The sequence below is a fragment of the Kocuria arenosa genome (assembly GCF_042879215.1).
In the GTDB taxonomy this organism is placed as follows: domain Bacteria; phylum Actinomycetota; class Actinomycetes; order Actinomycetales; family Micrococcaceae; genus Kocuria; species Kocuria arenosa.
Window position 1 is genome coordinate 170676 of record NZ_JBHZTA010000002.1, and the last position, 57671, is coordinate 228346.

The following is a 57671-nucleotide window of genomic DNA, read 5'->3' on the forward strand; positions in this document are numbered from 1 at the left end:
GGGCGGCTGGACCGCTGCGGGCGTGGGAGCCGGACCGGGGGAGGCCTGTGCCGGCGCCGCCGGGGCCCCCGGCCTGGGGGCCCCCGGCTTCGGCACGGGCCCCGGGGTGGGGACGGGGCGGGGCGTGGGCTGGTCGTCGGATTCGAGACGTTCTGTCACCGCTGAAACTCTTTCGCTCTCGCCGGCGGCGCCCCCGGGAACGTGCCCGGCGTCGTCGCCCGGCTTCGGACAATCGTCTGCCCCATACTACCGAGACCACCTCCTCCGGCTGCCGAGCGCCCACCCGGCCCCCCTGCGTGCCGACGTGCGCCCGCCCGGCCGGTGGGCCGGGCGGAGGTCCGGCTCCGGCCGGGGCTTTGGGCCGCGCGCACGCAGATCCCTAGGATGAGTGCGGAACCGTCGGGCCCGTCCGGGCCGGCCGTCCCCCGTTCCGCCGCCGATCCACTCGAGGAGCACGTCCCCATGGCCCGCAAGATCTCCCTGTCCGGTTTCCCCGAATGGCTTCCGGAGGAGCGTCTGGTCGAGCTGCACGTCCTCGACGTCCTGCGGGAGAGCTTCGAGCTGCACGGCTTCTCCTCGATCGAGACCCGCGCCGTCGAGACGGTCGGGCAGCTGCTGCGCAAGGGCGAGATCGACAAGGAGGTCTACGTCGTCTCCCGCCTGCAGGAGGACGAGGACGCCGCCCCCGCCGAGCGCGGCGACGACCAGCTGGCGCTGCACTTCGACCTCACCGTGCCCTTCGCCCGGTACGTGGTGGAGAACGGCGGGCACCTCGCCTTCCCGTTCCGCCGCTACCAGATCCAGAAGGTGTGGCGCGGCGAGCGCCCCCAGGAGGGCCGGGCCCGCGAGTTCACCCAGGCCGACATCGACGTGGTGGGCGACGGCACGCTGCCGTTCCGCTACGACGTGGAGCTCGCGCTCGTGATGATCGACGCCCTGTCCAAGCTGCCCATCCCGCCGTTCGTGCTGCGCGTCAACAACCGCAAGCTCGCCGAGGGGTTCTACCAGGGCATCGGGCTGCAGGACACCGCCGGGGTGCTGCGCAACATCGACAAGCTCGAGAAGATCGGCCCCGAGCGGGTCGCCCAGGCCCTGTGCGACGAGGCCGGCGCCACCCCCGAGCAGGCGCAGGCCGCGCTGCAGCTGGCGGCGATCCGCACCGAGGACACCTCCTTCGTGGACCGGGTCCGCGCCCTCGGGGTGAACACCCAGCTGCTCGAGGAGGGGCTGCGCGAGCTCGCCGAGGTGGTGGGGGAAGCCTCCCGCCGCGCCCCCGGCACGGTGGTCGCCGACCTCTCGATCGCCCGCGGCCTCGACTACTACACCGGCACCGTCTACGAGACCGTGCTCGTGGGCCACGAGCAGCTGGGCTCCGTGTGCTCCGGCGGCCGGTACGAGTCCCTCGCGTCCACCGGCAAGAAGACCTACCCGGGCGTGGGCCTGTCCGTGGGCGTCACCCGGCTGGTCACGCGCATGCTGTCCCAGGGGATGGCCGCGCCCTCCCGCAAGGTCCCCACCGCCGTGCTGGTCTCGCTGGTGGACGAGGAGTCCTGGTCCCCGGCCCAGGACGTGGCCCAGCAGCTGCGCGAGCGCGGCATCGCGTGCGAGGTCTCTGCGAGCGCTGCGAAGTTCGGCAAGCAGATCAAGTACGCCGAGCGCCGCGGCATCCCCTACGTGTGGTTCACGGTCCGCGGCGAGGACGGGACGCTCTCCCACGAGGTCAAGGACATCCGCTCCGGCGAGCAGGTCCCCGCCGACCCGGCCTCCTGGACCCCGCCGGCCGAGGACCTGCGCCCGGTCGTGCGAGCCGCAGGGTCCTGACCCGCTCGCCCGTCCGGTCCGGAATCACCGAGCCCCCACCCTCCGACCGCCCATTCCGCCCATTCCGCCGAGTCCCCAGTCCCGTTCCGTTTCCCCCGACTTCTTCTGGGGAATTGCGGCGGAAGTGGGGACTCGGCGCCGGTGGCGTCGAGAGGCTGGGGGCTCGGCGCGTGATGGTGGCACGAGGTGGGGGACTCGGCGCGGGCGGCGTCCAGTTGTGGGGGCTCGGCGCCGGTGGCGTCGAGAGGTGGGGGACTCGGCGCGGGCGGCGTCCAGTTGTGGGGGCTCGGCCGGGATGGTGATGGGGGGGGTGGGGGCTCGGCGGTAGGAGTGACCGGGAAGGTGGGGGCTCGGCCCGGGGTGAGGGCTCGGCGGTCGAGCTGGGGGAGCAGGGGTCAGCGTCGCCTTGCCAGGACCACGGCGCGCCCGGCCAGGCCCACGGCGAAGACCCCGAGCATGGTGACCACCGACTGCCACGGCAGCGTGAACGCCAGCACCAGGCAGCCGGCCAGCCCGAGCGCGTTGACCGCCCGCGGCGCCCACCCCGGCCGCTGCCGCAGCGTGAGCGCCGAGAGGTTGGCCAGCGCGTAGTAGACGAGCACCCCGAAGCTCGAGAACGCGATGACCGTGCGCACGTCCCCGACCAGCACGAGCGCCACCACGAGCCCGGCCACCGCCAGCTCCGCCGCCCACGGCACCCGGTGCCCCCGCGACACCGCGCCCAGCGGCCCCGGGAGGTCCTGCTCGCGGGCCATGGCCAGGGCGGTGCGCGAGATCCCGGCGACCAGCGCCAGCAGCGCCCCCAGCGTGGCCAGGGCGGTGGCCGCGGTGACGACGACGGCGCCGGCGGTCGCCGGCCCGGCCGCCCAGCCGGCCTCCCGCACCACCGTCAGGAGCGGGGCGGCCGACGCCGCCAGCCGGTCGACGCCGAGGAAGCGCAGCAGCCCGAGGCCGAGCAGCCCGTAGAGCAGCAGCGTGAACGCCAGCGCCCCCAGCACGGCCCGGGGGATGGTGCGGGCCGGGTCCCGGACCTCCTCGCCCATCGTGGCCACGCGGGCGTAGCCGGCGAAGGCGAAGAAGAGGGTGCCCGCCGCCGGCAGCACACCCCAGGCGGTGCCGTCCCACACCGCGGCCGTCGCCCCGGAGGACCCGCCCCATCCGGTCCCGCCCGCCGCGGGCCCGGTGCCCGCGAACAGCAGGACCACCAGGGCCAGCAGGACCACGAGCACCGGGGCGACCAGCAGTTTCGTCAGCCGGGCGGTGCGGGTGACCCCGCCCAGGTTCACCGCCGTGAGACCGAGGACGGCGGCCACGGCGAGCAGCCGTGCCCCGGCGTCGTCGGCCCCCGTGAGCTCCGCGGCGTAGAGGCCGAAGGTCAGCGCCATCGCCGCCGCGGACGCGGTCTTGCCGGTCACGAAGCCCCAGCCGGCCACGAACCCGGGCCACGGTCCCAGCTGCCGGTTCGCGTAGACGTAGGTGCCGCCGGACGCGGGGTGGACGGCGGCCAGCTGGGCGGTGGAGGTCGCGTTGCACCACGCGACCACCGCGGCCAGCAGCAGGGCGAGCGGCAGCCACGGGCCGGCGAACGCCGCGGCCGGGGCGAAGGCCACGAACACCCCCGCCCCGACCATGGAGCCCACGCCGATCACGGTCGCGTCGAGGGCGCCCAGGCGGCGGGCGAGGGCCGGGTGGCCGGGGGAGGTGGTCATGGGCGTCCTGTCGTCGTCCCGGTGCCGGAGGACCGGGCTGTAAACTCGTCTCTCGGAACGAGAGTAGGGGCACCGGGGAAACACCGGGTCAACGCGCGAGACGCGCGGCCCCGTCCGCACCTCCCGAACAACGAAGGGTTTTTCAGTGCTGCGCACCCACAACCTCGGCGCCCTGCGCGCCGAGCACATCGGAGAGACCGTCACGCTGGCCGGCTGGGTCGGCCGGCGCCGCGACCACGGAGGGGTGGCCTTCCTGGACCTGCGCGACGCCTCCGGGATCGCCCAGATCGTGGTGCGCGACGAGGCGGACTTCCACCACCTGCGCAACGAGTTCGTCCTGCAGGTCTCCGGCACCGTGGAGCGCCGCCCCGAGGGCAACGAGAACCCGGCGCTGGCCACCGGCGAGGTCGAGGTGATGGCCGAGACCGTGACCGTGCTCAACACCGCCGCCGCGCTGCCCTTCCAGATCGACGAGCACGTGGAGGTCGGCGAGGACGCCCGGCTGCGGCACCGCTACCTGGACCTGCGCCGACCCGAGCCGGCCCGCATCATGCGCCTGCGCTCCGACGCCAACCGGGTGGCCCGCGAGATGCTGCACGAGGACGGGTTCACCGAGGTGGAGACGCCCACGCTGACCCGCTCCACCCCCGAGGGCGCCCGCGACTTCGTGGTCCCGGCCCGCCTGGCCCCGGGCTCCTGGTACGCCTTGCCGCAGTCCCCGCAGCTGTTCAAGCAGCTGCTGCAGGTCGGCGGGATCGAGAAGTACTACCAGATCGCCCGCTGCTACCGGGACGAGGACTTCCGCGCCGACCGCCAGCCAGAGTTCACCCAGCTCGACATCGAGGCCTCCTTCGTGGAGCAGGACGACGTCATCGCCCTCGGCGAGCGCATCGTGGCCGCCCTGTGGAAGCTCATCGACGTGGAGATCCCCACCCCCATCCGCCGGATGACCTACGCGGAGGCCATGGCCAAGTACGGCTCCGACAAGCCGGACCTGCGCTTCGGCCTCGAGCTCACCGAGCTGACCGAGTACTTCCAGGACACCACCTTCCGCGTGTTCAAGGCCCCGTACGTGGGCGCCGTGGTCATGCCGGGCGGGGCCTCCCAGCCCCGCCGCACCCTGGATGCCTGGCAGGAGTGGGCCAAGCAGCGCGGCGCCAAGGGCCTGGCCTACGTGCTCGTCGGCGAGGACGGCGCCCTGACCGGGCCGGTGGCCAAGAACATCACCGAGGCCGAGCGCGAGGGCCTCGCCGCCGCGACCGGCGCGCAGCCCGGGGACTGCATCTTCTTCGCCGCCGGCGAGAAGAAGTCCTCCCGCGCGCTGCTCGGCGCGGCCCGCGTGGAGATCGGCCACCGCACCGGGCTGATCGACGAGGACGCGTGGGCGTTCGTGTGGATCGTGGACGCGCCCCTGTTCGAGTCCGCGGCCGAGGCCGTCGAGTCCGGCGACGTCGCCGTGGGCGCCGGCCAGTGGACCGCCGTCCACCACGCGTTCACCTCGCCCAAGCCCGAGTTCCTGGACACCTTCGACCAGGACCCCGAGCACGCGCTGGCCTACGCCTACGACATCGTGTGCAACGGCAACGAGATCGGCGGCGGCTCCATCCGCATCCACCAGCAGGACGTGCAGCGGCGGGTCTTCGAGGTCATGGGCATCGGCCGGAAGGAGGCCGACGAGAAGTTCGGGTTCCTGCTCGAGGGCTTCAAGTACGGCGCGCCCCCGCACGGCGGCATCGCCTTCGGCTGGGACCGCGTGGTCGCCCTGCTCGCCGGCACCGACTCCATCCGCGAGGTCATCGCGTTCCCGAAGACCGGCAACGGCTTCGACCCGCTGACCGCCGCGCCGGCGCCGATCACCCCCCAGCAGCGCAAGGAGGCCGGGGTGGACGCCAAGCCCGAGGCCCGGACCGGGGCCGCGTCCGGCACCGAGGCCGACGCCGAGGCGCAGTCCGGGGACCGGGGGAAGAAGCCGGTCGACGCCTGATCCGTCAGCGGTACCCCGCGAGGGCCGGGTCCGGGTCGTGCACGACGACGACGACGGGCCCGGCCCTCGCGCGTGCCCGCGCCCAGCCGGGCAGCTCCGGCCGGGCGAGGTCAGTCGAGCAGGCTCTCCAGGTGCGGGGTGCGCTCGTGGGCGCCCGGCAGCGGCTCGCGGCCGCGGCCCAGGAGGAACCACAGCGGGACCACGAGCAGCGCCAGCAGCAGGCCCACCCACACCCACGAGGCGGTCAGCGCGTACTCCGCGCCCGTCAGCACGAGGGCGACGGCCATGAGCGCGGCGCCCACCGCGCCGAGCGCCCGCGCGCCGGCGGTCCGGCCGAGCTTGGCGACCGCCGCGCAGGCCAGACCGTAGTAGAGGGCCACGAGCACCGAGATGATGCCGATCGAGTCGTCGAACAGGGGGCCGGAGAACGCCATCCAGGCGGCGGCCACCACGGCGGTGGACCACGTGGCGAAGGACAGCGACAGGAAGCGGCGCGGCAGGTGCCCGCCGCGGGCCATGGACATCAGGCCGCGGGAGGTGGGGATCATCGTGGTGCCGATGGACGCCCCCGCCGAGACCGCCACGAGCGCGGCCAGCATCGGGGAGGCCACCGAGGACCCCGGGGCGTAGGCCCAGCCGATGGCGGCGTAGGCGGTCGCGACCACGCCCAGCGCGATCCACGCGGAGACCCGCGGGGCCCGCTGGGTGGTGGACTCCTCGGTGAGCGAGAACGTGGAGTCCCACCCCCAGTACAGGAACAGGGCCAGCAGCAGGGCGGCCGCCACGTCCCCGGCCGAGACCCCGGCGCCGGTCGCGAGCTCCGCGGCGCCGTAGAAGCCGGTCCACTCCCCGTCCCCGGCGCCCGTGCCCGGCGGGAGGGCCGGCGCGGTGCGCACGGCCCACACCAGCACGCCCACCCCGATCAGCTGCAGGACGGCCAGGGCCCACTGCACGGCGGCCGAGATCCTGATCCCCGTCGAGGACACCGCCGCGAAGGCCGCCATGAGCAGGGCGGCCACGGCGGTGGTGGTCCAGGGCCCGGCCTCGATCCCGAGGGCGAACAGGGCGGAGTCGGCCGTGACCCAGGCCAGGGAGGCGAGCACGAGGGTCGCCGAGAGCCACAGCCCCCAGCCGCCCAGGAACCCGGTGAACGCGCCGTAGGCCTCCCGCGCCCACCGGTAGACCGTGCCCTGGTCCTCGTAGAGCGCGTCCAGACGGGCGAAGCAGATCGAGACGACCACCATGGGGAGCACGGCGCCGACCAGCACCACGGGGGTCCAGGCGCCGACCAGGGCGTGGATCAGCCCGACGGTGACCACGGCCGAGTACAGCGGGGCGATCGAGGTGGACCCGATGACCGCGGAGGTCGTGGTGGAGATCGACCGGGGGAGGAGGTGGGCGGTCACAGCTGACCCTTCTTGTCGATGACGTTGGGCACGAACCGGCAGTAGTAGTCGGTCAGCGGGCCGTCGGACTCGCGGATCCCGATGCCGGCCGCGCCCGCCTCGCCCACCACCCACGAGCCGATCACGGGGTGGTTGGGGGCGCCGTCGGAGCCGGGGAAGTTCCGGATGGGCGTGTAGGCCTGCCACACGTCCAGCGGGGAGGGATGGGGGTGCTCCGAGCGGATCCGCACGTCGCGGGCGTGCATCTCGATGCCGTCCCCCTCGCGGCCGAACACGGGCTTGCGCACCCACTCCTGCAGGTCGCCGGGCCCGTCCGGGTGGGCGGCCAGCAGGTTCTCGTGCCCGGGGAAGCACCGCCACAGGGCCACGAGCAGCAGCTTGTTGGACTGGAACATCTTCCACGCCGGCTCGTACCAGTGGTGCATCAGGGTGGGGTCGTCGAGCACGAACGCGCCGGGCCCGTCGTCGACCATGTGCTCCCACGGGTGCAGGGCGAAGATCTCCTCGATCGGGCCCACCACCACGGGGTCGTCCACGTCCCCGGTCGCGTGCACCCAGCCGCGGGACCGGGTGTCGTAGCGGACGTCCTCGACCGGCAGCAGGACGGCCCGGTAGCCGGCCTCGACGGCGGTGTTCGCGATGACGGCGGCGTTGGCGGCGTCCTCCCCGGACTCCTCCTCCCGGGTGTAGGCCACGTGCAGGGTCTTCGTGGCCGAGAACGGCAGCCGCTGCCGCCACCGGTCCACGAGCATGGGCCACAGGCCGTTGAGCTGGTCGAACTCCGGGTGGTCCTCGCCCAGGCCAGGGAACAGCGCCTCCATGCGGCTCCACTGGCAGATCGCCCCCTCGACGAGACCGGTGGGGGTGTCGCCGTTGAGCTCGAGCATCTTCGGCGGGCCCGTCCCGTCCCAGGCCAGGTCGAAACGGCCGTAGATCGAGGGCTCCCGCAGCCGGAGGGAGTGCTGGGCCAGCTCGAAGGCCGCCTCCGACAGGCCCAGGGTGCCCAGCGCGCCGGTGGCCAGGTACCGGGCGGCCTCGGCGCACATCCGGTGCAGCTCGTCCGTGACGGACTCCAGCTCGTCCACCTCGTCGGGGGAGAAGACGTAGGCGGCGGTCTCGTTCCAGTACGAGAAGCGCCGGCCGTCGGGCCGCTCGGTGAGGGCGTAGGTGAGCCCCTCGTCGCGGATGGTGCGCTCCCAGCCCGGGCGCGGCGCCAGGCCGTCGATGCGCCGCATCAGGAGCCCCAGCCGCTCTTCGAGCCGCCGAAGCCGCGCGAGACGCCGCTCTTGCCCACGGCCGTCCCGTCGCGGGGCAGGCCGCGGGCCACGGTGGCCGACGCCGGCGGGCGTCCGGTGGTGTAGCCCGCCGAGCGCGGCACGGGCGTGCCGACCGCCGGGACGGTCGCCGCGCGCGCGGAGCTCATGAGCACCCACATGGGGAAGAAGCCGCCCACCCGTGGCCCGCGGTCGTCGTCGCACTCGTCGTCGTCCACCCGGACGGGCTCGGCGCCGCCCTCCCCGTCCGGGTCCTGGACGCAGATCTGGGCGTAGTCGGAGTCCACCTCCTGCACGTCCTGGGCCTCCTGGCCGCAGCCGGTCAGGGCGATCGTCAGGGCGCCGATCGAGGCGGCGGCCATGGTCCGAGAGGAGGGGCGGGGCGGCATGCTGGGCCTTCCGGGACGGGAGCGGGACAGGGACTGCGCAGGACAGCGGCGGATCGGGACAGCGGCGGAACAGGGACAGCGGTGGAACAGGAGGGAGGTGCAGGGGTCGGGTCACAGGTGCACGGGCCGGGCCGGGGCGGCCCGCACGGGCGCGCACCGGCGCGGCCGCGCGGGTTCCCTCCGAGCGTACGGCGTTCCGGCCCCGTCCGGGCCCCGCGGGGGCCGGCCCGTGTCCCGCGCCGCGGTCGCCGCCGGCTCCCGGGCCCGGCCGGGGAATGTGCGGGCGCAACCGGGAGCAACATCGGTCCCGCCGCCGTACCCCCGCAGTATGCTTCGGTCACCTCCGGGGCCGTGTCCCGCCCGACCGGTCGGACCCGCCCGGCCCGCAGCCTTCAGGGGAGCCCATGAGCCGTGATCCCGCCGCCGCCCGCACCGCCCTCCTCGACGCCGGGGCCTGGTTCGCCGACCTCGTCGAGGAGCTCCGGCCGCACCACTGGACGCGTCCGGGCCTGGGCGCCTGGGACGTCCGGGCGCTGGTGGGGCACACCCACCGCGCGCTCGTCACGCTCGGCACCTATCTCACGGTTCCTGCCGAGGACGAGACCTGCACCGCCGTGGCCCAGTACTACGCGCTCTCCGCAGCGACCACCGACCCCGGTGAGGTCGCGGCCCGGGGCGTCGCCGCCGGCCGCGAGCTCGGCCGGCACCCGGCGGCCGCCGTCCGGGCGTCGCTGGAGCGGGCCCGGGACGCCCTGGCGCAGGTGCCGCTCGACGAGGACCCCCTGATCCGCACCGTGGTGGGCGGCACCCGGCTGCGCGCCTACGTGCCCACCCGCACGTTCGAGCTCGCGGTCCACGGCCTGGACGTGGCGCACGCCTGCGGGCTGGACCGGAGGCCCCCGGAGCACGTCCTGGCCGACGCCGGGCAGACGGTGCTGGAGGTCGCCGCCCAGGGCGGGCACCTGCCCGGGGTCCTGCTGGCGCTCACGGGCCGGCGGCCGCTGCCGCCGGGATTCTCCGTCCTGGGCTGAACCGGCCCGGCCGACGGCGCTGCGAGCACCCGAGGTCCGGTGGCACGAGGTCCGGTCGTGGCGTCCCGGTGCGAAGGATCGGGGTCCCGGTCCCCGGGTCAGAGCACCGTGCCGGCGGCGGCACCGTAGCCCAGCCCGATGAGCACCCCGACGAGCGCCCCGACGGCCGTCTGCGCCGGGGTGTGGTCCCCGGTGCGCACCCGCGAGACGGCGACCGCAACCGGCACCGGCGCCGCGGCCAGCGCCGCCCACGGGCTGAGGAGGACGCCGAGCCCCACGGCCCAGCACGCCGCCATCGCCACGTGGGCGGAGACCTTCCACCAGAGCGTCACGACCAGCAGCACCAGGATGCCCAGCAGCACGAACGCCGTGGTCACCGGCACGACCACCGGGGCGTCCAGCGCGAGCTCCGCGGCCACCACGAGTGCCGTCAGCAGCCCGGTGGCGGCGTAGACCGGTAGCCGCTGGGCCCGGGCGCGCACGAAGTGCCCGTCCACGCGCCCGCGCCGGGCCAGCACCCGCAGCACGAGCATCGGCAGCGACGCCACGACCACCGCCGTCCCCAGGCCCCACAGGGCCCCGGACCACCCGGCCCCCGACCAGCCGGCGAGCACCAGCAGGGACAGCACCAGCGGGGCGGGTGCGAACACCTCGGCCACCAGGGTGCTCGGTCGGGACGTGCTGGACGCGGCTGCCATGGGACGAGGCTATCGGGGGTCCCGGGCCCGCCCGCGCCTGTGGTGGACTGGGGCCCATGCGCATCGTTCTGCAGAGGGTGGCCCGGGCCGCCGTGACCGTCGGCGGAGAGGTCGTGGGGGCGATCGAGGAGCCGGGCCTCGTGGCCCTCGTGGGCGTGACCCACGACGACGACGCCGCGACCGCCGCGAAGCTCGCCGAGAAGTCCTGGACGCTGCGGCTGCTGGCGGGGGAGCGGTCCTGCGCCGATCTCGGCGCCCCCGTGCTCGCCGTCAGCCAGTTCACCCTCTACGGCGACGCCCGCCGGGGCCGGCGCCCCTCGTGGTCGGCGGCTGCGCCCGGTCCCGTCTCGGAGCCGGTGTTCGAGGCCTACGTGCAGGCGCTGCGGGAGCTCGGCGCCCGGGTGGCGACCGGCCGCTTCGGGGCCGCGATGTAGGTGGAGCTCGTCAACGACGGCCCGTTCACCCTGGTCCTGGACAGCGCCGAGCTGGAGCGGCCCCGCCGGGGCTGAGGCGGGACCGGCCGGCGGACCCCGGGTCAGGCCTCAGATCGCCGTGCGGGGGGCTGCCTCCTCGGTGCCCGTCTCCTTCCGTGCCTTGCGCTCCCGGGCGCGGTCGAGCAGTGTGATGACGGGCCCTGCGGTGACCCCGTGCAGCACGATCGAGGCGATGATCACCAGCCCCACGATGCGCCACAGGGCCTGGTCCTCCGCGGCGAACTCCCCCTCGGACAGGGCGTAGCCGAGGTAGTAGATCGAGCCGATGCCGCGCACGCCGAAGAAGGCGAGCACGCCGCGCTCCCACGGGCCCGTCCGGCCGCCGATCAGGCTGATCCACCCGGCGAGGGGGCGCACCAGCAGCAGGAAGGCCGCGGCGACGAGGACCTCCCGCCAGGTGAGCCCCGCGAGCAGTCCCCGGGCCACGGCACCGCCCAGGAGCACGAGCACCACCACGGTGAGCAGCCGCTCGAGCTGCTCGATGTAGCTGTGCAGCACGCCGTGGGCACCGTGCACCCGCTCGCCCGCCCGGATGGTCACCGCGCACACGAACACGGCCACGAAGCCGTAGCCCTCGACCATCTCGGCCAGACCGTAGGTGAGGAAGGTGGCCGCGAGGGCCACGAACCCCTCGGTCTGCGCCGCCCCGCGGACGCTGTCGAGCCGGGACCGGAAGAAGAGCCGCCGCAGGAGCAGGCCCACCAGGACGCCGAACAGGCAGCCGACGGCGATCCGCCAGACCACGTCCACGGAGAGGAAGTGCGGCAGCCACGCACCGGGCGCGGTGCCCACGACGCTCAGGGCGATGGCGAGGTAGACGAAGGGGAAGGCCAGGCCGTCGTTGAGCCCCGCCTCGGAGGTGAGCCCGAAGCGGACCTCGTCCTCGCCCTCGAGGTCCTCCTGGGACTCCGAGGGCTCCCCGACCTGCACCTCGGAGGCCAGGACCGGGTCCGTGGGCGCGAGTGCCGCGGCCACGAGCACGGCGCCGGCCGCGCTCAGTCCCAGCACCCACCACCCCAGCAGGGCCGCCCCCAGCAGGCTCAGGGGCATGGCGATCCCCAGCAGCCGCCAGGTCGTCGCCCACCGCCGGAACCCCAGTGGGCGGTCCAGGGCCAGTCCGGCGCCCATCAGCGAGACGATCACGCAGATCTCGCTCAGGTGCACGGTGACGTCGCCGTGGGCCACCGGGTCCGGGTCGGGCAGGGTGTCGGCCAGCGAGAAGATCACCGCCCCGGCGCCCAGGAACACCATGGGCATCGACACGGGGGCCCGCACGAGCAGGCGGGGCAGGAGGGCGGCCGCGAACACGGCCAGCCCGGCGGCGGCGAAGAGCAGACTCGGGGCCTCGAACACCGGTACCTCATTCCTGGAACGGCCGGGCGGGGTCCCCGGTGGACCCCGCGCCGTGCTGGTCGTCGTCATGGCCGTCGTCGTGGCCGCCGCCGAGCGGAGAGCGCCCGCCGGTGGCACCGACGTGATCAGCATGCTGATCGTACGCCCATCGACCCCCCCACGGACAGGCCACGGCGGGCGCAGCCGCTAGCCTGAGGGGGTGACCGGCTCCCTCTTCGACGACCTCGACGCCCCCGATCCCGGCTCCGGCGCCCCCGGGGACGAGGAGGACCGCGGCGCCCGCCCCGCCGGCCGGGCACGGCGGTCCCGCTCCCGGGCACCCCTCGCGGTGCGGATGCGCCCGCGCCGCCTCGGCGAGATCGTGGGCCAGCAGCACCTGCTCAAGCCCGGCTCCCCGCTGCAGGTGCTGGCGGGGGCGGACCGCGGACCGGCGGGACCGTCGTCGATCATCCTGTGGGGACCCCCGGGCACGGGCAAGACCACCCTGGCCCACGTGATCGCCCGGGGCGTGTCTCGGAAGTTCGTGGAGCTCTCCGCGATCACCGCCGGCGTCAAGGACGTGCGGAGGGTGATGGACGAGGCGCTCACGGACCGGGACCTGCACGGGCGCACCACGGTGCTGTTCCTCGACGAGATCCACCGCTTCACCAAGGCCCAGCAGGACGCGCTGCTGCCGGGGGTGGAGAACCAGTGGGTGGTGCTGGTGGCGGCCACCACGGAGAACCCGTCCTTCTCGGTGATCTCGCCGCTGCTCTCGCGCTCGCTGCTGCTCACGCTGCAGCCCCTGGAACGCGCCGACATCGGGGCGCTGCTGGACCGCGCCGTCGTCGACCCCCGGGGCCTCAACGGCGAGGTGGCGCTCTCCCCGGAGGCGCGCGAGCACCTCCTGGACCTGTGCGGCGGGGACGCCCGCAAGGCCCTGACCTCCCTCGAGGCCGCCGCCGGGGTCGCGTTCTCGGAGCAGCCGGTGCCCCACGGCGAGGACCACCAGGACGACGCGGACGACGCCGAGGACGACGACGGGGCTCTCGGGCGGCCGGTCCCGGTGGTCACCCGGGAGCACGCCGAGGAGGCCCTCGACCGGGCGGCGGTGCGCTACGACAAGAACGGCGACCAGCACTACGACGTGGTCAGCGCGTTCATCAAGTCGATCCGCGGCTCGGACGTGGACGCCGCGATGCACTACCTCGCCCGGATGATCGAGGCGGGGGAGGACCCGCGGTTCATCGCCCGCCGGCTCATCATCTCCGCCTCCGAGGACATCGGCACCGCCGACCCGACCGCCCTGCAGACCGCGGTGGCGGCCGCCGACGCCGTCCAGCTCATCGGCATGCCCGAGGGGCGGATCCCGCTGGCCCAGGCCGTGGCGCACCTGGCGACCGCCCCGAAGTCCAACGCCGCCTACACCGCGATCAACGAGGCGATCGCCGACGTCCGCGCGGGCCGGGCCGGTCCCGTCCCGCTCCACCTGCGCGACGCCCACTACCCCGGGGCGGGCCAGCTCGGCCACGGCCGGGGCTACGTCTACTCCCACGACGAGGCCAACGGCGTGGCCGTCCAGCAGTACCCGCCCGACGAGCTCGTCGGCACCGACTACTACCGGCCCACCGAGCACGGCCGCGAGCGGGAGATCGCCCACCGGCTCGAGATCCTGCGGGGCATCGTCCGGGGCCGGTGACCGCCGTGCTCAGCGGCCGAACAGGTGCCGCACCACCGACGAGGCCGTGCGCTCGTCGATCAGCAGGTCCGTGACCACCCCCGCCCGCAGGGCGCCCACCACGCCCGGCACCTTGTGGTCCCCCGCCACCACGCACAGCCGGCGCGGGATCCGCCGCAGCTCCATGGGCGTCGGCCCGCTCGCCCGCCGGTTGTAGTCGATGTCGGCGTAGGTCCCGTCCTCCCGCAGGAAGACCGTGCACACGTCGCCGACCACGCGGTGCGCGGACAGCTCCCGGAGCGCGTCCTCCGGCAGGTAGCCGCTGCTGTACACCTGGGAGATCATCGGCCCGCGGAAGGCCCCCACGCTGAACACCGCCAGGTCCGCCGCGTTGCGCACCGCCAGCACCCGGCGCACCGAGGACTCCTGCCACATCAGCCGCCGCGTCTCCTCCTGGTCGAAGAACGCCGGGGTGGGGAAGGGCAGCAGGGCGGCCCCGAAGGCCGCCGACATCTGCCCGAGCAGGGCCGAGGACTGCGCCGCCCCCGTGGAGCGGGCACTGACCGCCCCGTTCATCTGCACCACGACGGCGTCCCGCGTGGCCTTCGGCTGCAGGTGGCTCCCGATCGCCGAGGTCGTGATGCCCCAGGCGACCGCCAGGGTCATCCCGTCCCCGAACCAGTCGCCCAGCAGCCCCGCCGCGGCCCGGGCCACGGACTCCAGCCGCTGCGGCTCCGTGGCCGTGCGCGGCGTGCCCGCCACGTGCACCGTTACCCCGAAGGCCTCCCGCAGCCGGCGGGACAGGTCGTGTCCCGCGTCCGGGGGAGCGGCGAGGCTGATGCGCACGATGCCCCGCTCCCGGGCGGCCTGCAGCATCCGCGAGACCGTGGGGCGGGACACGCCGAAGCGGTCCGCCACCGCCTCCATCGTCATGCCCTGCACGTAGTACAGCTCCGCCGCGTGGTGGAGCTCGGCATCACCGTGCATGTTGCCCTCCATGTCCTGCACGTCCGTTCATTTGCTTTGAGCATAGGTGCAATCCGCGACAGAGTGTGATGCAGAGCACGTTACCGGCCCGAAACCCACCCTCCCGAGGAGTTCCCCACCATGGCCCACCCAGCACTCTCCAGCACCGAACGGGACCGGGCGCTCGCCGAGTTATCCGGCGGCCCCGAGCTCGACGTCCTCGTGGTCGGCGGAGGCATCACCGGGGCCGGCATCGCCCTCGACGCCGTCACCCGGGGCCTGCGCACCGGCATCGTCGAGGCCCAGGACTGGGCCGGCGGCACCTCCCAGTGGTCCTCCAAGCTCGTCCACGGCGGACTGCGCTACCTCCAGCAGCTCGACTTCAAGCTGGTCTCCGAGGCCCTGCGGGAGCGCGAGCTGCTGCTGGACTTCCTCGCCCCCCACCTCGTCAAGCCCGTGCCCTTCCTCTACCCGCTGACCCACCGCTTCTGGGAGCGGCCCTACGTCACCGCCGGGATCGGCCTCTACGACGCCCTGGCCCACCTCGGCGCCAAGGTCGCGACCCTGCCCTACCAGCGGCACTACGGCTTCAAGGGCGTCCAGCGGGTCTTCCCCGACGTGAAGCCCGGCTCCATGGTCGGCGCCGTCCAGTACTGGGACGGCCAGGTCGACGACGCCCGCCTCGTCGTGACCATCGTGCGGACCGCCGTGCGCTACGGCGCGCTCGCCGCCAACCGGACCAGGGCGGTCGCCTTCCCGACGGACGAGACCGGTCGCGTCGTGGGGGCCACCGTCCAGGACCTCGAGACGGGGGCGGAGCACACGGTCCGGGCGAAGACGGTCATCGCCGCCACCGGGGTGTGGACCGAGCAGACGCAGGACCTGGCGCACGCCGAGGGCGGGCTGAAGGTGCTGGCCTCCAAGGGCATCCACATCATCGTGCCCCGCGATCGGATCCGCGGCGAGAAGGGGCTCATCCTGCAGACCGAGAAGTCCGTGCTGTTCATCATCCCGTGGGCGCGGTACTGGATCATCGGCACCACCGACACCCCCTACCACCAGGACCTGGTGAACCCGGTGGCCACGGCCGAGGACATCGACTACGTCATCGACCACGCCAACGTGGTCCTGGACCGGCCGCTCACCCGCGAGGACGTCATCGGCACGTACGCCGGGCTGCGTCCGCTGCTGCAGCCGGGGACGAAGAAGGGCGGCGGGGACGCGCAGTCCACGAAGATCTCCCGGGAGCACACCGTGACCGAGGTGGCCCCCGGGCTGATCACGATCGCCGGCGGCAAGCTCACCACCTATCGGGTGATGGCCGAGGACGCCGTGGACCTCGCCCTGGGCGAGGAGCGGGCCAAGGCCGTGCCCTCGGTCACGGACCGCACGCCGCTGCTGGGCGCCGAGGGCTACCTCGCGCTGAGCCGCCAGGCCGGCACCCTGGGCGCCCGGTACGACTGGAACGAGGAGCGGGTGAAGCACCTGCTCGGCCGCTACGGGTCGGCGATCACCGAGATCGCCGAGCTCGTGGAGGACCGCCCCGACCTGGGCCGCCCGCTGGAGGGCGCCCCGGCCTACCTGAGGGCGGAGATCGTGCACGCGTGCACCCACGAGGGTGCGCTGCACCTCGAGGACCTCTACGACACCCGCACCCGGCTCACCTGGGAGCAGGCCCGCCACGGCCTCGACGCGGTCGAGGAGGTCGCGGACCTCGCGGCCGAGGCCCTCGGCTGGGACGAGCAGCGGCGCGGGGCCGAGGTCGAGGCCTACCGGCTCCGCTGCGCGGCGGAGGACGCGGCCGCCGGGACCTCCGACGACACCGCGGCGGCCGCCGCACGGGCCGCCGCCCCCGACGTCCTGGAGCTCGTGCGCCCCTCCGACGCCTGAGCGCCTCCCGGTCCCCGTCCCGCCGAACCTCCACCGACCCCCCCACCGACCCACCCCCCACCGGCCGTCCCCGACGGACGGCCGGTCCGTCCAGTCCGCACCACCTGAGGAGTCGCAGTGCTGTCGATGTCGAACGTTGTGGTCCAGGCCGTCGCGCCTACCGTGCCCATCTCCCTGTCCACCGTCTTCTGGTCCGAGGTCGCGGGCACCGCGATGCTGATCCTGCTCGGCGCCGGCGTGGTCGCCAACGCCGTGCTGCCGAGGACCAAGGGACTCGGCGGCGGGTTCCTGATGATCAACTTCGGGTGGGGCCTGGCGGTGTTCGCCGGTGTCTACGTCGCCTGGCAGTCGGGCGCGCACATCAACCCCGCCGTGACCGTGGGCCTGTGGGCCAGCGGCGCCGAGGAGTACGCCCCCGGTGTGGCGGTCGGCCTCGTCAGCACGCTCGTCTACTTCGCCGGAGAGCTGGTGGGTGCCTTCCTGGGCGCCGTGCTCGCCTTCCTCGCCTACAAGAAGCACTTCGACGAGGACGTCGACGCGGAGACCAAGCTCGCCGTGTTCTCCACCGGCCCCGCCGTGCGCTCCTACGGCTGGAACGTGGTCACCGAGGTGATCGGCACGTTCGTCCTCGTCATCGTGATCCTGCTCTTCGGCAACACGCCCTCGGAGATCGGGCCGCTGGCCGTGGCGCTGCTCGTGGTCGGCATCGGCGCGAGCCTCGGCGGGCCCACGGGCTACGCCATCAACCCCGCCCGTGACCTCGGTCCGCGCATCGCCCACGCCGTCCTGCCCATCCGCGGGAAGGGCTCCAGCGACTGGGCCTACGCCTGGGTCCCGGTCGTGGGCCCGCTCATCGGCGCCGTGCTCGCCGGCGGCTTCTTCCAGCTGTACGCCAACGTTCCCGCCTGACGCCCGCACCACCACCGACCGACCCGTCCACGACACCACCACGAAGTGAGGTACCACCCATGAGCACCGACACCAAGTACGTCATGGCCATCGACCAGGGCACCACCAGCACCCGGGCGATCATCTTCGACCACGGGGGCTCGATCGTCAGCACCGGGCAGCTCGAGCACGAGCAGATCTTCCCGCGCGCGGGCTGGGTGGAGCACGACGCGATGGAGATCTGGCGCAACGTCCGCAAGGTCGTCGCGGACGCCGAGGCCTCCGCCGAGATCAACGCCCGGGACCTGGCCGCCGTGGGCATCACCAACCAGCGCGAGACCACCGTGGTCTGGGACCGCACCACCGGAGAGCCCGTCTACAACGCCATCGTCTGGCAGGACACCCGCACCCAGAAGATCGCCGAGGAGCTCGGCGGGGAGGCCGGCCCGGACCGGTACAAGGACCGGGTGGGCCTGCCCCTGGCCAGCTACTTCTCGGGCCCGAAGGTCAAGTGGATCCTCGACAACGTGGACGGCGCCCGGGAGCGGGCCGAGCGCGGGGACCTGCTCATGGGCAACACCGACTCCTGGCTGGTGTGGAACATGACGGGCGGCGTGGACGGAGGGGTGCACGTCACCGACGTCACCAACGCCTCGCGCACCATGCTGATGAACCTGGCGACCCTCGACTGGAACGAGGAGATCTGCGCCGACATGGGCATCCCCACGTCGATGCTCCCCGAGATCCGCTCCTCCTCCGAGGTCTACGGCCGGGGCCGCACCCGCGGCTTCCTCAAGGACGTGCCGATCGCCGGCATCCTGGGCGACCAGCAGGCCGCGATGTTCGGGCAGGCGTGCTTCGAGAAGGGCATGGGGAAGAACACCTACGGCACGGGCAGCTTCGTGCTGATGAACGTGGGCACCGAGGTGGTGCACTCGGAGAACGGGCTGCTGAGCACCGTGTGCTACAAGATCGGCGACCAGGACGCCGTCTACGCCCTGGAGGGCTCCATCGCCGTGACCGGGTCCCTGGTGCAGTGGCTGCGCGACAACCTGGGCATCATCTCCTCCGCGCCGCAGGTCGAGTCCCTGGCCGCGTCGGTCGAGGACAACGGTGGCGCCTACTTCGTCCCGGCCTTCAGCGGCCTGTTCGCCCCGTACTGGCGCTCGGACGCCCGCGGCGCCCTGGTGGGCCTGACCCGCTACGTCAACAAGGGCCACATCGCCCGGGCCGCCCTGGAGGCCACGGCCTACCAGTCCCGCGAGGTGGTCGAGGCGATGAACGCCGACGCCGGGGTGGACATCACCGAGCTCAAGGTGGACGGCGGGATGACCGCCAACGAGCTGCTCATGCAGTTCCAGGCGGACCAGCTCGGGGTGCCCGTGATCCGCCCGGAGGTCACCGAGACCACGGCCCTCGGCGCCGCCTACGCCGCGGGCATCGCCGTCGGCTTCTGGTCCGGGACGGAGGAGGTCACCGCGAACTGGGCCGAGAACAAGCGCTGGGAGCCGCAGATGGAGGACGCCGAGCGCGGCCGGCTGTTCCGCAACTGGCAGAAGGCCGTCACCAAGACCTTCGACTGGGTGGACGAGGACGTCGACTGACCGCGTCCTCCCCGAGGGCTCGCCGCCGGAGCGCCGTCCGGGATTCCCGGGCGGCGCTCCGGCGCGCCGGGACCGGGGCGGGGGCCGGCCCGCACGGCGAGGGCGCGGGGCGCGCCACGCCCCCGCACACGCTATAGTGGGACGTCGGCCGGCAAGGCCCGTGCTCCCGCACGCCCGGCGCACCGCCTCAACCACGGTGCACGGCGCGCGGCCACGGCGCTTGCAGGACAGGAGGATTGCGGCTGATCCTCACCTCTCCGGCGGGACCGATCCCGTCCTCGGAGGCCGGACCGAACAGAACACGCTTCCCCCGCACCGGACTCCGGACGGGGGAGAGCACCGCATTGTGAAAGGTAAACGTGGCTAACAACACGCGTGCGCGCCGCCAGGTGCGCAAGTCCCGTGCCCTCGGGATCGCCCTGACCCCGAAGGCCGAGAAGTACTTCGAGCGCCGTCCCTACGGCCCCGGTGAGCACGGCCGTGCCCGCCGGAAGGCCGACTCGGACTACGCCGTCCGTCTGCGCGAGAAGCAGCGTCTCCGGGCGCAGTACAACATCCGCGAGAAGCAGATGCACATCGCCTACGTCGAGGCCAAGCGCCAGGAGGGTCAGACCGGTGAGAACCTGGTCGCCCTGCTGGAGTCCCGCCTGGACGCCCTGGTCCTGCGCTCCGGCTTCGCCCGGACCATGGCCCAGGCCCGCCAGATGGTCGTGCACCGCCACATCCTGGTGGACGGCGAGCGGGTGGACCGTCCCTCCTACCAGGTCAAGGAGGGTCAGCTGATCCACGTGCACGCCAAGTCGGAGAAGATGGTGCCCTTCCAGGTCGCCGCCGCCGGCGCGCACCAGGCCGTGCTGCCCGACACCCCGGGCTACCTCGACGTGCAGATCGAGAAGCTGCAGGCCAAGCTGGTGCGCAAGCCCAAGCGCGCCGAGGTCCCCGTGACCTGCGAGGAGCAGCTCGTGGTGGAGTACTACGCCCGCATGGCCTGATCCTGCGGGCTCCTGCCGCCGGGACACCCCGGCGGCAGGGCCTTCCCTGCGGAGAGCCCGCGGCGCCTGCGCCGCGGGCTCTCCCGTTCGGTACAGTTGATCCCCGGGCACCGCGCCGGTGCCCGTCCCCGCCCGCGCGGACGGTCCCGCCGCCCGGCACCCTCGACCCGACCAGCAAGGAGCGCGCCGCCCCATGACCGGTGGAGAAATCGCAGGACTGCTCGCCGCGGGGGTGTTCGCCGTGCTGGTGCTCCTGCTCGCGGTGCCGATCCTCAAGCTCGGCAAGGTCTTCGACGAGCTGCGGCTGACGATCCGCTCGCTCAACAACGAGACCGTCCCCCTCATCGACGAGGTCACCCGCACCGTCTCGACCACCAACTCGCAGCTCGAGAAGGTGGACGGCATCACGACCAACGTCTCCGACGCCTCCGCGAACGTCTCCGCGCTGTCCTCCCTGGTGGCCTCCACCGTGGGCCAGCCGCTGATCAAGGTCGCGGCGTTCTCCCACGGCGTGCGCCGGGCGTTCACGGGCGACACCGCCGCGGAGGGCTCCCACCGGGCCGACCGCTTCGGGACCGCCGACGAGCAGGGCCCCGGCACCCCGGGGGAGGACCGTTCATGAGCTTCTGGGGCCGGCTCGCCCTCGTGGCCGCCGGCGGCGTTCTCGGCGCCGCCGCCACCCGGTTCGCCCGCTCACCCGGCCAGGACCTCTCCGTGCCGGGCGCCCCCGGCGCCGCACGCACCCCCCGGGCCGGGGACTGGCGCTCCCGGCTCTACCGCTTCGCCGCCACCGTGCGCGCGGGCATGGACGAGCGCGAGGCCGAGCTGCGCGAGTCCTTCGGCGTCGCCACGCCCCGGCCGCCGGCCCCCCGCCTGGCTGCCCGTGACGCCGTCCCGCCGGTGCTCGACGGCACCGCCGCCCCCCGCGCGGACGGGACCGCGGCGGACCCCACCGACCCCTCGACCGACCGCGAAGGAAAGCACCGGTAATGCTGTCTCAGGAAATCACCAAGCGCTGGCTGGACTACTTCGAAGGCCAGGGCCACACCGTGGTGCCCTCCGCCTCCCTGATCTCCTCCCAGCCCGGTGCCATGTTCACGATCGCGGGCATGGTCCCGTTCATCCCGTACTTCCTCGGCCAGGAGACCGCCCCCTACCGGCGCGCCGCGTCCATCCAGAAGTGCATCCGCACCCTCGACATCGACGAGGTGGGCAAGACCGCCCGGCACGGCACGTTCTTCCAGATGGCCGGCAACTTCTCCTTCGGCGACTACTTCAAGGAGCGCGCCATCCCCATGGCGTGGGAGCTGCTCACCGGCCCGCTCGACAAGGGCGGCTTCGGGCTCGACCCCGAGCGGCTGTGGGTGACCGTCTACGAGGGCGACGAGGAGTCCTACACGCTCTGGAAGGACACGGTCGGCGTGCCCGCCGAGCGGATCCAGCGCATGGGACGGGACGAGAACTACTGGGACACCGGCCAGCCCGGCCCCGCGGGCCCCGACTCCGAGATCTTCTACGACCGCGGCCCCCGGTACGGCCAAGACGGCGGACCGGCGGTCGACGACGACCGCTACATCGAGATCTGGAACCTCGTCTTCATGCAGTACCAGCGCGGTGAGGGCTCGGGCAAGGACTACGAGATCCTGGGCGACCTGCCGGAGCAGAACATCGACACCGGCCTGGGCGTCGAGCGTCTGGCCATGCTGCTGCAGGGCGTCGAGAACTTCTACGAGACCGACCAGGTCCGCCCCGTCCTCGACGAGGCGGCCGAGCTCTCCGGGAGGCGCTACCACGGCTCCGAGAAGCCGGGGGAGGAGGGCTACGACGACGACGTGCGGATGCGCGTGGTCGCCGACCACGTCCGCTCCTCGCTGATGCTCATCGCGGACGGCGTGAGCCCGTCCAACGAGGGCCGCGGGTACATCCTGCGCCGCCTGCTGCGCCGCGCGATCCGTGCGATGCGCCTGATGGGTGTCACCGAGCCGTGCCTGCCCGTGCTGCTGCCCGCGTCCCGGGACGCCATGCGCGGCGTCTACCCCTACGTGGCCGAGGACTTCGAGCGGATCTCCCGGATCGCCTACGCCGAGGAGCGGGCGTTCCTGAAGACCATCGAGTCCGGGACCACCCGGCTCAACGAGGCCGTGGCCGGCGCCAGGCGGCAGGGTCAGGCGGTCTCCGGCGCGGAGGCCTTCGCCCTGCACGACACCTACGGCTTCCCCATCGACCTCACCCTCGAGATGGCCGCCGAGGCCGGGGTCGCCGTCGACGAGACGGCGTTCCGCGGTCTCATGGAGGAGCAGCGCCACCGCGCGCAGCAGGACGCCCGCGCCAAGAAGGGCGCCCACGCCGATCTCTCGGTGTTCCGCCGGCTCGTCGACGAGGGCGGCTCGGTGTTCACCGGCTACACCCGGCTGGGCCACGAGACCGTGCTGCGCGCCCTGCTGCAGGACGGCGTGACCGTCCCCGCCGCGCCCGCGGGGGCGCACGTCGAGGTCGTCCTCGACGAGACGCCGTTCTACGCGGAGGCCGGCGGCCAGGCCGCCGACCGGGGCACCATCAGCGGCGACGGCTTCGTGCTCGAGGTCACCGACGTCCAGCAGCCCGTGAAGGGGCTGTCCGTGCACCAGGCGGTGGTGCGCGAGGGCGAGGCCCTCTCCGGGGCCACGGTGCTCGCCCAGGTGGACGTCGCCCGGCGGCGGGCCGCCGAGGCCGCCCACACCGGCACCCACATCGTCCACGCGGCCCTGCACGACATCCTCGGCCCCGAGGCCGTCCAGCGCGGCTCCTTCAACAAGGAGGGCTACCTGCGCTTCGACTTCGCGTGGGGCGAGGGGCTCGCGGAGGCCCAGCGCCAGGAGATCGAGGAGGTCTCCAACGCGGCGATCCACGCCAACCACGAGGTCGTGACGCAGGAGATGGCCCTCGACGAGGCCAAGGCCATGGGCGCCATGTCCCTGTTCGGCGAGAAGTACGGGGACCGGGTGCGCGTGGTCGAGCTGAACGGCCCGTGGTCGCGGGAGCTGTGCGGCGGCACGCACGTGGGCGGCACCGCCCAGATCGGCTCGCTCACCCTGCTCACCGAGCAGTCCGTGGGCTCGGGCAACCGCCGCGTGGAGGCGCTCGTGGGCCTGGACTCGTTCCGGCACCTCGCCGCCGAGCGGACCCTCGTGCACCAGCTCACCGGCATGCTCAAGGTGCAGTCCTCCGCGGAGCTCCCCGAGCGCCTGGCGGGCACCCTCGAGAAGCTGAAGTCGGCCGAGAAGGAGCTCGCGGTCCTGCGCCGGGAGAAGCTCCAGGCGCAGGCCGGCTCCCTGCTCGACGGGGTGCGCCAGGTCGGCGCGGTCAAAGTCCTGACCCACGACATGGGCGAGGTCTCCGGGGCCGACGACGTCCGCTCGCTCGCCCTCGACCTGCGCGGCCGGATGACGGCCGAGCCGTTCGTCGTCGCCGTCACGGGCACGGCCAAGGGCCGTCCCCTGGTCCTCGTGGCCACCACCGAGGGCGCCCGCGAGGCCGGGGTGCAGGCCGGCCGGCTCGTGCGCACCGCGGCCAAGGTCCTCGGCGGCGGCGGCGGCGGCAAGGACGACATCGCCCAGGGCGGCGGGCAGGACCCCGCGCAGACCGGGGCCGCCCTGGACGCCGTGCTGGCCGACATCGCCCGGGCGACGGGCGGCGCCGCCGCGTGAGCGACGCCTACGCCCGAGGACGGCGGATGGGGGTCGACGTCGGCCTCGTCCGCGTCGGGGTCGCCCTGTGCGACCCCGACGGCATCCTCGCCACGCCGCTCACCACGCTGCGGCGCGACCCCCGGAAGGGCTTCGACGTGAAGCTGCTGGCCGGGCTGGTCCAGGAGCACAACGTCGTCGCCGTCTACGTCGGCCTGCCCCGCAGCCTCGACGGCGGGGAGAACGCCTCGACCGCGATGGCGAGGGACTACGCGGAGGCCCTCGTGCGGCGGCTGCGCGTGAAGGGCCGCGACGTGCCGGTGCGGCTGGTCGACGAGCGCCTCAGCACGGTGGACGCCCACCGGGCGCTGCTGGAGGCCGGGGTCTCCCGCCGCGACCACATGGACAAGGTCGACCAGGTGGCCGCGACCACCATCCTGCAGAGCGCCCTGGACCGGGCCGAGGCGACCGGCGCGGAGCCCGGCGCGCCGGTGGACCCGCCGGTTCCCGCCGCCCCGGTCCCCGCCGTCCCGCATAATGGGAGTGACCACGACGGGCAGGGTCCCGCCGTGGCGCACCGCGGGGAGTCGTCCGCCGGAGCCGGGAACGCGGCCGAGGACACCGCCGAGGACACCGCCGGAGCGCCCGACCGGGCGCGGACGGCACCGTTGACGACCACCGATCCGGACGGAGAGCATTCGTGAGCGACGACCCGTACGACCAGTCGGCGCCCCGCCGAGCCGAGGCGCCCCGCGAGTCGTCCGGCGGCGGTCTGGGCAGCCTGCTGGACTCCCCGTCGTCGCGGGAGCCCTCCACGGGCCTGCGCGGCGTCTTCGAGCACGAGGAGCTCACCCCCGAGCAGGTCCAGCGGCGCCGGCGCCGCGGCCGGGTGTCCCTGACCACGGCCATCGCCCTGTTCCTGCTCGCCGCGCTGATCACCGTGTCCGTGCTCGCCTCCACCTTCGGGTGGTTCGAGATCCGCGACTACCGCGGCGACGGCAAGGACCCCGTGACCTTCTCCGTGGCCGAGGGCGCCACCACCGGTCAGGTCGCCGTCGCCCTCGAGGCGCAGGGGATCGTGGCGGACGCCGAGACATTCATCGAGACGTACCAGGAGGACCACGCCGAGCAGTTCATCCAGCCGGGCGAGTACGAGCTGCGCACGGAGATGAGCTCGGAGGCCGCCGTGGGCGCCCTCATGGAGGAGGACGAGGCCAGCCACTACGCGGCGGTCAACCGGACCCTGCGCATGTCCGACGTGTTCGGGGTCCTCAGCGAGTCCACCGGCATCCCCGTCTCCGAGTTCGAGGCCTATCGGGAGGACACGGCGACATTCGGCATCCCGGACCGCTTCCCGACCCTCGAGGGCTGGCTGCACCCGGGCGAGTACCGGTTCCCGCTGGACGCCACCGCGGAGCAGATCCTGCGGACCATGGTGGACAGCACCCGGGCGACCCTCGACGAGAACGGCATCACCGACGAGGACGAGATCTTCGAAGTGCTCACCATCGGCTCGATCATCGAGTTCGAGGTCCAGCCCGAGCACTACGACGTGGTGGCCGGCGCGATCGAGAACCGCCTCAAGAACCCCGAGGGCGAGACCTCCGGGTTCATCCAGTCCGACGCGTCCGTGACCTACGGCCTCGACCGCAAGAGCTACGACTTCTCGGAGGAGGAGCGCCGCGACGAGTCCAACCGGTACAACACGTTCGCCAACCCGGGACTGCCGGTGGGCCCGATCGGCTCCCCGGGCGACGCCGCCATCGTGGCGGCCGCCGACCCGCAGGACAACGACTACTACTTCTGGGTGACCGTGGACCTCGAGACGGGCGAGACGAAGTTCGCCGAGACCTACGCCGAGCACCTGGGGTACGTGGAGGAGTACAACCAGTGGTGCAGCGAGAACGAGGGCCGGTGCGGGTGAGCCCTGCCCGTGCCGCCGTGGTGGGCCACCCCATCGGCCACTCGAGGTCCCCGGACCTGCACCGCGCCGCGTACGCGGTGCTGGGCGAGGACGTGCACTACGACGCCCACGACCTGGTCGAGGAGCAGCTCCCGCCGTTCGTCGACGCCCGCCGCGGCGACCCCGCCTGGCGCGGGCTGTCGGTGACGATGCCCCTCAAGTCGGTCGCCGCCGCCTGCGCCGACGAGCTGACGGCCCTCGGGGACGCGGTCGGCGCGGTCAACACCCTGCTCTTCCGCCCGGACGGGACGGTGCTGGGCCACAACACCGACGTCACCGGCATCGTGGGCGCCGTGCTCGCGGCCGGCGCGGTGCCGGACGTGCCCCGGGCCGCCGTGCTCGGCGGGGGCGGCACGGCCACGGCCGCCGTCGCCGCCGCGCAGCGGCTCGGAGCCGCCTCCGTGGACGTCTTCGTGCGCTCCGCCCCCCGCGCCGGGCGCGCCGTCGAGGCGGGGCGCCGGCTCGGGATCCCCGTGCGCCTGCGGGCGTGGGACGAGGCGCCGGGCCTCCTGGCCGGATACGACGTGGTCGTCTCGACCCTCCCGCCGCACGGTGCCGACGAGCTGGCGGCGCAGCTGGAGGCCGGCGCCCCGGCGACCGCGGGCGTCCTCCTGGACGCCGCCTACGACCCGTGGCCGTCGGCGATCGCCGGGGCCTGGTCCCGGGCCGGGGGAGCGGTGGCCCCCGGACTCGATATGCTGATCTTCCAGGCGGTGGACCAGATCCGCCTGTTCACCGGCCGCGACCCGGGCACGACCCTGCCCCGCGAGCAGGACGTGGTCGCAGCGATGTGCACGGCCGTGGGGCGGCCCATCCTCGCCGCCCCGTCCCTGCCCCGCACCTGAGACCTGTCGGCGGCCGCGCCCTCCGGGGCCCTGCCGCCGCGACCCCGAACGGAAAGAGTTGTTATGTTGCGTTGGCTCACGGCCGGCGAGTCACACGGCGAGGCGCTCGTCGGGATCATCGAGGGCGTCCCGGCGGGGGTGAGCCTGACCAGCCAGGACGTCCGCGACGCCCTGGCCCGCCGCCGGCTCGGCTACGGGCGCGGCGCGCGGATGAAGTTCGAGCAGGACCAGGTGCGCCTGCTCGGCGGCGTCCGCCACGGCGTGACCCAGGGCGGGCCGGTGGCGATCGAGATCGCCAACACCGAGTGGCCCAAGTGGCGCGAGGTGATGTCCGCCGACCCCGTGGACCCGGAGGTGCTCGCGGGCCGCGCCCGCAACGCCCCCCTGACGCGCCCCCGCCCCGGCCACGCCGATCTCACCGGCATGCAGAAGTACGGCTTCGACGAGGCCCGGCCCGTGCTCGAGCGGGCCAGCGCCCGGGAGACCGCCACGCGCGTGGCCCTCGGGGCCGTCGCCGCGAAGATCCTCGAGGCCGTGGGCGTGCACCTCGTCTCCCACACGACCGCCGTGGGCGCCGTCAGCGCCCCGGTGGACGCCCCGCGGCCACTGCCCTCCGACGTCCCCGGCCTCGACGCCGACCCCCTGCGCTGCTTCGACCCCGCCACGGCGGAGACCATGGTGGCGGCGGTGGACGCCGCCCACAAGGACGGGGAGACCCTCGGCGGCGTCGTCGAGGTCCTCGCCTACGGGCTGCCGCCGGGGCTCGGCTCCTACGTGCACTGGGACCGCCGGCTGGACTCCCGCCTGGCCGGGGCCCTGATGGGCATCCAGGCCATCAAGGGCGTCGAGGTCGGGGACGGCTTCCTGACCGCCGGCCGGCCCGGCTCGGAGGCCCACGACGAGATCTCCCGCGGCGCCGACGGCGTCGTGCGCCGCGTGAGCAACCGGGCCGGCGGTATCGAGGGCGGCATGTCCATCGGGGACGTCCTGCGGGTGCGCGCGGCCATGAAGCCGATCGCCACCGTGCCGAAGGCCCTGCGCACCGTCGACGTCGCCACCGGCGAGGCCGCCCGCGCCCACCACCAGCGCTCGGACGTCTGCGCCGTGCCCGCCGCCGGTGTGGTCGCCGAGGCGATGGTGGCCCTCGTGCTGGCCGACGCCGTGACGGAGAAGTTCGGCGGGGACTCGATCGCCGAGACCGCCCGCAACAAGGACGCCTACCTCGCCTCGATCCCGGAGTCCCTGCACTCCGCCGGCGAGCTCGGGGCGTTCGAGGACGACGTCGCCGCGGCGCGTGACGACCACATGGGCGACCCCCTCGTGGCGCCCGCCGAGAGCGGGGAGGGCCAGGCGTGAACGCGCAGTTCCCCGCCCCGGCCGACGCCGCCGCGGCCCCGCAGCGTCCCGTGGTGCTGATCGGGCCCATGGCCGCCGGCAAGTCCTTCCTGGCCCTGCACATGTCCAAGTTCTACGGCTACGACTTCGTGGACGCCGACCAGGTCATCGTCTCCCGCTACGGGGTGATCTCGAAGATCTTCGCGGAGCACGGCGAGAAGTACTTCCGCGACCTCGAGGCGGACACCGTCGCCGAGATCCTCCGGGACCCCGACCACGCCAACGCGATCTTCTCCGTGGGCGGCGGCGCCCCCATGACCCCGTCCACCCGGGAGCTGCTGCGCCACGAGCTCGTCGCCTACCTCGAGGTGGACACCGAGACCGTGCTGCCCCGGATCAGCGGCAACCGGACCCGGCCCATGCTCCAGCCGGACCCGGAGCGGCGCTGGCAGGAGCTCTACGACTCCCGGCGCGCCTGCTACGAGGAGCTCGCCGACATCACCCTCGACGGCCGGGGCAACCGGCCCGTCGCCGAGATCGGCGCCGACCTCGAGGCGGAGCTCACCCGCCTGCGCTCCCAGCGGAGCGCCGGCGGCACCACCGACAGCACCCAGGAGGTCCAGGCATGAGCGAGTCCGCTCCCCGCACCGTCACGACCATTCCCGTCACCGGGGACCGCCCGGCCGAGAACTACGACGTCCTCGTGGGCCACGGGCTGCTCGGGGAGGTCCCGCGCGTGCTCGGCGACCGGGTCCAGCGCGTGCTCGTCATCCACCCGCGGGCGCTGCGCAGCACCGGCGACGTCGTCATGGAGGAGCTGCGCGGCCAGGGCTACCAGGCGTTCACCGCCGAGATCCCGGACGCCGAGGAGGGCAAGCACGTCCAGGTGGCGTCCTTCTGCTGGCAGGTCCTCGGGCAGAACGACTTCACCCGCTCCGACGCGGTCGTCTCCGTGGGCGGGGGAGCGGTCTCCGACCTCGCGGGTTTCGTGGCCGCCACCTGGCTGCGCGGCGTGCGCGTGGTGCACGTGCCCACCACCCTGCTCGGCATGGTCGACGCCGCCGTGGGCGGCAAGACCGGGATCAACACGGCCGAGGGCAAGAACCTCGTCGGCGCCTTCCACCCGCCCGCGGCCGTCCTGTGCGACCTCGACACGCTGCGGACGCTGCCCGAGAACGAGCTGCTCACCGGCATGGCGGAGGTCGTCAAGTGCGGCTTCATCGCCGACGAGCGGATCCTCGAGCTCATCGAGGCCCACCCGGGGGCGGTACGCGACTCGCAGTCCGAGGTGGTGCGCGAGCTCGTGGAGCGCAGCATCCGGGTCAAGGCCGAGATCGTCTCCGGCGACCTGCGCGAGGCCGGCCGCCGTGAGGTCCTCAACTACGGGCACACCCTCGGCCACGCGATCGAGCACAACGAGCGCTACCAGTGGCGCCACGGCGCCGCGGTCTCCGTGGGGATGGTCTTCGCCGCGGAGCTCGCCCGCACCGCCGGGAACCTGGCCGACGACGTCGTCGAGCGCCACCGCAGCGTCCTCGCCTCCCTCGGGCTGCCGACCACGTACCGGTGGGACCAGTGGCCGCGGCTGCTGGAGGTCATGAAGCGGGACAAGAAGACCCGCGGGAACCTGCTGCGCTTCATCGTCCTCGACGCCGTCGGCCGGCCCCGCGTGCTCGAGGTCCCCGACCCCGCGATCCTCTTCGCCACCTACCAGGAGATCGCCGAGGGCGCGCCCAGCTAGACTGGTCCGCGGCCCGGGACGACACCCCCCGACCGCGCCGACCTGCCGACTTCGCAGACAACCAGAGAGAGAACCTGTGGCTACCACCAACGACATCAAGAACGGCACCGTCCTGAAGCTGGAGGGCAACCTCTGGAACGTCATCGAGTTCCAGCACGTCAAGCCGGGCAAGGGCGGGGCGTTCGTGCGCACCAAGATGCGCAACATCACCTCCGGGAAGGTCGTCGACAAGACCTTCAACGCCGGCGCCAAGATCGAGACCGCCACGGTGGACCGCAGCGAGTACCAGTACCTGTACCAGGACGGCGCCGACTACGTCTTCATGGACAACAAGACCTACGACCAGATCACCGTCCCCGGCGAGGTCGTGGGCGACGCCGCCAACTTCATGCTCGAGAACCTCAACGCGACCATCGCGCTGCACGACGGCGCCCCGCTCTACATCGAGCTGCCCGCGTCCGTGGTCCTCGAGATCACCTACACCGAGCCGGGCCTGCAGGGCGACCGCTCCACCGGCGGCACCAAGCCCGCCACCGTGGAGACCGGCTACCAGATCCAGGTGCCGCTCTTCCTCGAGCAGGGCACCAAGGTCAAGGTCGACACCCGCACGGGTGACTACCTGGGCCGCGTCAACGAGTGAGCGCCCGGGGCAAGGCGCGCCGGCGCGCCGTGGAGATCCTCTTCGAGGCCGAGCAGCGCTCCGAGGACGCCCGCGAGGTCATGGAGCGGCGCCGGGTGCACAGCGACTCGCTCGTCTCCCCGTACGCCGAGGAGCTCGTGCTCGGGGTCACGATGCGCCGCGGTGAGCTCGACGAGTACCTCGAGACGTACTCCCAGGGCTGGACCCTCGAGCGGATGCCGGCGGTGGACCGCAACGTGCTGCGCGTGGGTGCCTGGGAGCTGCTGTTCAACGACGACGTCCCGGACGGGGTCGCCGTGGCCGAGGCCGTGAACCTCGCCAAAGAGCTCGCGGGGGACGACTCCCCGCGCTTCGTCAACGGCCTGCTGGGCCGGCTGCAGCAGATGAAGCCGACCCTGCTGGGCTGAGCCGCCCGCCCGGCGCGCTACGATCTCCGGGACCAGACCCGTCCGTTCCCGGGAGGTCCGCATGACAGCTCCCGCACTGCGCCTGCAGGGCGTCTCGAAGCACTACGGGTCCGTGCGCGCCGTCGACCGCGTCAGCCTCGAGGTGCGCCCGGGGGAGCTCTACGCGCTGCTGGGGCTCAACGGCGCCGGGAAGACCACGGTCATGCGGACGGTCCTCGGCATGGTCCGGCCCTCGGCCGGCGCCGTCACAATCCTCGGCCGCGGGCCCGGCGACCGGTCGGTCCGGGCGGAGGTCGGCTACCTCGTGGAGGCCGCCTCCGCCTATCCGGAGCTGACCGTGCGCGAGAACCTGGAGGTCGCCCGCCGGCTGCGCCGGCTGCGGTCGCCGACCGCCGTGCAGGACGCCGTGGAGGTCTTCGGGCTGCGCGAGCACGCCGACCGCCGCGCCCGCGTCCTGTCCCAGGGCAACCTGCAGCGCCTGGCGCTGGCCCGTGCCATGCTGCACCGCCCGTCCCTGCTGGTCCTGGACGAACCGGTCAACGGCCTGGACCCGGCCGGCGTCGTCGAGGTCCGCACCCTGCTCGAGCGACTCGCCCGCGAGCACGGCACCGCCGTGCTCCTCTCCAGCCACATCCTCGGCGAGGTCGCCCGCGTCGCCACCCGGATCGGCGTCCTGCACCGGGGCGGACTGCTCGACGAGTTCGCCACCGCCGCCCTGCCCGGACGGGTCCGCCGCCATCTGGAGCTCAGCACCCGCGACGACGCCCGGGCGGTGCGGGTCCTGGCCGCGGCCGGCTTCGCCGCGCGCCGCGGACCCCGCACGGTCCTGCTCGAGGACCTCCGGGCCACGGACCGGCCCGACGACGTGTCCGCCGCCCTCGTCCACGGCGGCGTGCCGCCCACCGGTCTCGCGGTGGTCCGCGAGGACCTCGAGGCCTACTTCCTGCGCCTGGTCGGCGCGCGGCCACCGCAGGAGCGCCCCGGTGCCCGGTGACCTGGTGGCCGCCGTCCGGGCGGAGGCGCTGAAGCTGCGCCGCTCCCGCGTGCCGTGGGCCACCGCCGGGGCCATCGCCCTCGCCGGTGCGGTCGGGGCGTTCTTCATGTTCGTGCTGCAGGACGTCGACCGGGCCCGGACACTGGGACTGCTCGGCGCCAAGGCCCAGCTCACCGGCGGCACCGCGGACTGGCCGGGGTACTTCTCCCTCACCGCGCAGACCGTCGCGGTGGGCGGGCTGATCATCTTCGGCACCGCCGCGATCTGGCTCTTCGGCCGGGAGTTCTCCGACCGGACCGCGACCGACCTGCTGGCCCTGCCCACCTCCCGCACCGCCGTGGTCCTGGCCAAGCTGCTGCTGCTGCTCGTCTGGTGCGCCGCGCTCACCGTGCTCCTCGTCGCGCTCGTGCTCGTCCTGGGCGCGGCGCTCGGGCTGCCCGGGTGGTCGGCCGGCGCCGCCCTGCGCGGCGCGGGCGGCGTCCTCGGCACCGGGCTGCTCACGGCGGGCCTGGCCGCGTCCTACGGGCTGGCCGCGAGCGTGGGCCGCGGCTACCTGCCCGCCGTGGCGGTCCTGTTCCTCACCGTCCTCGTGGCCCAGGTGCTCGCCGCCGTCGGGCACGGCGCCTGGTTCCCCTGGGCCGTGCCCGCCCTGCTCGCCGGGACCGCCGGCCCGGACGCCCAGGAGGCCGGACGGGCCGGGATCCCGGGCGTCGTGCTCGTCGCCCTCGGCTCGGCCGCGGCCACCGCCGCCTGGTGGGAGCGGGCCGACCACAGCGCCTGACCCGGCCGGGGTCGCCGGTCGAGACGGAGGTCACTTCCGACCCGGGGCGGGAGGGCCGCTGTGCTAGTTTGGGGCGAGCAAGCAACCTTTAAGTCCGTCCTGTGAGGCGGGGAAGGAGGCGGCACCCATGACTGACGACACCACCACGGCCGGTCCCTCGACGGGACCCGCGGCCGCGCGCGTCATCCTCTCGGCAGCCGACATCGACCGCGCGCTGACGCGCATCGCCCACGAGATCCTCGAGGCCAACAAGGGCAGCTCGGACCTCGTCCTGCTCGGCATCCCGCGCCGCGGCTATCCGCTGGCCCAGCGGATAGCCGCCAAGATCGCCGCGACCGACTCCGGCTTCGACGCCGCCGCGAGCCTCGGCCAGCTCGACGTCACCATGTTCCGCGACGACCTGCGCAAGAACCCCGCCCGCGCCCCGCAGCCGACCCGCATCCCCGTGCAGGGCATCGACGGGCGCACCGTGGTCCTCGTCGACGACGTGCTGTACTCGGGGCGCACCGTGCGCGCCGCCCTCGACGCCCTCGTGGACGTCGGTCGCCCCCGCGTGGTCCGCCTCGCCGTCCTCGTCGACCGCGGCCACCGGGAGCTGCCCATCCGCGCCGACCACGTGGGCAAGAACCTGCCCACGTCCTCCCAGGAGAAGGTCCGGGTCCGCCTGGCCGAGACCGACCCCGAGCCGCGCGCGGAAGAGAACGCCGACTGCGTGGTCATCGAGACCACCGCGCCCGGAGCCGGCGCATGAGGCACCTGCTGTCCACGAAGGACCTCTCCTACGACGCCGCCCTGACGGTCCTGGACACCGCGGACCAGATGGCCGCCGTGGGCCAGCGATCCGTCAAGAAGCTCCCCGCCCTGCGGGGCCGCACCGTGGTCAACCTCTTCTTCGAGGACTCGACCCGCACCCGCATCTCCTTCGAGACGGCCGCCAAGCGCCTGTCCGCGGACGTCCTGAACTTCTCCGCCAAGGGCTCCTCGGTCTCCAAGGGCGAGTCCCTCAAGGACACCGCACAGACCCTCGCCGCGATGAGCGCCGACGCCGTGGTGATCCGGCACTCGGCCTCCGGCTCCCCGCAGCAGCTCGCCGAGTCCGACTGGATCGACGCCGCCGTGGTCAACGCCGGCGACGGCACCCACGAGCACCCCACCCAGGCCCTGCTCGACGCCATGACCCTGCGCCAGCACCGCGCCCGCACCGAGGGCCGGGAGAGCACCCGCGGGCTCGACCTCGAGGGCCTGCACGTGGTGATCGTCGGCGACGTCCTGCACTCCCGGGTGGCCCGCTCCGACCTGTGGCTGTTCACCACCCTGGGCGCCCGGGTCACGTTCGTGGCCCCGCCCACACTGCTGCCCGTCGGCATCGCGGACTGGCCGTGCCGGGTGGTCTTCTCCCTCGACGAGGCGCTCGACCCCGCCCCGGACGCCGTGATGATGCTGCGCGTGCAGCGGGAGCGGATGCACGCCGCGTTCTTCCCGACCGCCCAGGAGTACGCCCGGGAGTGGGGGCTGACCCCGGAGCGGGTCGCCGCCCTCGACGCCGCCGGGGCGAGCACCGCGATCATGCACCCGGGACCCATGAACCGCGGCCTGGAGATCTCCTCGGCCGCCGCGGACTCCCCGCGCTCCACGGTCCTGGACCAGGTGCGCAACGGCGTCTCCGTGCGGATGTCGGTGCTCTACCTGCTGCTGTCCGGCGACGACCTCGACCCCACCTCCACCCCGCATCCCCAGGAGCGCTGAACCCACGTGACCTCGTACCTCATCCAGGGCGCCCAGCTGCTCGGCGAGCAGACCGCCGACATCCTCGTCGAGGAGGGCGTCATCCGGCGCATCGGCCCCGACCTCGCCGCGGCCGCGGGCAACGCCCAGGTCGTGGACGCCGCCGGGCTCGTGGCCCTGCCCGGGCTCGTGGACATCCACACCCACCTGCGCGAGCCGGGCCGCGAGGACGCCGAGACGGTCGAGACCGGCACCCGGGCGGCCGCGCTCGGCGGCTACACCGCGGTCTTCGCGATGGCCAACTCGGATCCCGTGGCGGACACGGCCGGTGTCGTGGAGCAGGTCCACGAGCTGGGCCGCTCCGCGGGCTGGGTCGAGGTCCGTCCCGTGGGTGCCGTGACCGTGGGCCTGAAGGGGGAGCGGCTGTCCGAGATCATGGCGATGGCCGAGTCCCGCGCCGGGGTGCGGATGTTCTCCGACGACGGCATGTGCGTGCACGACCCCGTGCTCATGCGCCGGGCGCTGGAGTACGTCAAGGGCTTCGACGGCGTCGTGGCCCAGCACGCCCAGGAGCCCCGGCTGACGGAGGGCGCCCAGATGAACGAGGGCTCCGTGTCCGCCGAGCTCGGGCTGACGGGCTGGCCCGCCGTCGCGGAGGAGGCCATCATCGCCCGCGACGTGCTGCTGGCCGAGCACGTCGGCTCCCGCGTGCACATCTGCCACCTCTCCACCAGGGGCTCCGTGGACATCGTCCGCTGGGCCAAGCAGCGCGGCATCGACGTCACCGCCGAGGCCACCCCGCACCACCTGCTGCTCACCGACGAGCGGGTCCGCAGCTTCGACCCGGTGTTCAAGGTCAACCCGCCGCTGCGCACGGACGAGGACGTGCACGCCCTGCGCGAGGCCGTGGCCGACGGCACCATCGACGTGATCGGCACCGACCACGCCCCGCACCCGGCCGAGGACAAGGAGTGCGAGTGGTCCTGCGCGGCCAACGGGATGACCGGGCTCGAGACCGCGCTGTCCGTGGTCCAGCTGAGCCTCGTCGACACCGGCCTCCTCACCTGGCGCGACGTCGCCCGGATCACCTCGGCGACCCCTGCCCGGATCGGGCGCCTCGCCGGCCAGGGCCGGCCGCTCGAGGAGGGCGAGCCCGCGAACATCACCCTGTGGGACCCGGCCGCGACCACCGTGGTGGACCCCGCCGGGCACGCGTCCAAGGGCCGCAACAGCCCCTACCGCGGCATGGAGCTGCCCGGTGCGGTCCGCGCCACCTTCTTCCGCGGCCACCCCACCGTCCTCGACGGGGCGCTCAGCACCCCCGTCCCGACCTCTGCCGCCTGACCGCGCCGACCCCTTCCACCGCCCGGAGGCCCCCGTCCCATGGACCAGCTCACCACCGTGCTCGTCACGGTCCTCATCCTCGCCGTGCTCTTCGCCCTGCTCCGCCGAGGCTGGACCACGCGCGTGCGGCGCCAGGCCGGGATCGCCGCGCCGGCCGCGCCGCCCGCGGGGATCGAGGAGCGCGAGCCGCGGCTCGTCGTGCCGGGCATGTACGTGAGCACCACGGAGACCGGCGCCCCCCTCGAGCGGATCGCCGCACACGGGCTCGGCGTCCGCGCCCGCGCGACGGTCCTGGTCCTCGACGACGGCGTGCTGATCGACCGGCAGGGCGCCCCGGCCCTGTTCGTGCCCGCCGCGGACGTCGTGGCCGTGGGCACCAGCTCCGGCATGGTCGGCAAGTTCGTGGAGAAGGACGGGCTCGCCGTGCTCACCTGGAAGCTGGGCTCCACCGTGGTGGACACCGGCTTCCGCACCCAGCGGGCCGAGGACAAGCAGCGCCTCCTCGCCGCCGTGGAGGCGATCGCCCCAGCACCGCACTCCTGACCCCCGGCGGCGCCCCGCCGCCGCCCGCCTTCCCGACCCACAGACCCGAACGTGAGGACGACCTTGAGCTCGATCACCACTGACCCCGCCGTGCTCGTGCTGGAGGACGGCCGCGTCTTCCGCGGCCGCGCCTACGGCGCGCTCGGCACCGCCCTCGGCGAAGCCGTGTTCTCCACCGGCATGACCGGCTACCAGGAGACCATCACCGACCCGTCCTACGCCGGCCAGCTCGTCGTGCAGACCGCCCCGCACATCGGCAACACCGGCGTCAACGCCGCCGACGCCGAGTCCCGGCGGATTTGGGTGTCCGGCTACGTCGTGCGCGACGCCGCCCGCCGCCCGTCCAACTGGCGCTCCGAGGGGTCCCTCGACGAGCAGCTGGCCGCGCAGGGCGTCGTCGGCATCCAGGACGTCGACACCCGGGCCGTCACCCGCCACCTGCGGGACCGCGGCGCGATGCGCGGCGGGATCTTCTCCGGGGACGCCGCGCTGCGCCCCGACGCCGAGCTCGTGGCCGAGGTCGGCGCCGCCGAGCGGATGGAGGGGCGCCGGCTCGCCGAGACGGTCTCCGTGCCGGAGGCCTACGTCGTCGAGCCCGCCGAGCACGGCTGGACCGGCGAGGTGCTGCACGAGCTCGTGGCGGTCGATCTCGGCATCAAGTCGATGACGCCCCACCGCTTCGCCGAGCGCGGGGTGCGCGTGCACGTGGTGCCCGCCGACACCGGATTCGAGCAGATCCGCGCCCTGGCCCCGCGCGGGGTGTTCTTCTCCAACGGCCCCGGCGACCCCGCGACCGCCGAGCGGCAGGTCGAGACGCTGCGGGAGGTGCTGCGTGCCGGCATCCCGTTCTTCGGCATCTGCTTCGGCAACCAGCTGCTGGGCCGGGCCCTGGGCTTCGGCACCTACAAGCTCGTCTTCGGCCACCGGGGGATCAACCAGCCGGTGCTCGACCGCAGGACCGGGCGCGTGGAGATCACCGCCCACAACCACGGCTTCGCCGTCGACGCGCCCCTGGACGGCCCGGTCGAGGCGCCCCTGGACGAGTTCGGTCGCGTCGAGGTCAGCCACGTGTGCCTCAACGACGACGTGGTGGAGGGCCTCAACTGCCTCGACCTGCCCGCGTTCTCGGTGCAGTACCACCCGGAGGCCGCCGCCGGCCCGCACGACGCCTCCTACCTCTTCGGCCGGTTCATCGAGCTGATGGACAGCCACCGGGACGGCCGCGCCGACCCGACCATCGACAACGCCGTCCCCGGCGGCGCCCAGGGCGCGCAGGACGCACAGGAAGAAGGGCAGAACTGACATGCCGCGCAGGACAGATCTCACCAGCGTTCTGGTCATCGGCTCCGGGCCGATCGTCATCGGACAGGCCGCGGAATTCGACTACTCGGGCACGCAGGCCCTCCGGGTGCTCCAGGAGGAGGGCCTGCGGGTCATCCTCGTGAACTCCAACCCGGCGACCATCATGACCGACCCCGAGTTCGCCGACGCGACCTACGTGGAGCCCATCACCCCCGAGGTGGTGGAGAAGATCATCGCCAAGGAGCGGCCCGACGCCCTGCTGCCGACCCTGGGCGGGCAGACCGCGCTCAACACGGCGATCGCCCTCGACGCCAACGGCGTGCTCGAGAAGTACGGGGTCGAGCTGATCGGCGCCAACGTCGAGGCCATCAACCTCGGCGAGGACCGCGAGAAGTTCAAGGGCGTGGTGGAGCGCTGCGGCGCCGAGTCCGCCCGGTCCGTCGTCGTGCACTCCATGCCGGAGGCCCTGGCCGCCGCCGAGGAGCTCGGCTACCCCATGGTGGTGCGCCCGTCCTTCACGATGGGCGGCCTCGGCTCGGGCATGGCCTACGACGAGGAGGACCTGCACCGCATCGCCGGCGCCGGCATCCAGTACAGCCCCACCTCCGAGGTGCTCCTCGAGGAGTCCATCCTCGGCTGGAAGGAGTACGAGCTGGAGATGATGCGCGACAAGCACGACAACGTCGTGGTCGTGTGCTCCATCGAGAACTTCGACCCCGTGGGCGTGCACACCGGGGACTCGATCACCGTGGCCCCGGCCATGACGCTGACCGACCGCGAGTACCAGAACCTGCGGGACATCGCGATCGCCGTGATCCGCGAGGTCGGCGTCGACACCGGCGGGTGCAACATCCAGTTCGCGATCGAGCCGGACACCGGCCGCGTCGTCGTCATCGAGATGAACCCGCGCGTCTCCCGCTCCTCGGCCCTCGCCTCGAAGGCCACCGGCTTCCCGATCGCCAAGATCGCCACGAAGCTGTCGCTGGGCTACACGCTCGACGAGATCCCCAACGACATCACCCGCAAGACCCCCGCCTCCTTCGAGCCGACGCTGGACTACGTCGTCGTGAAGATCCCGCGCTTCGCGTTCGAGAAGTTCCCGGCCGCGGACCCCACGCTCACCACCACCATGAAGTCGGTCGGCGAGGCCATGGCGATCGGGCGCAACTTCACCGAGGCGCTGCAGAAGGCCATGCGCTCCCTCGAGCAGAAGGGCTCCAGCTTCTCCTTCGCGCGCCCCGAGCTCGACGACGACGCGCTCGCGCGACTCGTCGACGCCACCCGCACGCCCACCACGGAGCGGATCCAGCAGGTCCAGCAGGCCCTGCTGGCCGGTGCGTCCGTGGAGCGGCTGTACGAGGCCACGGGCATCGACCCCTGGTTCCTCGACCAGCTGGTGCTGCTCAACGAGGTCGCGGACGTCGTGCGCCAGGACGCCGACCTCACGGTCCGCACCCTGCGCCTGGCCAAGCGGCACGGCTTCTCCGACGCGCAGATCGGCGAGCTCGCCCACCTGCCCGAGGACGTGGTCCGCGGCGTGCGCCACGCGCTGGGCCTCCGTCCCGTGTTCAAGACCGTCGACACCTGCGCGGCGGAGTTCGAGGCGTTCACCCCGTACCACTACTCCTCCTACGACGAGGAGAGCGAGGTCGGCCGGCACGAGCGCCCCTCGATCATGATCCTCGGCTCGGGCCCGAACCGGATCGGGCAGGGCATCGAGTTCGACTACTCGTGCGTGCACGCGTCCATGGTGCTGCGCGAGGCCGGGCACGAGACCGTCATGGTCAACTGCAACCCGGAGACCGTCTCCACCGACTACGACGTCTCCACGCGGCTGTACTTCGAGCCCCTGACCTTCGAGGACGTCATGGAGGTCGTCGAGGTCGAGCGGCGCACCGGCGGGCTGCTCGGCGTGTTCGTGCAGCTGGGCGGGCAGACCCCGCTCAAGCTCGCCGCCCAGCTCAAGGCCGCCGGCGTGCCGATCCTCGGCACCACCCCCGAGGCCATCGACCTCGCCGAGGACCGGGGGGAGTTCGCCCGCGTGCTCGCCGAGGCCGGTCTGCGCCAGCCGAAGAACGGCACGGCGTCCACCTTCCAGGACGCCAAGCGGATCGCGGACGACATCGGCTACCCGGTGCTCGTGCGCCCCTCGTACGTGCTCGGCGGCCGCGGCATGGAGATCGTCTACGACGAGCCGTCCCTGGCCCGCTACCTGCAGAACGCCACCGAGGTCTCCGCCTCCCGGCCCGCGCTGATCGACAAGTTCCTCGAGGACGCCATCGAGATCGACGTGGACGCCCTCTACGACGGGACGGACCTCTACGTGGGCGGGGTCATGGAGCACCTCGAGGAGGCCGGCATCCACTCCGGGGACTCCGCGTGCACCCTGCCCTCCATCACCCTCGGCCCGGACGTGGTCGAGCGCGTGCGCGAGGCGACCCTGGCCATCGCCCGGGGCGTGGGCGTGTGCGGGCTCATCAACATCCAGTTCGCCGTGGCCTCCGACATCCTCTACGTCATCGAGGCGAACCCGCGGGCCTCCCGCACCGTGCCGTTCGTCTCCAAGGCCACGGGCGTGCAGCTGGCCAAGGCCGCCGCCCTCATCGGAACCGGCACGACCATCGCCCGGCTGCGGGCCCAGGGCCACCTGCCCCAGCGGATCGACGGGTCCACGCTGCCCGCCTCGGCCCCCGTGGCCGTCAAGGAGGCCGTCCTGCCCTTCGCGCGGTTCCGCACCGCTGAGGGCGCCGTGGTCGACTCGCTGCTCGGCCCGGAGATGCGCTCCACCGGCGAGGTCATGGGCCTGGACAAGTACTTCGACACCGCCTTCGCCAAGGCCCAGGCCGCGGCGAACGTCTCCCTGCCCACGTCCGGGCGGATGTTCGTCTCGGTCGCCAACAAGGACAAGCGCTCCTCGATCGCCTACGTGCGGATGTTCCGCGACCTCGGCTTCGAGATCCTCGCCACCGGCGGCACCGCCGACGTCCTGCGCCGCAACGGCATCGAGTCCACCGTGGTCCGCAAGATCCGCGAGACGGCCCCCGGCGAGCGGACCATCGTGGACCTCATCGCCGACGGGGAGATCGACCTGATCTTCAACACCCCGGCCGGCGGCGCCGCCCGCGGCGACGGCTACGAGATCCGTGCCGCGGCCACCAGCGTGGGGGTGCCCCTGATGACCACGGTCTCCGTGCTGGGCGCCGCCCTGCAGGCCGTGACCGCGCTGCGCGCCTACTCGTGGGACGTGACGAGCCTGCAGGAGCACGAGCAGCGCCTCGAGGCCCTCCTGCGCGCCGACGAGCCCGAGGCCGTGCGTGCCTGAGGTCCCCGCCCCGGTGCCCCCCGTGCCCGGCCGCGCGCCCTTCGGCGCGCGGCTGGGCGCGGCGATGGACGAGCACGGGCCGCTGTGCGTGGGCATCGACCCGCACCCGGTCCTGCTGGACGCGTGGGGCCTGCCCCGCTCCGCGGAGGGCCTGCGCCGGTTCACACTGACGGTCCTGGAGGCGGCCGCCGGGCACGCCGCCGCGCTCAAGCCCCAGGTGGCGCTGTACGAGCCCTACGGCGCCGCCGGCTTCGCGGTGCTCGAGGAGCTGCTCGCGCAGTCCCGGTCGGCGGGCCTGCTGACGGTCGCCGACGCCAAGCGCGGCGACATCGGCTCCACCATGGAGGCCTACGCGGCCGCGTGGATGGGGGAGGGGTCCCCGCTCGCGGCGGACGCGGTGACGCTGAGCCCCTACCTCGGCTTCGAGTCGCTGCGCCCGGCCCTCGACCTGGCGGCCCGCACCGGCCGCGGCACGTTCGTGCTGGCGCTCACCTCCAACCCCGAGGGCCGCTCCGTCCAGCACGTCGGGGGCCGGGAGTCGGTGGCGGGCTCCGTGTGCGCCGCGGCGGCCGCCGAGAACACCCGGTTCTCCGCGGCCGCAGGCGCGTCCGCCGCCCGGGCCGGACTGGGCTCCTGCGGGCTCGTGGTGGGCGCCACGGTCGGCAACGCCCTGACCGAGCTCGGCATCGACCTGACGGGGGTGCGCGGCCCGCTGCTCGCCCCCGGCTACGGCGCGCAGGGCGCCCGCGCCGAGGAGCTCCCGGCCGTGTTCGGCGCCGCGGCCGGCCAGGTGCTCGCGGCCTCGAGCCGGGCGATCCTGCGCCGGGGGCCGGACGTGGCGGCGCTGCGGGAGGCCGTCCGCCGCTCCGCCGGGGAACTGGCGGACGCGCTGGGCTGAGCCCCGGGTGCGTCCGCGCGCACGCTCCCACCGGTGGTCCGGCGACGACACGCCTGGTCACGCCACGGTCGTGTCGCCCCGTGAAGCATCGATCTTCATGTAGTTTCTTTAGCAAACGGGCTGTCCGTCCTCTCGCGGGACGGGGGCTGCAGTCCGTGGCGACGAGGAGGAACCACATGGCACTGCGTCCGTTGACCGACGAGGAGCGAGCCGCCGCGAGGGAGAAGGCCACCCGGGCACGGACGGCGCGCGCCGACGTGAAGAAGGGGCTGCGCGAGCGCCGCATGACGGTCGCCGAGATCCTGGACCGGGCGGACCGGGACGAGGCCGTGAGCCGGCTGAAGGTCTCGGACCTGCTCGAGGCCACCCCCGGCATCGGGAAGGTCCGCTCCGCCGCCATCATGGACGAGATCGGCATCGCCCGCACCCGGCGGCTGCGCGGGCTCGGCGTGCACCAGCGCAAGGCGCTCATCGAGCACCTCGACCGCTGACGCCCGCGGGCGGGGCGCGAGGGGCCCGGGCACGATCCGCTAGATTGGAGGAAACACCCCAGTCCCAGGAGGATGCCCGTGAGCCCCGACGCGCCCCGCGCCGCGCGCCCGTCCCTGACCGTGCTCGCCGGACCCACCGCCGTGGGCAAGGGCACGGTCTCGACCTACGTCCGGGACCACTACCCGCAGGTGTGGCTGTCCGTGTCCGCGACCACCCGGGACCCCCGCCCCGGGGAGGTGGACGGCACCCACTACTTCTTCGTCTCCGACGAGGAGTTCGACGCCATGGCCCGCGACGGCCAGCTGCTCGAGTGGGCTGTGGTGCACAACTCGCACCGCTACGGCACGCTGCGCTCCACCGTGGAGCGGGCCCTCGAGCGCGGGCGCAGCGTGCTGCTCGAGATCGACCTGCAGGGCGCCCGCCAGATCCGCAACACCATGCCGGAGGCCAACTTCGTGTTCCTCGCCCCGCCCAGCTGGGACGAGATGGTCGCCCGGCTCGTCGGCCGGGGCACCGAGACGGCGGCCGAACAGCGGGTCCGGCTGGAAACCGCTAAACTGGAGCTCGCGGCCGAGCCGGAGTTCGACCACACCGTGATCAACGACCGGGTCGAGCGCGCCGCCGCAGAACTCGTGCAGCTCATGGGGGTCGACCCCGAGCAGGCATCCTGAGACCCGTCCACCCCGTCTGGAGCAATCGCTTGTCTACCCACACCGAAGGCATCATCAACCCGCCGATCGACGCCCTGCTGAAGAAATCCGACTCCAAGTACGGGCTCGTGATCTTCGGCGCCCGGCGGGCCCGGCAGATCAATGCCTACTACTCGCAGCTGCACGAGGGCCTGTTCGAGTACGTCGGTCCCCTCGTGGACACCCAGCTCAACGAGAAGCCGCTGTCGATCTCCTTCCGCGAGATCGACGAGGGTCTCATCGAGGGCCGCCCGGTCGAGCACGCCGGGTTCGCCGAGAACGGCCAGCTCACCACGGAGGCCGACCTCGCTGCCGACGTCTTCGGCGCCGACTTCTTCGCCCAGGGCACCGAGGAGAGCGCCGTGGACTTCTCCGCGGACGCCGCCTTCTCCGGCGGCACCTCGGTGGACTTCTCCTCCGGCGCCGAGACCCCGGTCGAGCCGCTGGGCGACCTGCCCGGCAGCGGCGCGGCCATCGCCGCCGACAACGCCTCCGACGGCGCGGGCGACGCCGCGGATGCCGCTCCGGAGGAGCCGGGGCGCGAGCCCGGGGACCTCCAGGACCTGTGAGCCGGCCGGCACCCCTGCCACGGGGCGCGTTGGCATGAGGATCGTCCTCGGCATCGGCGGGGGCATCGCCGCGTACAAGGCGGCGCTGCTCCTGCGCCTGTTCACCGAGAGCGGCCACACGGTGGTGCCCGTGCCCACCGAGGCCGCGCTGCGCTTCGTGGGCGCCCCCACCTGGGAGGCGCTCTCGGGCCAACGGGTCAGCACGGACGTCTTCGACCGGGTGGACGAGGTCAACCACGTCCACCAGGGCCAGGCCGCCGACCTCGTCGTCGTCGCCCCGGCGACCGCCGACCTGCTCGCGCGGGCCGCCCACGGGCACGCCGACGACCTGCTGACCACCACGCTGCTCGCCACGCGCGCCCCGGTGCTGTTCGCCCCGGCGATGCACACCGAGATGTGGCTCAACCCGGCCGTCCAGGCCAACGTCGCGGCGCTGCGCGCCCACGGGCACACCGTGCTCGAGCCCGCCGACGGCCGGCTCACCGGCCTCGACTCGGGCCCCGGCCGGCTCCCCGAGCCGGAGGCCGTCCGCGACGCCGCGCTGCGCCTGGCCGGAGGCGGCGACGCCCCCGGTGGCCCGCTGGCCGGCACCCGGGTGCTCGTGAGCGCGGGCGGCACCCGAGAGCCCCTCGACCCCGTCCGGTTCCTGGGCAACCGCTCCTCCGGCAAGCAGGGCGTGGCCATCGCCGCCGCCGCCCGGGACGCCGGCGCGGCGGTGACCCTCGTGGCCGCCCACCTGGAGACCCCGGTGCCCGCCGGCGTCGAGGTCGTGCACGCCGGCACCGCCGAGCAGCTGCGCCGGGCCTGCGTGCGCGCCGCCGCGCGGGCCGACGTCGTGGTGATGGCCGCCGCGGTGGCCGACTACCGCCCGGCCCGGATCGCCGACGCCAAGATGAAGAAGGCCGAGGACGGCACCAACCCCGTGCTCGAGCTGGTGCGCAACCCGGACGTCCTCAAGGAGCTCGTGGACCTGCGCAACACCGCCCGCCGCCGCCAGCTCCTCGTCGGCTTCGCCGCCGAGACCGGTGACGCCGAGACCGACCCGCTCACCTTCGGGCGCCGGAAGCTCGTGCGCAAGGGCTGCGACCTGCTGGCCGTGAACCACGTGGGCGAGAACCTCGTGTTCGGCCAGGACACCACCGTCCTGACCGTGCTCAGCGCCGCCGGAGCCCCCGAGCAGGTGCTCGAGGGCTCCAAGTCGGACGTGGCCCGCGGGCTCGTGGCGCGGATCGCGCAGGAACTGGCCGGCGTCCACGCCTGAGCCGGCGCCCGGCGCTGTGCCGGGCCCGGTGCTGTGCCGGGGCCCGGTGCCGGCGGGCGCGGACCGGGGCGGCGCTGCGCCGTCCGGGGCGCCCGGTAGTGTGGTCTCCCGTGAGCGAGACGACCCAGCACCTGAGACTGTTCACCTCCGAGTCCGTCACGGAGGGGCACCCCGACAAGATCTGCGACCAGATCAGCGACTCCATCCTGGACGACCTCCTGCGCCAGGACCCCGAGTCCTCCGTGGCGGTCGAGACCATGGTCACCACCGGGCTGGTGCACGTCGCCGGCGAGGTGAAGACCCGCGGCTACGTGGAGATCCCCAACGTGGTGCGCAAGACGCTGCTCGACATCGGCTACAACTCCTCGGTGCACGGCTTCGACGGAGAGTTCTGCGGGGTGTCCATCAGCGTCGGGGAGCAGTCCCCGGAGATCTACGAGGGCGTGTTCCAGTCCCTCGAGGTCCGCGAGGGCACTGCCCGCGACGCCCGCGACGCCCAGGGGGCCGGGGACCAGGGCATCATGTTCGGCTACGCCACCAACGAGACCGAGGTGCTGATGCCGGCGCCGATCTTCCTCGCCCACCGCCTCTCCGAGCAGCTCACCCGCGTGCGCAAGACCGCCGTGCTGCCCGGTCTGCGCCCCGACGGCAAGACCCAGGTCACCCTCGGCTACGACGGCGACCGCCCGGTGGCCGTGGACACCGTGGTGGTCTCCTCCCAGCACGTCGAGGGCTACGACCTCGACCAGCTCGCCTCCGACCTGCGGCAGAGCGTGATCACCCCCGTGCTCGAGGAGTCCGGGCTGGACCTGTCCGGCACCCAGGTCATCATCAACCCGGCCGGCAACTTCGTCCGGGGCGGGCCCGTGGGGGACGCGGGCCTGACCGGCCGCAAGATCATCGTGGACACCTACGGCGGCATGGCCCGCCACGGCGGGGGGGCGTTCTCCGGCAAGGACCCCTCGAAGGTCGACCGCTCGGCCGCCTACGCGATGCGCTGGGTGGCCAAGAACGTGGTGGCGGCCGGCCTGGCCGACCGCGTGGAGGTCCAGGTTGCCTACGCGATCGGGCGCGCCGCCCCCGTCGGTCTCTACGTCGAGACCTTCCGCACCGAGAAGGTCGACCCTGCCCGGATCGAGCACGCCATCCGCGAGGTCTTCGACCTGCGGCCGCTGGCCATCATCGAGGACCTCGACCTCAAGCGCCCCATCTACGCGCGCACCGCCGCGCACGGGCACTTCGGCCGCTCCGAGCCCGAGTTCACCTGGGAGCGCACCGACCGCGTCGCGGACCTGCGGTCGGCCGCCGGGGTCTGAGCGTGGACCCGGAGGGTGCCGGGGACGCTGCGGAGGGCCCGCGGCAGCTGTCGCTCCTCTCGGGCTTCCCGCCCCGGCCGCCGCGCGAGGACGCGAAGGGCGTGGGCGCCGTGCTGCCCGCCGGGCAGGACCCCGTGGCCCGGGTGCTGCTGGACACCCACGTGCCGCACCTCGACCGCCCGTTCGACTACCTGGTGCCGGCCGAGATGGCCGAGGCGGCGGTGCCGGGCGCCCGCGTCAAGGTCGGCTTCGGCGGCCAGGAGCTGACGGGCTACGTGCTCGAGCGCACCGCCGACTCGGAGGTCATGCACCGGATCCAGCCCCTGCGCCGGGTCATGTCCCCGCTGCCGGTGCTCGCCCCGGAGATCGCGCGGCTGGCCGAGGACGTGGCCGCCCGCTCGGCCGGCACGGCCGCGGACGTCGTCCGGGTGGCCGTCCCGCCCCGCGTCGCCCGCGTCGAGAAGGAGGTCGAGCAGCGGCTGGCCGAGGCGCCGGGCCACTCCACCGGGCTGTCCCCGCACGCCGCGGGTCCCTCCCACGACGCCGCGCTGGCGGACTACGCCGGCGGCCCGGCGTTCCTGGCGGAGCTGGCGGCGGGGGCCTCGCCGCGGGCCGTCGTCGAGGTGCTGCCCGCCCACCCCGCCCACGACTGGACGGACGTCCTGGCCGCCGCGATCGGCGCGGCGTGGCGGGCCGGGCGCGGGGCCGTCGTCGTCGTCGCGGACCAGAAGGCGCTGGCCCGGCTCGAGCGCTCGGTCGCGGACGAGATCGGCGGGGAGCACCTCGTGCGCCTGCACGCCGAGGACGGCCCCACGCCCCGCTACCGGGCGTTCCTGGCCGCCGCCACCGGTCAGGTCCGGGTGGTGCTGGGCACCCGCTCCGCCGCGTACGCCCCCGTGGACGACCTCGGCCTCGTGGCCTGCTTCGACGACGGCGACGAGAACCTCGTGGAGCAGCGCGCCCCCTACCAGCACGTCCGGGACGTGCTGCTGCTGCGCGCCGGGCGCAGCGGGTGCGCGGCCCTGTTCGCCGGTCACGCCGTCAGCCCCGAGGCCCAGCGGCTCGTCGTGTCCGGGTGGGCCCGCCGGATCGCGCCCGCGCGGGACGTGCTGCGCGTCCACACGCCCCGGGTCGTCTCCACCGCCGACTCCTTCCACGCCGCCCGGGACCCGCTGGCCTCCCGGGCCCGGCTGCCGGAGACCGCCTACCGCGCCGCCCGCGAGGCCCTCGAGCGGGGCCCCGTCCTGGTCCAGGTCGCCCGCGCCGGCTACGCCCCGCACCTCGCGTGCGAGCGATGCCGGGAGCCCGCCCGCTGCACCGCCTGCGACGGTCCCCTCGGGGTCGTGTCCCGGCGCGGGGTGCCCCGGTGCGGGTGGTGCGGCCGCTCGGCGCACAACTGGTCCTGCGCCGCGTGCGGGTCCCCGCGGATGCGCCTGGTCACCGTGGGGGCGCTGCGCACCGCCGAGGAGCTCGGGCGGGCGTTCCCGAAGGTGCCGGTCGTGGCGTCCTCGGGCGACGCGGTGCGCGCGGAGGTCCCCGGCACCCCCGCCCTCGTCGTGGCCACCCCGGGCGCCGAGCCGGTCGCGGAGGGCGGCTACGCGGCGGCCCTGCTGCTGGACGGCAACCAGATGCTCATGCGCCCCGCCCTGCGCGCCGCGGAGCAGACGCTGCGCCGGTGGTTCAACGCGGCCGCGCTGGTGCGCCGGGCCCGGGACGGCGGGATCGTCGTGGTCACCGCGGAGCACGAGGCGGCCGTGGGCGCGCTCGTGCGGTGGGACCCGGCCGGGTACGCCGGGCGCGAGCTCGTGGAGCGCCAGTTCCTGGGCCTGCCCCCGGCCGTGCGCTCGGCGGCCGTGACGGGCCCGGCCGCGGCGGTCGCGGCGTTCCTGGCCGACCTCGAGCTGCCGCCCGCCGTGCGGGTCATCGGGCCCACGCCCCTGGAGGACCACGAGCCCGGACCGGAGGGGGAGCCGGCGCCGCACCGGGCGCTGCTGTTCTTCGGCTACGGCGTGGCCGGCGAGGTCACCCGGCGCCTGCGGGCCGCCCGGTCGAAGGCCTCCGCGCTGCGCAAGCACCCGCCGGTGCACGTGCGCTGCGACGTCACCGACCTGCTCTGAGGGCGGCGCCGGCCGGGGCTGCTCCACGGACGGCGGCCTGCCCGGTGCGGGCCCGGTGTTGGCGCACGGGCCGCGGTGTGGTTGGTTGGTGTCCTGGGGCCGCGCCGCGGCCGGGAGTCGGAGGCCACCGTGGGCGAAGAGGTCAGTTCCCGCAGCTACACGCGCGAGCAGCGCCAGCGGTACCGGGAGAAGGTCCGCGAGGATCTCGACGTGTTCGAGCAGATGCTCGCCCGCGCCTCGTTCGAGTTCGAACGGCCCATGACGGGCCTGGAGATCGAGCTCAACCTCGTCGACGGGCAGTTCGACCCGCACTTCCACAACGACGAGGTCCTCGCCGCGATCGCCGATCCCGGGTACCAGACCGAGCTGGCGCGCTACAACATCGAGCTCAACGTCCCCCCTCGCCCGCTGCCCGGGCGGGCCGCCCTCGACCTCGAGGAGGACCTGCGCGCCTCGCTCAACGCCGCGGACGCCGCGGCCCGCGGGGTCGGCTCGCGGATCGTGACGATCGGCATCCTGCCCACCCTGCGGCCCGAGCACTACGAGCAGGAGTGGATCAGCGACAACAACCGCTACACGGCGCTCAACGACTCCATCTTCGTGGCCCGCGGCGAGGACATCCGCCTCGAGATCGAGGGGCCCGGCGGCGAGCGGATCGACACCTGGTGCGACTCGATCGCCCCCGAGTCCGCGTGCACCAGCGTCCAGCTGCACCTGCAGGTCGCCCCCGCGCAGTTCGCCGCGCACTGGAACGCCGCCCAGGCGCTGGCCGCCCCGCAGGTCGCCCTCGGCGCGAACAGCCCGTTCTTCTACGGCCGGCGGCTGCACGCCGAGACCCGGATCGCGCTGTTCGCCCAGGCCACGGACACCCGCCCGATCGAGCTGAAGAACCAGGGGGTGCGCCCGAGGGTGTTCTTCGGCGAGCGCTGGATCACCTCGATCTTCGACCTGTTCGAGGAGAACGTCCGGTGGTTCCCGGCGCTGCTGGCCGAGTGCTCCGAGGAGGACCCGGCCGCGAAGCTGCGGGCCGGGCTCGCGCCGGACCTCTCGGAGCTGCGGTTGCACAACGGGACGGTCTACCGCTGGAACCGGCCGATCTACGACGTCGTCGGCGGCCGTCCGCACCTGCGGGTGGAGAACCGGGTGCTGCCCGCGGGCCCGACGATCGCCGACGTGATGGCCAACGCCGCGTTCTACTACGGCGCCGCGCGCGTGCTGGCCCGGCAGGAGCGGCCGGTGTGGACGCGGATGAGCTTCCCGGCCTGCGCCGAGAACTTCGCCCGCGCCGCCCGTGACGGCATCGAGGCCCGGTTCTACTGGCCCGGCTTCGGGGAGGTCAGCGCCGACGAGCTCGTGCTGCGCCACCTCCTCCCGCTGGCCCACCAGGGCCTCGAGGAGTGGGGGGTCGCCCCGGAGGTGCGCGAGCGCTACCTGGGGATCATCGAGGGCCGGTGCGTCTCCGGGGTCAACGGCGCGGTGTGGCAGACGCGGGCCGTGGAGCACTTCGAGCGCCACGGCGCCGACCGGCCCACCGCCCTGCGCCGGATGCTGGAGGCCTACGCCGAGCACATGGACGACAACGAGCCGGTGCACACCTGGTCGGTCCCGTAGACACTCCGACGGTCCACGCTGTCAGCGGGCCAGGACTCTCGCTCGCAAGCTGGCGTGGGCTGCTCGGGCCAGGGGAAGTCCCGTGACGGGTCAGTGGGAGCTCGGCAATGCCGCTCCGGCGACGGCCAAGGCTGCGGCTCCGGTCGCGCTGCAAGGCCGTGGGCGCCGAGGTGTCCGGTGGCCTGCGCCGCATCGTGGCGAGGGACGTGCGGGTGAAGCCGCCACCGACACCTGCAGGCGGCCTCGGCCTTGAGCCGGCCCGTTCAGCGCACGGGCCCTCACGGGGGCGTCTTGCATTCCATGGGTGACGAGTCGGTCCGGTTGCGAGACAGATCGGGGCCGGCGCTGCGGGGTCGTCGTCCTCGACGTGGTGGGCACGATCATCGGATGCCTTGGGTGGCGTGGTATCTCGTGCTCGGCGGCCTCCTGGGCCGAGTTCCGGGCGCGTCGGGCCAGTGACCGCAGCACGGTGACAGTCGTGGTGGTCTCCACGTCCCAGGAGAAGTGCATTCGCAGTGCTGCGGCCGTGATGAGCATTCTGGGCAGCTTTCGCCCCGAGAACCGCGCCCGGACTGGTTCCGGGACGGCGATGATGAGGCGGAACAGCTGCCGCTGGGCGTCTGCGGCAACCTCGACCGCAGCGTGGCGAACCGGCAGCGCCACTGACAGTGCCTGCCGGTCACCTCCGTGGCGCGGGGTGCCCAGCCGGGTCCGGGCCAGTGCCTCGCGTGCGGCCCGGATCGCGTCCAGCGGGTCGGGCTTGGCTCCGTGGCGGCGCCGGGCCCGTTGGGGCCGGTCGAGCTCGACCACGAGCTCCTCGTCGCCGGCCAAGAAGCGGGTCAGCCCCGTCTCGTGTCCGCCGGTGCCTTCGGCCGCCCAGGCTCGCAGACGGGCGTGCTCATTGGCGAAAGCCGCCAGCTGGGCGTAGCCCTCGGCGGTGGCCTCCACGGGGATCTCGCCGAGAACACCGCTGGTGCCGGTCTCGACGGCGGCGGCGCAATGGGTGTGGACGTGGGTGTCGACGCCGATCACGACGTCGACGCCCCCTTGCAGATCGGTCAGACTGGACATCGCGTACTCCTTCTTGCCGGAACAGGAACGTGGGTCCGGTCCGGGGCGGAGACTCGGCAGCGCTGTGATGGGACACACCCAGCGCCGCTGACGCCAGGCGGCCGCTCCTGTTGGCACAATCGCCCCGAGGGTCGCTGACGGTTTTGAGAGTGGCCGCAGAGATGTCTGCGTCTGGAAAGGGAGGGTCTTGCTCATGACCACCAAGCGCAGGAGTACGACGTCATCATTGCCGGGGGTGGACTTGCCGGGCGTAGCCTCGCCTATTTTCTGAGTCGGGAACCAGGGCTGACCGGGGCGCGGATCCTCATCGTCGACGACGCCGAAGATCGATACCCGCACCGTTCCCTGATCTACTGGCACGACAGCCCGCTCCCGTTGCCCTTGACTCCCGCAGTCACGTTCACGAGCCTTGCGGTTGACGCAGCACCTGCCCAGCGGGTCCTGCCGCTCCGGCGCCACCGCCTGTGCCTCACCTCGTCACAGGCCGTTTTCCGATGCCTCGATGAAGTAGTTGATGCCAACCCTCAAATCACCCGTCTTGGCGCACAGGTTTCACGAGTACGGGCCCATGCCGACTCGGTCGAGGTGGCCCTTTCCGATGGTCGGATTTTCACGGCGTCCCACTGCTTCGACAGCACATTGCCCCCCACCGGGATCAAGGCACCACTGCTCATGTCGGGTGAGGTTCGACGGGTGCGAACTGCGCACGATGCCTTCGACTCATCCATTGCCACCTTCATAGATTTTCGGTCCGGTGAACGCAACCCCGTGCATTTCCACTGCGTCCTGCCGATCTCAGCGCGGGAAGCCGTCGTTGAAGTCATCCGGATCATGCCGGGGAAGGCTGCAGACCCCGAATTTTCGTTCGAGCAGGCAACGTCGGCTTATCTGCGCAAGGTTTGGGGTGTGAGCCAGTTTTCCTTGTTGTCCGTGGAGCGGGGCTCCATCCCTTTGGGTATCCGCCCCAGTTCTCCCCGCGGCCACCATGTGCGCATCGGATCTCCCTCCGGAGCCGTCAAGGCCACCACAGGCTACGGCTTCACCCGCATCCTTCGCCAAACTCAACACATCGCCTCCACGCTTGCATCCACCGGGTCACCTGACACTCCCCGGCCGTCTTGTCGACGCCGGACGAATACTGAGCAGATGCGACGGCCGAAAAGTGAGCACTCGACGATTGGAGTGTGATCACTGTGGAAGATTGGGCGTTGATCCGCCGGCTGCATGCCGAGGGGGTGCCGAAGTCCCAGATCGCCTCGCGGCTGGGGATCTCGCGGAACACGGTCGCCAAGGCCGTGGCCGCCTCACGACCACCGCGCTACGAAAGGTCCGCCGGGCCCAACGCCTTCAGCGATGTCGAGCCGGCTGTGCGGGCGCTGCTGGCCGAGCACCCGTCCATGCCGGCCACCGTGCTGGCCGAGCGGGTGGGGTGGTCGGGGTCCATCACCTGGTTCCGGGACAACCTGCGGGCCATCCGCAGCGAGTACGCCCCGGTCGATCCGGCGGACCGGTTGTCCTACCGGCCCGGGGACCAGGTCCAGTGCGATCTGTGGTTCCCGCCGGCACGGATCCCGCTGGATGACGCTCAGCAGGGATCACCGCCGGTGCTGGTGATGGTCTGTTCCTCCTCGCGGTTCATCACCGCGGTGATGATTCCATCCCGCACCACCGGTGATCTGCTGGCCGGGATGTGGCATCTGGTGGTCGAGCAGATCCAGGGCGTGCCGCGGCGGTGGGTCTGGGACAACGAGTCCGGCATCGGTCGCGGGGGCCGCCCGGCCGAGGGGGTGGCCGCGTTCATGGGCACGATGGCGGCAACCCTGGTGCAGCTCAAGCCCTACGACCCGGAATCCAAGGGCATCGTGGAGAGGGCCAACGGCTACCTCGAGACCTCGTTCCTGCCCGGACGCAGTTTCGCTTCCCCGACCGACTTCAACGCCCAGCTGCGCCAGTGGCTGATGGCCGCCAACACCCGGCGGGTGCGGGCCATCGCCGCCCGGCCGGCGGAGCTGATCACCGCTGATCGGGCCGCGATGCTCCCCATACCACCGGTCGCCCCGGTGGTCGGGCACCGCTGGTGGGTGCGGCTGGGCCGGGACTACTACGTGCGGGTCGCCGGCAACGACTACTCCGTGGACCCGACCGTGATCGGAGCCATGGTCGAGGTCACCGCCGACCTGCACCGGGTGCTCGTGCGCTGCCAGGGCCGGGTCGTGGCCGACCACCCCCGGTGCTGGGCGTCAGCGACCACGGTCACCGACCCGGCGCACGTGGCCGGCGCCGCGGTGCTGCGCCGGGCCTACCAACAGCGCCCGCACCCGGGCGCCGAGGCGGATCCGCTGGTACGGGATCTGGCCGACTACGACCGCGCGTTCGGGATCGAGGTCGCCTGATGGCCACCACACCGGCCGCCACGGCCAAGACCCTGGAGTACCTCACCGCGTCCTTGAAGGCCCCGAGGATCCGCGAGGCCGCCGCCCGGATCGCCGACACCGCCCGCGCCGGGCACTGGTCCTACGAGGAGTACCTGACCGCCGTGCTCGAGCGCGAGGTCGCCGCCCGCAACGCCTCCGGTGCCCGGCTGCGGATCACCGCCGCGGGGTTTCCCTCGATCAAGACCGCAGAAGAGTTCGACTTCTCTACCCAGACGGCGATCACCCACACCGACTACGCCGCGATGGCCTCGGGCCGGTACCTGGCCGAGGCCGGCAACATCGTCCTGCTCGGGCCCCCGGGCACGGGCAAGACCCACCTGGCCACGGCCCTGGGCATCACCGCCTGCCAGCAGGGCCACCGGGTGCTCTACGCCACCGCCGTGGACTGGATCCACCGGCTCAAGACCGCCTACGACACCGGGCGCCTGGATACCGAGCTGCGCAAGCTGGGCCGGTACCGGCTGATCATCATCGACGAGGTCGGGTACCTGCCCTTCGAGCAGGAGGCCGCGAACCTGTTCTTCCAGCTCGTCTCGACCCGCTATGAGAAGGCCTCGCTGATCCTCACCAGCAACCTGCCCTTCGCCCGCTGGGGTGAGGTCTTCGGCGATGTCACCATCGCCGCGGCCATGATCGACCGCATCGTCCACCACGCAGAGGTCCACACCCTCAAAGGCGCCAGCTACCGGCTCAAGACCCTGGGCACCGACTCCCTGCCCAGCACCACCCACCAGACCAACTAGCGACATCCACTGCTCACTTTTGGGCCGTCGCTACTGCTCACTTTTCGACCGTCGTTGACACGTCTCCACGCTTCCGCTGGTACGACAAACCCGTGCTCCAGATGTGGGAACACGATCCTGAACACGCGGTGCAATTCATGAAAGCCGCGTTTACCTCAGGCGACGCTGATCTCGTCCTTGACTTCCTCGACGAGCGAACCACTTTCGCCCAGGAACGGGGGCTGCTCGGGTCCATGCCAGTCACGACGCTCCTGCACCCACGTCTATGGATTTGAGCTCGTCATCAGAACCTCATGTCCGGGCGAACCGGCAAGCCAATCCTCTGCACGCGGCAGCAACAGATTCGACACAGGCGGGCAAGAGGATCACTGCCGGCACCCGACGTCGTAGCACCTCCTCCGCGTGACGGATGTTGGGCCCTCGCGCAGGCCAAGAGATGCGAGACGTCTCGTCGCAAAAATTTGCGCCCGCACGTTTCCGCGGTTCGGCATGTCTCGTATCTATGTGCTTTATCCGTACCCCTAGAATCGGATACTCAACCTTGGTTGCGAGACAGATGAGGTGGACATGGGGAAGTTGATCGGCTACGCCCGGGTGTCGACACGGCAGCAGGACGCGGACCGTCAAGTGTCTGACCTTCTGGAAGCCGGCGTGCGGCGCATTGACATCTATGTGGATAGTGGAGTGTCTGGAGGGCGTGCGTCGCGTCCGGCCCTCGACAAGGCGGTGGCCTCGCTCGAGGAGGGCGACACGCTGGTCATCACTACGCTGGACCGTCTGGGGCGCTCGACGCAGACCATGCTGGCCTTCGCCGAAGCGCTGCGGGCGAGGGGAGCGGGGCTAAGGGTGCTCAACCTCGATGGAGGAGACGTGGACACCGCCACCCCGATGGGTTCGATGGTCTTCACCGTCATGGCCGCCCTGGCCCAGATGGAACTGGAGATCAAACGGGAACGGATCACCGACTCGGTGGCCAAGCGCCGGGCCGCCGGCAAGGACCTCGGCGGACGGCGCCAGACCTTCACCGACTCTCAGATCCGCAACGCGCTGCGGCTGATCGAGTCCGGGGAGCCGGCCACCCAGGTCGCCCGCGACCTCGGGATGTCCAGGGCGACCCCGTATCGGCGGATCCGGGAACTTCCCATGCCGACAACCGTGTGAGCCAATGGTTGTCGGCAGATTGAGTGAGGCGTAGGTTTCTCCGCCATTGGGGCGTCATCGGGCCGTCGTCGCATGGGACAAGCGCCCATCCACTGGGGGATCCGTCCGGCAGCCATAGCGCGCTGGGCGCGTGCGGCAGTTGTCCCTCTGGCGTGCACGGTGGGGCTCTTAGGACTTTATGGAATCTTGAGGATTGCTCAACAGGTGCGCAGGGTGCAGCGCAGATCCTGGGTCCAGGACGCTCCCGGGATTGCTGGGACCGCTTACACGGCTCGTGGCCGGGACCCTGAGGGGCGCCGGGGCGAGCCTGGCACATCTGGGGGAGTCATGAGTTGGACGGCCAGAACGGAAGGATCCGCCCGGGCGGGTGCCACGGGCAGTGCCCGCAACTCCTCGAGGCGGTTGGTGGGCATCGACGCGGCCCGTGGGCTGGCGCTGATCGGGTTGATGGCGGTGCATATCCTGCCCACCGAGGACGAGATGACGGGCGAGCCGACCTGGTCGTACATCCTTTTCGGCGGGGACTCGGCAGCCCTGTTCGCCCTGCTGGCCGGGGTGGGACTGGCGCTGAGCTCCGGAGGACGGCGCCGGCGCCGAGGGCGGGAGTTGGCCGCTGACCGGGTGGGGGTGGCCGTGCGCGCCATCCTCATCACCGTGGTAGGGCTGTGGATCGGTACGGTGATGCCCCAGGACGCCCCGGCGGACAACATCTTGATCTACTACGGGGTGTTCTTCCTGCTGGCCATCCCCTTCCTCCACATGGGGCCGAAGGCACTGTTCGTCTGCGCGGCGGTCTTCTGGATCGTGGGTCCGCTGCTGATGCAGGGGCTCAGAGACGTCCTGCCCGCATACGCCTCCGACAACCCCACTTTTGCTGATGTGGTGAAAGAACCGGGAGCGACAGCCTCCCAGCTGTTGTTGACCGGCTCGTACCCGGCCCTGTGCTACCTGACATACCTGTTGGTGGGCATGGGGGTGGGACGGTTGGACCTGCGCGAGAAGGCAATCCAGATCCGTTTGCTGGTGGCGGGGATCGGGGTGGCGATTTTTGCCCAGGTCACCTCGTATGTCCTGCTCTACGCCGTGGGAGGCTACGAGTGGCTGCTGAGCAGCTCCGGGATGGACAAGGAGGAGCTCGAGGAGGTTCTCCTGTCGGGGCCGGAGGACGAGTTGCCCACCGACACCGCTTGGTGGCTGGTGGTCGACACCCCGCACACCAACACCCCGTTGGCGATCGCCGCCAGCCTGGGCGTCGGGCTGGCAGTGCTGGGCTTCTTCCTGCTGGTTGCACCCCGGGCTAGGGCCTTGCTCGTGCTCCTGTCGGCGATGGGTGCGATGACTTTGACCTTGTACACCGTCCACCTGATGGGGCTGTCATTCGAGGCTCACTACGACCGGCCCTACCTGTGGTTCACCGTCAACCTGGCGGCTAATGTCCTATTCGCGGTGATCTGGCAACGGACCCTGGGCCAGGGACCACTGGAACGGGTGGTCAGCACCAGCGTGAGCGCGACCCGTCGCGTGGTGCTCCACCGGAAGTGAGCACCGGCCTAGACGGACTCTCGGGCGCCGTGCCTGCCACCACGGGTGGACCCCCCGGTGGTGGGCAGTCGTCGCGGCAGATTCGCGAGATCATCATCGATACCGGGTGCCGGGCCCCGGCACCCGGGCTTCCGACCGGACCGTGGGCCCGCACCTCGGCCCGCGGGCTGGTCCTGAACCTAGGAGCCACCATGGTCGTGTCCCTCACCGGTCGGGTCTTGGTGGTGGACGATGAGATCGATCTGGCGCGGTTGATCGAGGCGTATCTGCGCAAGGCCGGCCTGGAGGTAGCCGTGCGCCACGATGGGAGCGAGGCCGTGGCCGCGGTGCGAGAGTTCGCCCCGAACGTGCTGGTGCTCGACCTGGGGCTGCCGGGGATCGACGGGATCGAGGTGTGCCGTCAGGTGCGGGTCTTCTCGGACTGCTACGTTCTGATGCTCACTGCCCGTGATGATGAGGTGGACAAGATCGTGGGGTTGTTGGTGGGCGCCGACGACTACGTGACCAAACCCTTCAGCCCACGCGAGCTCGTGGCCCGGGTCCAGGCGATGCTGCGCCCCTCCCACTCCCGACTCGCCACAGCCTCTGCCGCATCGGGACCGGCGGGCCAGGCCCGGGTAATCGGGGAGCTGGTGGTGGACCAGGCAACCCGGGAGGTCCACGTGGCCGGGGAAGCGGTGGAGCTGACGCGGATCGAGTTCGACCTGCTGGCCGCCCTGGCCGCACACCCCGAGGTGGTGCTCTCCCGCCGGCAATTGGTGGAGTTGATCTGGGACACGCATTGGACTGGGGATGAGCACTTGGTCGATGTGCACATCGGTCGGATTCGCCGGAAGCTCGGGGAGGACGCGGGTAGCCCGCGGTTCATCCACACCGTCCGCGGCATCGGTTACCGCATGGGGGCCCGGCGATGACCGCTGTCGCACCTGAGCGCATCAGCTCGTCGGGCCATCTGACGGCGCGGTTGATGGCGGCGCCGATCTCGGTCCTGCTGACCGGTCAG

Annotated in this window: 49 protein-coding genes and 2 pseudogenes (1 of these 51 only partly in view); 42 read left to right on the forward strand and 9 right to left on the reverse strand. The window is 73.0% G+C overall.

Going from position 1 to position 57671, the window contains the following annotated elements; genetic code table 11:
• Positions 1–159, reverse strand: the beginning of a protein-coding gene (locus tag ACFYE3_RS04195) for a DUF349 domain-containing protein (protein ID WP_387606315.1). The gene continues 1323 nt to the left of window position 1, outside the view; the window shows 159 of its 1482 coding nt (coding positions 1–159); the start codon lies at positions 157–159; its stop codon lies off the left edge, out of view.
• A 303-nt stretch (positions 160–462) separates the two neighbouring features.
• Between ACFYE3_RS04195 and hisS the strand changes: the two genes are divergently transcribed.
• Positions 463–1821 carry a histidine--tRNA ligase gene (hisS, locus tag ACFYE3_RS04200; protein WP_387606318.1) on the forward strand — a complete coding sequence of 453 codons (1359 nt, stop codon included), beginning with the start codon at positions 463–465 and terminating at the stop codon, positions 1819–1821.
• 395 nt (positions 1822–2216) lie between these two features.
• On the opposite strand, the gene ACFYE3_RS04205 is transcribed toward hisS, so the two are convergent.
• Positions 2217–3530, reverse strand: a complete 1314-nt coding sequence (locus tag ACFYE3_RS04205; RefSeq protein WP_387606320.1) for an APC family permease — start codon at positions 3528–3530, stop codon at positions 2217–2219.
• A gap of 145 nt (positions 3531–3675) precedes the next feature.
• Here ACFYE3_RS04205 and aspS point away from each other — a divergent pair, with 145 nt between their 5' ends.
• Positions 3676–5514, forward strand: a complete 1839-nt coding sequence (gene aspS / locus ACFYE3_RS04210) for an aspartate--tRNA ligase (RefSeq protein ID WP_387606322.1) — start codon at positions 3676–3678, stop codon at positions 5512–5514.
• Positions 5515–5624: 110 nt separating this feature from the next.
• Here aspS and ACFYE3_RS04215 read toward each other — a convergent pair whose 3' ends face one another.
• The 3 genes from ACFYE3_RS04215 to ACFYE3_RS04225 are packed head-to-tail and all read right to left on the reverse strand — an operon-like array spanning position 5625 to position 8556.
• Positions 5625–6920: an APC family permease gene (locus tag ACFYE3_RS04215; protein ID WP_387606324.1), complete on the reverse strand. Its 1296-nt coding sequence runs from the start codon at positions 6918–6920 to the stop codon at positions 5625–5627.
• Complete coding sequence (locus ACFYE3_RS04220) at positions 6917–8155, reverse strand: glutathionylspermidine synthase family protein (RefSeq protein ID WP_387606327.1); 1239 nt, start codon at positions 8153–8155, stop codon at positions 6917–6919. Before ACFYE3_RS04220 ends, ACFYE3_RS04215 begins: the two co-directional genes overlap by 4 nt.
• Entirely contained in the window at positions 8155–8556 is a 402-nt protein-coding gene (locus ACFYE3_RS04225; protein ID WP_387606329.1) for a hypothetical protein, read from the reverse strand. Before ACFYE3_RS04225 ends, ACFYE3_RS04220 begins: the two co-directional genes overlap by 1 nt.
• 431 nt (positions 8557–8987) lie before the next feature.
• Here ACFYE3_RS04225 and ACFYE3_RS04230 point away from each other — a divergent pair, with 431 nt between their 5' ends.
• The gene (locus tag ACFYE3_RS04230) at positions 8988–9614 is read left to right on the forward strand and encodes a maleylpyruvate isomerase N-terminal domain-containing protein (RefSeq protein ID WP_387606332.1); all 627 of its coding nucleotides are present in this window, start codon (positions 8988–8990) and stop codon (positions 9612–9614) included.
• 98 nt (positions 9615–9712) lie between these two features.
• Here ACFYE3_RS04230 and ACFYE3_RS04235 read toward each other — a convergent pair whose 3' ends face one another.
• Positions 9713–10312 carry a hypothetical protein gene (locus tag ACFYE3_RS04235; protein WP_387606335.1) on the reverse strand — a complete coding sequence of 200 codons (600 nt, stop codon included), beginning with the start codon at positions 10310–10312 and terminating at the stop codon, positions 9713–9715.
• 56 nt (positions 10313–10368) lie between these two features.
• On the opposite strand from ACFYE3_RS04235, the pseudogene dtd reads away from it, so the two are divergent.
• Positions 10369–10821: pseudogene (gene dtd, locus ACFYE3_RS04240) on the forward strand (D-aminoacyl-tRNA deacylase).
• A 33-nt stretch (positions 10822–10854) separates the two neighbouring features.
• On the opposite strand, the gene ACFYE3_RS04245 reads toward dtd, so the two are convergent.
• Positions 10855–12159 carry a cation:proton antiporter gene (locus ACFYE3_RS04245; protein WP_387606338.1) on the reverse strand — a complete coding sequence of 435 codons (1305 nt, stop codon included), beginning with the start codon at positions 12157–12159 and terminating at the stop codon, positions 10855–10857.
• A gap of 199 nt (positions 12160–12358) precedes the next feature.
• Between ACFYE3_RS04245 and ACFYE3_RS04250 the strand changes: the two genes are divergently transcribed.
• Positions 12359–13837, forward strand: coding sequence for a replication-associated recombination protein A (locus ACFYE3_RS04250; protein WP_387606340.1), 1479 nt, complete (start codon positions 12359–12361; stop codon positions 13835–13837).
• 9 nt (positions 13838–13846) lie between these two features.
• On the opposite strand, the gene ACFYE3_RS04255 is transcribed toward ACFYE3_RS04250, so the two are convergent.
• A complete protein-coding gene (locus tag ACFYE3_RS04255; RefSeq protein WP_387606989.1) occupies positions 13847–14815 on the reverse strand; it encodes a sugar-binding transcriptional regulator in 969 nt (322 codons plus the stop codon).
• A gap of 108 nt (positions 14816–14923) precedes the next feature.
• On the opposite strand from ACFYE3_RS04255, the gene ACFYE3_RS04260 reads away from it, so the two are divergent.
• The 31 genes and pseudogenes from ACFYE3_RS04260 to ACFYE3_RS04410 all read left to right on the forward strand — a co-directional run bounded on the left by ACFYE3_RS04260 (position 14924) and on the right by ACFYE3_RS04410 (position 49716).
• Entirely contained in the window at positions 14924–16672 is a 1749-nt protein-coding gene (locus ACFYE3_RS04260; protein WP_387606343.1) for a glycerol-3-phosphate dehydrogenase/oxidase, read from the forward strand.
• Between the two features lie 126 nt (positions 16673–16798).
• Entirely contained in the window at positions 16799–17581 is a 783-nt protein-coding gene (locus tag ACFYE3_RS04265) for an MIP/aquaporin family protein (protein WP_387606346.1), read from the forward strand.
• 59 nt (positions 17582–17640) lie between these two features.
• Positions 17641–19164 (forward strand): glycerol kinase GlpK, encoded by a 1524-nt coding sequence (gene glpK / locus ACFYE3_RS04270; RefSeq protein WP_387606349.1) that lies wholly within the window; start codon positions 17641–17643, stop codon positions 19162–19164.
• Positions 19165–19523: 359 nt separating this feature from the next.
• Positions 19524–20156, forward strand: coding sequence for a 30S ribosomal protein S4 (rpsD, locus tag ACFYE3_RS04275; RefSeq protein WP_017832285.1), 633 nt, complete (start codon positions 19524–19526; stop codon positions 20154–20156).
• A 193-nt stretch (positions 20157–20349) separates the two neighbouring features.
• Positions 20350–20778 (forward strand): DUF948 domain-containing protein, encoded by a 429-nt coding sequence (locus tag ACFYE3_RS04280; protein WP_387606353.1) that lies wholly within the window; start codon positions 20350–20352, stop codon positions 20776–20778.
• A complete protein-coding gene (locus ACFYE3_RS04285) occupies positions 20775–21146 on the forward strand; it encodes a hypothetical protein (RefSeq protein WP_387606356.1) in 372 nt (123 codons plus the stop codon). The genes ACFYE3_RS04280 and ACFYE3_RS04285 overlap by 4 nt, the downstream gene beginning before the upstream one ends.
• Positions 21146–23842 carry an alanine--tRNA ligase gene (gene alaS, locus ACFYE3_RS04290; RefSeq protein WP_387606359.1) on the forward strand — a complete coding sequence of 899 codons (2697 nt, stop codon included), beginning with the start codon at positions 21146–21148 and terminating at the stop codon, positions 23840–23842. Before ACFYE3_RS04285 ends, alaS begins: the two co-directional genes overlap by 1 nt.
• A gap of 26 nt (positions 23843–23868) precedes the next feature.
• Positions 23869–24525: a Holliday junction resolvase RuvX gene (ruvX, locus tag ACFYE3_RS04295; protein WP_387606361.1), complete on the forward strand. Its 657-nt coding sequence runs from the start codon at positions 23869–23871 to the stop codon at positions 24523–24525.
• Positions 24522–25745: an endolytic transglycosylase MltG gene (locus ACFYE3_RS04300; protein ID WP_387606363.1), complete on the forward strand. Its 1224-nt coding sequence runs from the start codon at positions 24522–24524 to the stop codon at positions 25743–25745. The genes ruvX and ACFYE3_RS04300 overlap by 4 nt, the downstream gene beginning before the upstream one ends.
• On the forward strand, positions 25736–26629 hold the full coding sequence (locus ACFYE3_RS04305) for a shikimate dehydrogenase (RefSeq protein WP_387606991.1): 894 nt from the start codon (positions 25736–25738) through the stop codon (positions 26627–26629). Before ACFYE3_RS04300 ends, ACFYE3_RS04305 begins: the two co-directional genes overlap by 10 nt.
• Positions 26630–26692: 63 nt before the next feature.
• A complete protein-coding gene (aroC, locus tag ACFYE3_RS04310) occupies positions 26693–27985 on the forward strand; it encodes a chorismate synthase (RefSeq protein WP_387606365.1) in 1293 nt (430 codons plus the stop codon).
• Complete coding sequence (locus tag ACFYE3_RS04315; protein WP_387606367.1) at positions 27982–28593, forward strand: shikimate kinase; 612 nt, start codon at positions 27982–27984, stop codon at positions 28591–28593. The genes aroC and ACFYE3_RS04315 overlap by 4 nt, the downstream gene beginning before the upstream one ends.
• Positions 28590–29705: a 3-dehydroquinate synthase gene (gene aroB, locus ACFYE3_RS04320; protein ID WP_387606369.1), complete on the forward strand. Its 1116-nt coding sequence runs from the start codon at positions 28590–28592 to the stop codon at positions 29703–29705. The genes ACFYE3_RS04315 and aroB overlap by 4 nt, the downstream gene beginning before the upstream one ends.
• 76 nt (positions 29706–29781) lie before the next feature.
• On the forward strand, positions 29782–30345 hold the full coding sequence (gene efp, locus ACFYE3_RS04325; protein ID WP_368820119.1) for an elongation factor P: 564 nt from the start codon (positions 29782–29784) through the stop codon (positions 30343–30345).
• Positions 30342–30752: a transcription antitermination factor NusB gene (gene nusB / locus ACFYE3_RS04330; RefSeq protein ID WP_368820120.1), complete on the forward strand. Its 411-nt coding sequence runs from the start codon at positions 30342–30344 to the stop codon at positions 30750–30752. Before efp ends, nusB begins: the two co-directional genes overlap by 4 nt.
• A 61-nt stretch (positions 30753–30813) precedes the next feature.
• Entirely contained in the window at positions 30814–31746 is a 933-nt protein-coding gene (locus ACFYE3_RS04335) for an ABC transporter ATP-binding protein (protein WP_387606372.1), read from the forward strand.
• Positions 31736–32527, forward strand: coding sequence for an ABC transporter permease (locus tag ACFYE3_RS04340; protein ID WP_387606375.1), 792 nt, complete (start codon positions 31736–31738; stop codon positions 32525–32527). The genes ACFYE3_RS04335 and ACFYE3_RS04340 overlap by 11 nt, the downstream gene beginning before the upstream one ends.
• A 127-nt stretch (positions 32528–32654) precedes the next feature.
• On the forward strand, positions 32655–33278 hold the full coding sequence (pyrR, locus tag ACFYE3_RS04345) for a bifunctional pyr operon transcriptional regulator/uracil phosphoribosyltransferase PyrR (protein WP_387606378.1): 624 nt from the start codon (positions 32655–32657) through the stop codon (positions 33276–33278).
• A complete protein-coding gene (locus ACFYE3_RS04350) occupies positions 33275–34273 on the forward strand; it encodes an aspartate carbamoyltransferase catalytic subunit (RefSeq protein WP_387606381.1) in 999 nt (332 codons plus the stop codon). Before pyrR ends, ACFYE3_RS04350 begins: the two co-directional genes overlap by 4 nt.
• A gap of 6 nt (positions 34274–34279) precedes the next feature.
• Positions 34280–35596, forward strand: coding sequence for a dihydroorotase (locus ACFYE3_RS04355; protein ID WP_387606384.1), 1317 nt, complete (start codon positions 34280–34282; stop codon positions 35594–35596).
• A 39-nt stretch (positions 35597–35635) separates the two neighbouring features.
• Positions 35636–36139, forward strand: a complete 504-nt coding sequence (locus ACFYE3_RS04360) for a PH-like domain-containing protein (protein ID WP_387606386.1) — start codon at positions 35636–35638, stop codon at positions 36137–36139.
• Between the two features lie 63 nt (positions 36140–36202).
• Complete coding sequence (carA, locus tag ACFYE3_RS04365; RefSeq protein WP_387606389.1) at positions 36203–37441, forward strand: glutamine-hydrolyzing carbamoyl-phosphate synthase small subunit; 1239 nt, start codon at positions 36203–36205, stop codon at positions 37439–37441.
• Position 37442: 1 nt separating this feature from the next.
• Complete coding sequence (gene carB / locus ACFYE3_RS04370) at positions 37443–40763, forward strand: carbamoyl-phosphate synthase large subunit (protein WP_387606391.1); 3321 nt, start codon at positions 37443–37445, stop codon at positions 40761–40763.
• Positions 40756–41661: an orotidine-5'-phosphate decarboxylase gene (gene pyrF, locus ACFYE3_RS04375; protein ID WP_387606394.1), complete on the forward strand. Its 906-nt coding sequence runs from the start codon at positions 40756–40758 to the stop codon at positions 41659–41661. Before carB ends, pyrF begins: the two co-directional genes overlap by 8 nt.
• Positions 41662–41837: 176 nt before the next feature.
• The gene (mihF, locus tag ACFYE3_RS04380; protein WP_298585835.1) at positions 41838–42152 is read left to right on the forward strand and encodes an integration host factor, actinobacterial type; all 315 of its coding nucleotides are present in this window, start codon (positions 41838–41840) and stop codon (positions 42150–42152) included.
• Between the two features lie 72 nt (positions 42153–42224).
• Entirely contained in the window at positions 42225–42824 is a 600-nt protein-coding gene (gmk, locus tag ACFYE3_RS04385; protein ID WP_368831439.1) for a guanylate kinase, read from the forward strand.
• 29 nt (positions 42825–42853) lie between these two features.
• Positions 42854–43108: pseudogene (gene rpoZ / locus ACFYE3_RS04390) on the forward strand (DNA-directed RNA polymerase subunit omega); the annotation flags it as partial.
• A 337-nt stretch (positions 43109–43445) separates the two neighbouring features.
• The gene (coaBC, locus tag ACFYE3_RS04395; RefSeq protein WP_387606397.1) at positions 43446–44672 is read left to right on the forward strand and encodes a bifunctional phosphopantothenoylcysteine decarboxylase/phosphopantothenate--cysteine ligase CoaBC; all 1227 of its coding nucleotides are present in this window, start codon (positions 43446–43448) and stop codon (positions 44670–44672) included.
• Between the two features lie 110 nt (positions 44673–44782).
• Complete coding sequence (metK, locus tag ACFYE3_RS04400; protein ID WP_387606398.1) at positions 44783–45988, forward strand: methionine adenosyltransferase; 1206 nt, start codon at positions 44783–44785, stop codon at positions 45986–45988.
• 2 nt (positions 45989–45990) lie between these two features.
• Positions 45991–48105 (forward strand): primosomal protein N' family DNA-binding protein, encoded by a 2115-nt coding sequence (locus ACFYE3_RS04405; RefSeq protein ID WP_387606400.1) that lies wholly within the window; start codon positions 45991–45993, stop codon positions 48103–48105.
• A gap of 129 nt (positions 48106–48234) precedes the next feature.
• Entirely contained in the window at positions 48235–49716 is a 1482-nt protein-coding gene (locus tag ACFYE3_RS04410) for a glutamate--cysteine ligase (RefSeq protein ID WP_387606402.1), read from the forward strand.
• 90 nt (positions 49717–49806) lie between these two features.
• Here ACFYE3_RS04410 and ACFYE3_RS04415 read toward each other — a convergent pair whose 3' ends face one another.
• Positions 49807–50787, reverse strand: coding sequence for a hypothetical protein (locus tag ACFYE3_RS04415; RefSeq protein ID WP_387606404.1), 981 nt, complete (start codon positions 50785–50787; stop codon positions 49807–49809).
• Positions 50788–51012: 225 nt separating this feature from the next.
• Between ACFYE3_RS04415 and ACFYE3_RS04420 the strand changes: the two genes are divergently transcribed.
• The 6 genes from ACFYE3_RS04420 (at position 51013) to ACFYE3_RS04445 (ending at position 57582) form a co-directional block, all read left to right on the forward strand.
• Complete coding sequence (locus ACFYE3_RS04420; RefSeq protein WP_387606992.1) at positions 51013–51975, forward strand: lycopene cyclase family protein; 963 nt, start codon at positions 51013–51015, stop codon at positions 51973–51975.
• Positions 51972–53180, forward strand: a complete 1209-nt coding sequence (gene istA / locus ACFYE3_RS04425) for an IS21 family transposase (protein WP_387606405.1) — start codon at positions 51972–51974, stop codon at positions 53178–53180. The genes ACFYE3_RS04420 and istA overlap by 4 nt, the downstream gene beginning before the upstream one ends.
• Complete coding sequence (gene istB, locus ACFYE3_RS04430) at positions 53180–53965, forward strand: IS21-like element helper ATPase IstB (RefSeq protein WP_387606408.1); 786 nt, start codon at positions 53180–53182, stop codon at positions 53963–53965. Before istA ends, istB begins: the two co-directional genes overlap by 1 nt.
• Positions 53966–54532: 567 nt before the next feature.
• Complete coding sequence (locus tag ACFYE3_RS04435; protein ID WP_387806064.1) at positions 54533–55126, forward strand: recombinase family protein; 594 nt, start codon at positions 54533–54535, stop codon at positions 55124–55126.
• Between the two features lie 405 nt (positions 55127–55531).
• Entirely contained in the window at positions 55532–56668 is a 1137-nt protein-coding gene (locus ACFYE3_RS04440; RefSeq protein WP_387606412.1) for a heparan-alpha-glucosaminide N-acetyltransferase domain-containing protein, read from the forward strand.
• Between the two features lie 191 nt (positions 56669–56859).
• Entirely contained in the window at positions 56860–57582 is a 723-nt protein-coding gene (locus tag ACFYE3_RS04445) for a response regulator (RefSeq protein WP_387606414.1), read from the forward strand.
• Positions 57583–57671 lie beyond the last annotated feature (89 nt).

Excerpts from the sequence above, each read along its gene's own strand:
- hisS (WP_387606318.1), top strand. The coding sequence starts at position 463 with ATGGCCCGCAAGATCTCCCTGTCCGGTTTCCCCGAATGGCTTCCGGAG.
- ACFYE3_RS04205 (WP_387606320.1), bottom strand. The coding sequence starts at position 3,530 with ATGACCACCTCCCCCGGCCACCCGGCCCTCGCCCGCCGCCTGGGCGCC.
- ACFYE3_RS04220 (WP_387606327.1), bottom strand. The coding sequence starts at position 8,155 with ATGCGGCGCATCGACGGCCTGGCGCCGCGCCCGGGCTGGGAGCGCACC.
- ACFYE3_RS04225 (WP_387606329.1), bottom strand. The coding sequence starts at position 8,556 with ATGGCCGCCGCCTCGATCGGCGCCCTGACGATCGCCCTGACCGGCTGC.
- ACFYE3_RS04230 (WP_387606332.1), top strand. The coding sequence starts at position 8,988 with ATGAGCCGTGATCCCGCCGCCGCCCGCACCGCCCTCCTCGACGCCGGG.
- ACFYE3_RS04235 (WP_387606335.1), bottom strand. The coding sequence starts at position 10,312 with ATGGCAGCCGCGTCCAGCACGTCCCGACCGAGCACCCTGGTGGCCGAG.
- ACFYE3_RS04255 (WP_387606989.1), bottom strand. The coding sequence starts at position 14,815 with ATGGAGGGCAACATGCACGGTGATGCCGAGCTCCACCACGCGGCGGAG.
- ACFYE3_RS04260 (WP_387606343.1), top strand. The coding sequence starts at position 14,924 with ATGGCCCACCCAGCACTCTCCAGCACCGAACGGGACCGGGCGCTCGCC.
- ACFYE3_RS04265 (WP_387606346.1), top strand. The coding sequence starts at position 16,799 with ATGTCGAACGTTGTGGTCCAGGCCGTCGCGCCTACCGTGCCCATCTCC.
- glpK (WP_387606349.1), top strand. The coding sequence starts at position 17,641 with ATGAGCACCGACACCAAGTACGTCATGGCCATCGACCAGGGCACCACC.
- ACFYE3_RS04280 (WP_387606353.1), top strand. The coding sequence starts at position 20,350 with ATGACCGGTGGAGAAATCGCAGGACTGCTCGCCGCGGGGGTGTTCGCC.
- ACFYE3_RS04285 (WP_387606356.1), top strand. The coding sequence starts at position 20,775 with ATGAGCTTCTGGGGCCGGCTCGCCCTCGTGGCCGCCGGCGGCGTTCTC.
- alaS (WP_387606359.1), top strand. The coding sequence starts at position 21,146 with ATGCTGTCTCAGGAAATCACCAAGCGCTGGCTGGACTACTTCGAAGGC.
- ruvX (WP_387606361.1), top strand. The coding sequence starts at position 23,869 with ATGGGGGTCGACGTCGGCCTCGTCCGCGTCGGGGTCGCCCTGTGCGAC.
- aroC (WP_387606365.1), top strand. The coding sequence starts at position 26,693 with ATGTTGCGTTGGCTCACGGCCGGCGAGTCACACGGCGAGGCGCTCGTC.
- aroB (WP_387606369.1), top strand. The coding sequence starts at position 28,590 with ATGAGCGAGTCCGCTCCCCGCACCGTCACGACCATTCCCGTCACCGGG.
- ACFYE3_RS04335 (WP_387606372.1), top strand. The coding sequence starts at position 30,814 with ATGACAGCTCCCGCACTGCGCCTGCAGGGCGTCTCGAAGCACTACGGG.
- pyrR (WP_387606378.1), top strand. The coding sequence starts at position 32,655 with ATGACTGACGACACCACCACGGCCGGTCCCTCGACGGGACCCGCGGCC.
- ACFYE3_RS04350 (WP_387606381.1), top strand. The coding sequence starts at position 33,275 with ATGAGGCACCTGCTGTCCACGAAGGACCTCTCCTACGACGCCGCCCTG.
- ACFYE3_RS04360 (WP_387606386.1), top strand. The coding sequence starts at position 35,636 with ATGGACCAGCTCACCACCGTGCTCGTCACGGTCCTCATCCTCGCCGTG.
- carB (WP_387606391.1), top strand. The coding sequence starts at position 37,443 with ATGCCGCGCAGGACAGATCTCACCAGCGTTCTGGTCATCGGCTCCGGG.
- mihF (WP_298585835.1), top strand. The coding sequence starts at position 41,838 with ATGGCACTGCGTCCGTTGACCGACGAGGAGCGAGCCGCCGCGAGGGAG.
- gmk (WP_368831439.1), top strand. The coding sequence starts at position 42,225 with ATGCCCGTGAGCCCCGACGCGCCCCGCGCCGCGCGCCCGTCCCTGACC.
- coaBC (WP_387606397.1), top strand. The coding sequence starts at position 43,446 with ATGAGGATCGTCCTCGGCATCGGCGGGGGCATCGCCGCGTACAAGGCG.
- ACFYE3_RS04415 (WP_387606404.1), bottom strand. The coding sequence starts at position 50,787 with ATGTCCAGTCTGACCGATCTGCAAGGGGGCGTCGACGTCGTGATCGGC.
- istB (WP_387606408.1), top strand. The coding sequence starts at position 53,180 with ATGGCCACCACACCGGCCGCCACGGCCAAGACCCTGGAGTACCTCACC.
- ACFYE3_RS04435 (WP_387806064.1), top strand. The coding sequence starts at position 54,533 with ATGGGGAAGTTGATCGGCTACGCCCGGGTGTCGACACGGCAGCAGGAC.
- ACFYE3_RS04445 (WP_387606414.1), top strand. The coding sequence starts at position 56,860 with ATGGTCGTGTCCCTCACCGGTCGGGTCTTGGTGGTGGACGATGAGATC.